At 69.8% G+C, this 56,695-nt stretch carries 52 protein-coding genes and 1 tRNA gene (2 of these 53 only partly in view); 30 read left to right on the forward strand and 23 right to left on the reverse strand.

Annotated elements, in window-relative coordinates; genetic code table 11:
• The 3 genes from IE274_RS23685 to IE274_RS23695 all read left to right on the forward strand — a co-directional run.
• On the forward strand, positions 1 to 562 hold the end of the coding sequence (locus IE274_RS23685) for a hypothetical protein (RefSeq protein ID WP_190117883.1). 1,046 nt of this gene lie to the left of the window's left edge; the window shows 562 of its 1,608 coding nt (coding positions 1,047-1,608); the start codon falls outside the window, past its left edge; the stop codon is at positions 560 to 562.
• A 94-nt stretch (positions 563 to 656) separates the two neighbouring features.
• On the forward strand, positions 657 to 1,955 hold the full coding sequence (locus IE274_RS23690; RefSeq protein WP_190117884.1) for an AAA family ATPase: 1,299 nt from the start codon (positions 657 to 659) through the stop codon (positions 1,953 to 1,955).
• Positions 1,952 to 3,241, forward strand: a complete 1,290-nt coding sequence (locus IE274_RS23695; RefSeq protein ID WP_190117885.1) for a vWA domain-containing protein — start codon at positions 1,952 to 1,954, stop codon at positions 3,239 to 3,241. Before IE274_RS23690 ends, IE274_RS23695 begins: the two co-directional genes overlap by 4 nt.
• Before the next feature lie 106 nt (positions 3,242 to 3,347).
• On the opposite strand, the gene IE274_RS23700 is transcribed toward IE274_RS23695, so the two are convergent.
• Complete coding sequence (locus IE274_RS23700) at positions 3,348 to 4,244, reverse strand: DUF4394 domain-containing protein (protein WP_229909757.1); 897 nt, start codon at positions 4,242 to 4,244, stop codon at positions 3,348 to 3,350.
• Positions 4,245 to 4,560: 316 nt separating this feature from the next.
• Here IE274_RS23700 and IE274_RS23705 point away from each other — a divergent pair, with 316 nt between their 5' ends.
• Positions 4,561 to 5,862, forward strand: a complete 1,302-nt coding sequence (locus tag IE274_RS23705) for a helix-turn-helix domain-containing protein (protein WP_190117887.1) — start codon at positions 4,561 to 4,563, stop codon at positions 5,860 to 5,862.
• Positions 5,863 to 6,032: 170 nt separating this feature from the next.
• On the opposite strand, the gene phoA is transcribed toward IE274_RS23705, so the two are convergent.
• Positions 6,033 to 7,412 (reverse strand): alkaline phosphatase, encoded by a 1,380-nt coding sequence (gene phoA, locus IE274_RS23710; protein ID WP_190117888.1) that lies wholly within the window; start codon positions 7,410 to 7,412, stop codon positions 6,033 to 6,035.
• 280 nt (positions 7,413 to 7,692) lie between these two features.
• Between phoA and IE274_RS23715 the strand changes: the two genes are divergently transcribed.
• From IE274_RS23715 to IE274_RS23725, 3 genes are read left to right on the forward strand one after another with little or no spacing between them, the layout of a single operon-like run.
• Positions 7,693 to 8,748, forward strand: coding sequence for an alpha/beta fold hydrolase (locus IE274_RS23715; RefSeq protein ID WP_190117889.1), 1,056 nt, complete (start codon positions 7,693 to 7,695; stop codon positions 8,746 to 8,748).
• 21 nt (positions 8,749 to 8,769) lie between these two features.
• A complete protein-coding gene (locus IE274_RS23720) occupies positions 8,770 to 9,003 on the forward strand; it encodes a hypothetical protein (protein ID WP_190118184.1) in 234 nt (77 codons plus the stop codon).
• 30 nt (positions 9,004 to 9,033) lie between these two features.
• Positions 9,034 to 9,594, forward strand: coding sequence for a CGNR zinc finger domain-containing protein (locus tag IE274_RS23725; RefSeq protein WP_190117890.1), 561 nt, complete (start codon positions 9,034 to 9,036; stop codon positions 9,592 to 9,594).
• A 107-nt stretch (positions 9,595 to 9,701) separates the two neighbouring features.
• Here IE274_RS23725 and IE274_RS23730 read toward each other — a convergent pair whose 3' ends face one another.
• A complete protein-coding gene (locus tag IE274_RS23730) occupies positions 9,702 to 10,313 on the reverse strand; it encodes a TetR/AcrR family transcriptional regulator (protein ID WP_190117891.1) in 612 nt (203 codons plus the stop codon).
• Positions 10,314 to 10,425: 112 nt separating this feature from the next.
• Between IE274_RS23730 and IE274_RS23735 the strand changes: the two genes are divergently transcribed.
• Together IE274_RS23735 and IE274_RS23740 are read left to right on the forward strand one after the other, a co-directional pair.
• Positions 10,426 to 11,238 (forward strand): SDR family NAD(P)-dependent oxidoreductase, encoded by an 813-nt coding sequence (locus IE274_RS23735; protein ID WP_190117892.1) that lies wholly within the window; start codon positions 10,426 to 10,428, stop codon positions 11,236 to 11,238.
• Between the two features lie 157 nt (positions 11,239 to 11,395).
• Complete coding sequence (locus tag IE274_RS23740; protein WP_190117893.1) at positions 11,396 to 11,785, forward strand: hypothetical protein; 390 nt, start codon at positions 11,396 to 11,398, stop codon at positions 11,783 to 11,785.
• A gap of 63 nt (positions 11,786 to 11,848) precedes the next feature.
• Here IE274_RS23740 and IE274_RS23745 read toward each other — a convergent pair whose 3' ends face one another.
• Entirely contained in the window at positions 11,849 to 12,364 is a 516-nt protein-coding gene (locus tag IE274_RS23745; RefSeq protein ID WP_229909758.1) for a hypothetical protein, read from the reverse strand.
• Positions 12,365 to 12,548: 184 nt separating this feature from the next.
• Here IE274_RS23745 and IE274_RS23750 point away from each other — a divergent pair, with 184 nt between their 5' ends.
• Positions 12,549 to 13,595: a LysR family transcriptional regulator gene (locus tag IE274_RS23750; RefSeq protein WP_190117894.1), complete on the forward strand. Its 1,047-nt coding sequence runs from the start codon at positions 12,549 to 12,551 to the stop codon at positions 13,593 to 13,595.
• On the opposite strand, the gene IE274_RS23755 is transcribed toward IE274_RS23750, so the two are convergent.
• Entirely contained in the window at positions 13,596 to 14,033 is a 438-nt protein-coding gene (locus tag IE274_RS23755; protein ID WP_198897776.1) for a winged helix-turn-helix transcriptional regulator, read from the reverse strand.
• Between IE274_RS23755 and IE274_RS23760 the strand changes: the two genes are divergently transcribed.
• Positions 14,032 to 14,913 (forward strand): NAD(P)-dependent oxidoreductase, encoded by an 882-nt coding sequence (locus IE274_RS23760; RefSeq protein ID WP_229909759.1) that lies wholly within the window; start codon positions 14,032 to 14,034, stop codon positions 14,911 to 14,913. The two genes, IE274_RS23755 and IE274_RS23760, sit on opposite strands and share 2 nt — an antisense overlap.
• Positions 14,914 to 15,045: 132 nt before the next feature.
• Here the strand turns inward: IE274_RS23760 and IE274_RS23765 are convergent, their stop codons facing one another.
• Complete coding sequence (locus IE274_RS23765; protein ID WP_190117895.1) at positions 15,046 to 15,468, reverse strand: PIN domain nuclease; 423 nt, start codon at positions 15,466 to 15,468, stop codon at positions 15,046 to 15,048.
• Positions 15,465 to 15,680, reverse strand: a complete 216-nt coding sequence (locus IE274_RS23770; RefSeq protein WP_190117896.1) for a type II toxin-antitoxin system VapB family antitoxin — start codon at positions 15,678 to 15,680, stop codon at positions 15,465 to 15,467. Before IE274_RS23770 ends, IE274_RS23765 begins: the two co-directional genes overlap by 4 nt.
• A gap of 249 nt (positions 15,681 to 15,929) precedes the next feature.
• Here IE274_RS23770 and IE274_RS23775 point away from each other — a divergent pair, with 249 nt between their 5' ends.
• From IE274_RS23775 to IE274_RS23785, 3 genes are all read left to right on the forward strand, one after another.
• Entirely contained in the window at positions 15,930 to 17,978 is a 2,049-nt protein-coding gene (locus IE274_RS23775) for a TerD family protein (RefSeq protein ID WP_190117897.1), read from the forward strand.
• A 315-nt stretch (positions 17,979 to 18,293) separates the two neighbouring features.
• Positions 18,294 to 19,460: a VWA domain-containing protein gene (locus IE274_RS23780; RefSeq protein ID WP_229909760.1), complete on the forward strand. Its 1,167-nt coding sequence runs from the start codon at positions 18,294 to 18,296 to the stop codon at positions 19,458 to 19,460.
• 732 nt (positions 19,461 to 20,192) lie between these two features.
• Positions 20,193 to 22,367, forward strand: coding sequence for a hypothetical protein (locus IE274_RS23785; protein ID WP_190117899.1), 2,175 nt, complete (start codon positions 20,193 to 20,195; stop codon positions 22,365 to 22,367).
• 652 nt (positions 22,368 to 23,019) lie between these two features.
• Here the strand turns inward: IE274_RS23785 and IE274_RS23790 are convergent.
• The 3 genes from IE274_RS23790 to IE274_RS23800 form a co-directional block, all read right to left on the reverse strand.
• Positions 23,020 to 23,562, reverse strand: coding sequence for an NUDIX hydrolase (locus tag IE274_RS23790; RefSeq protein WP_190117900.1), 543 nt, complete (start codon positions 23,560 to 23,562; stop codon positions 23,020 to 23,022).
• A gap of 12 nt (positions 23,563 to 23,574) precedes the next feature.
• Positions 23,575 to 24,699, reverse strand: coding sequence for an adenosylhomocysteinase (locus tag IE274_RS23795; RefSeq protein WP_190117901.1), 1,125 nt, complete (start codon positions 24,697 to 24,699; stop codon positions 23,575 to 23,577).
• 393 nt (positions 24,700 to 25,092) lie between these two features.
• Positions 25,093 to 25,566, reverse strand: a complete 474-nt coding sequence (locus IE274_RS23800) for a hypothetical protein (protein WP_190117902.1) — start codon at positions 25,564 to 25,566, stop codon at positions 25,093 to 25,095.
• A gap of 69 nt (positions 25,567 to 25,635) precedes the next feature.
• Here IE274_RS23800 and IE274_RS23805 point away from each other — a divergent pair, with 69 nt between their 5' ends.
• Together IE274_RS23805 and IE274_RS23810 are read left to right on the forward strand one after the other, a co-directional pair.
• Entirely contained in the window at positions 25,636 to 26,682 is a 1,047-nt protein-coding gene (locus tag IE274_RS23805; RefSeq protein WP_190117903.1) for a helix-turn-helix domain-containing protein, read from the forward strand.
• Positions 26,679 to 27,368, forward strand: a complete 690-nt coding sequence (locus tag IE274_RS23810) for a YdcF family protein (protein ID WP_190117904.1) — start codon at positions 26,679 to 26,681, stop codon at positions 27,366 to 27,368. The genes IE274_RS23805 and IE274_RS23810 overlap by 4 nt, the downstream gene beginning before the upstream one ends.
• 110 nt (positions 27,369 to 27,478) lie before the next feature.
• On the opposite strand, the gene IE274_RS23815 is transcribed toward IE274_RS23810, so the two are convergent.
• Positions 27,479 to 27,549 (reverse strand) — tRNA-Gly (locus tag IE274_RS23815).
• A 641-nt stretch (positions 27,550 to 28,190) separates the two neighbouring features.
• Between IE274_RS23815 and dcd the strand changes: the two genes are divergently transcribed.
• Together dcd and IE274_RS23825 are read left to right on the forward strand one after the other, a co-directional pair.
• A complete protein-coding gene (dcd, locus tag IE274_RS23820) occupies positions 28,191 to 28,766 on the forward strand; it encodes a dCTP deaminase (protein WP_190117905.1) in 576 nt (191 codons plus the stop codon).
• Positions 28,767 to 28,774: 8 nt separating this feature from the next.
• Positions 28,775 to 29,272, forward strand: coding sequence for a phosphoribosyltransferase (locus tag IE274_RS23825; protein ID WP_190117906.1), 498 nt, complete (start codon positions 28,775 to 28,777; stop codon positions 29,270 to 29,272).
• Between the two features lie 103 nt (positions 29,273 to 29,375).
• On the opposite strand, the gene IE274_RS23830 is transcribed toward IE274_RS23825, so the two are convergent.
• From IE274_RS23830 to IE274_RS23845, 4 genes are all read right to left on the reverse strand, one after another.
• Positions 29,376 to 30,470, reverse strand: a complete 1,095-nt coding sequence (locus tag IE274_RS23830; RefSeq protein WP_190117907.1) for a Yip1 family protein — start codon at positions 30,468 to 30,470, stop codon at positions 29,376 to 29,378.
• A gap of 126 nt (positions 30,471 to 30,596) precedes the next feature.
• Positions 30,597 to 32,075: an FG-GAP-like repeat-containing protein gene (locus IE274_RS40100; protein ID WP_190117908.1), complete on the reverse strand. Its 1,479-nt coding sequence runs from the start codon at positions 32,073 to 32,075 to the stop codon at positions 30,597 to 30,599.
• 358 nt (positions 32,076 to 32,433) lie between these two features.
• The gene (locus IE274_RS23840; RefSeq protein WP_190117909.1) at positions 32,434 to 33,867 is read right to left on the reverse strand and encodes an FG-GAP-like repeat-containing protein; all 1,434 of its coding nucleotides are present in this window, start codon (positions 33,865 to 33,867) and stop codon (positions 32,434 to 32,436) included.
• A gap of 42 nt (positions 33,868 to 33,909) precedes the next feature.
• The gene (locus IE274_RS23845) at positions 33,910 to 35,301 is read right to left on the reverse strand and encodes an FG-GAP-like repeat-containing protein (protein WP_190117910.1); all 1,392 of its coding nucleotides are present in this window, start codon (positions 35,299 to 35,301) and stop codon (positions 33,910 to 33,912) included.
• A 250-nt stretch (positions 35,302 to 35,551) separates the two neighbouring features.
• Between IE274_RS23845 and IE274_RS23850 the strand changes: the two genes are divergently transcribed.
• The 3 genes from IE274_RS23850 (at position 35,552) to IE274_RS23860 (ending at position 37,579) form a co-directional block, all read left to right on the forward strand.
• Positions 35,552 to 36,802 carry a helix-turn-helix domain-containing protein gene (locus IE274_RS23850; protein ID WP_190118151.1) on the forward strand — a complete coding sequence of 417 codons (1,251 nt, stop codon included), beginning with the start codon at positions 35,552 to 35,554 and terminating at the stop codon, positions 36,800 to 36,802.
• 91 nt (positions 36,803 to 36,893) lie between these two features.
• Positions 36,894 to 37,367 carry a hypothetical protein gene (locus IE274_RS23855; RefSeq protein WP_190117911.1) on the forward strand — a complete coding sequence of 158 codons (474 nt, stop codon included), beginning with the start codon at positions 36,894 to 36,896 and terminating at the stop codon, positions 37,365 to 37,367.
• On the forward strand, positions 37,364 to 37,579 hold the full coding sequence (locus IE274_RS23860) for a hypothetical protein (RefSeq protein ID WP_190117912.1): 216 nt from the start codon (positions 37,364 to 37,366) through the stop codon (positions 37,577 to 37,579). The genes IE274_RS23855 and IE274_RS23860 overlap by 4 nt, the downstream gene beginning before the upstream one ends.
• Here IE274_RS23860 and IE274_RS23865 read toward each other — a convergent pair.
• Entirely contained in the window at positions 37,572 to 38,879 is a 1,308-nt protein-coding gene (locus tag IE274_RS23865; RefSeq protein WP_190117913.1) for an FG-GAP repeat domain-containing protein, read from the reverse strand. The two genes, IE274_RS23860 and IE274_RS23865, sit on opposite strands and share 8 nt — an antisense overlap.
• A gap of 159 nt (positions 38,880 to 39,038) precedes the next feature.
• Entirely contained in the window at positions 39,039 to 41,306 is a 2,268-nt protein-coding gene (locus IE274_RS23870) for a (Fe-S)-binding protein (protein WP_190117914.1), read from the reverse strand.
• Positions 41,307 to 41,699: 393 nt separating this feature from the next.
• Here IE274_RS23870 and dnaK point away from each other — a divergent pair, with 393 nt between their 5' ends.
• The 5 genes from dnaK (at position 41,700) to IE274_RS23895 (ending at position 46,787) form a co-directional block, all read left to right on the forward strand.
• Entirely contained in the window at positions 41,700 to 43,571 is a 1,872-nt protein-coding gene (gene dnaK / locus IE274_RS23875) for a molecular chaperone DnaK (RefSeq protein ID WP_190117915.1), read from the forward strand.
• A complete protein-coding gene (grpE, locus tag IE274_RS23880; protein ID WP_190117916.1) occupies positions 43,571 to 44,320 on the forward strand; it encodes a nucleotide exchange factor GrpE in 750 nt (249 codons plus the stop codon). The genes dnaK and grpE overlap by 1 nt, the downstream gene beginning before the upstream one ends.
• 84 nt (positions 44,321 to 44,404) lie before the next feature.
• Positions 44,405 to 45,604 (forward strand): molecular chaperone DnaJ, encoded by a 1,200-nt coding sequence (gene dnaJ / locus IE274_RS23885; protein ID WP_190117917.1) that lies wholly within the window; start codon positions 44,405 to 44,407, stop codon positions 45,602 to 45,604.
• Between the two features lie 4 nt (positions 45,605 to 45,608).
• Positions 45,609 to 46,064, forward strand: coding sequence for a heat shock protein transcriptional repressor HspR (locus IE274_RS23890; protein ID WP_190117918.1), 456 nt, complete (start codon positions 45,609 to 45,611; stop codon positions 46,062 to 46,064).
• Positions 46,065 to 46,262: 198 nt separating this feature from the next.
• Positions 46,263 to 46,787 (forward strand): hypothetical protein, encoded by a 525-nt coding sequence (locus IE274_RS23895; RefSeq protein WP_229909761.1) that lies wholly within the window; start codon positions 46,263 to 46,265, stop codon positions 46,785 to 46,787.
• A gap of 349 nt (positions 46,788 to 47,136) precedes the next feature.
• Here the strand turns inward: IE274_RS23895 and IE274_RS23900 are convergent, their stop codons facing one another.
• Complete coding sequence (locus IE274_RS23900) at positions 47,137 to 48,285, reverse strand: helix-turn-helix transcriptional regulator (protein WP_190117919.1); 1,149 nt, start codon at positions 48,283 to 48,285, stop codon at positions 47,137 to 47,139.
• A gap of 163 nt (positions 48,286 to 48,448) precedes the next feature.
• On the reverse strand, positions 48,449 to 49,579 hold the full coding sequence (locus tag IE274_RS23905) for a helix-turn-helix transcriptional regulator (protein ID WP_229909762.1): 1,131 nt from the start codon (positions 49,577 to 49,579) through the stop codon (positions 48,449 to 48,451).
• 337 nt (positions 49,580 to 49,916) lie between these two features.
• Between IE274_RS23905 and IE274_RS23910 the strand changes: the two genes are divergently transcribed.
• The 3 genes from IE274_RS23910 to IE274_RS23920 all read left to right on the forward strand — a co-directional run bounded on the left by IE274_RS23910 (position 49,917) and on the right by IE274_RS23920 (position 52,326).
• Positions 49,917 to 50,897 (forward strand): MBL fold metallo-hydrolase, encoded by a 981-nt coding sequence (locus tag IE274_RS23910; protein ID WP_190117920.1) that lies wholly within the window; start codon positions 49,917 to 49,919, stop codon positions 50,895 to 50,897.
• 143 nt (positions 50,898 to 51,040) lie between these two features.
• Positions 51,041 to 51,898, forward strand: coding sequence for an MmyB family transcriptional regulator (locus IE274_RS23915; RefSeq protein ID WP_190117921.1), 858 nt, complete (start codon positions 51,041 to 51,043; stop codon positions 51,896 to 51,898).
• Positions 51,895 to 52,326 carry a hypothetical protein gene (locus IE274_RS23920; RefSeq protein WP_190117922.1) on the forward strand — a complete coding sequence of 144 codons (432 nt, stop codon included), beginning with the start codon at positions 51,895 to 51,897 and terminating at the stop codon, positions 52,324 to 52,326. Before IE274_RS23915 ends, IE274_RS23920 begins: the two co-directional genes overlap by 4 nt.
• Positions 52,327 to 52,368: 42 nt before the next feature.
• Here the strand turns inward: IE274_RS23920 and IE274_RS23925 are convergent, their stop codons facing one another.
• From IE274_RS23925 to IE274_RS23935, 3 genes are read right to left on the reverse strand one after another with little or no spacing between them, the layout of a single operon-like run.
• Complete coding sequence (locus IE274_RS23925; protein WP_190117923.1) at positions 52,369 to 53,346, reverse strand: helix-turn-helix transcriptional regulator; 978 nt, start codon at positions 53,344 to 53,346, stop codon at positions 52,369 to 52,371.
• Positions 53,347 to 53,398: 52 nt separating this feature from the next.
• Positions 53,399 to 54,379, reverse strand: a complete 981-nt coding sequence (locus tag IE274_RS23930; protein WP_190117924.1) for a helix-turn-helix transcriptional regulator — start codon at positions 54,377 to 54,379, stop codon at positions 53,399 to 53,401.
• Positions 54,376 to 55,365: a helix-turn-helix domain-containing protein gene (locus IE274_RS23935; protein WP_190117925.1), complete on the reverse strand. Its 990-nt coding sequence runs from the start codon at positions 55,363 to 55,365 to the stop codon at positions 54,376 to 54,378. The genes IE274_RS23930 and IE274_RS23935 overlap by 4 nt, the downstream gene beginning before the upstream one ends.
• Before the next feature lie 316 nt (positions 55,366 to 55,681).
• On the opposite strand from IE274_RS23935, the gene IE274_RS23940 reads away from it, so the two are divergent.
• Positions 55,682 to 56,053 carry a Rieske (2Fe-2S) protein gene (locus IE274_RS23940; protein ID WP_190117926.1) on the forward strand — a complete coding sequence of 124 codons (372 nt, stop codon included), beginning with the start codon at positions 55,682 to 55,684 and terminating at the stop codon, positions 56,051 to 56,053.
• 232 nt (positions 56,054 to 56,285) lie between these two features.
• On the opposite strand, the gene IE274_RS23945 is transcribed toward IE274_RS23940, so the two are convergent.
• Positions 56,286 to 56,695, reverse strand: partial view of a pyridoxamine 5'-phosphate oxidase family protein gene (locus IE274_RS23945; protein WP_190117927.1) — the 3' portion only. Its footprint extends 7 nt past the window's final position; 410 of the gene's 417 nt are visible here — the last part of the coding sequence; the start codon falls outside the window, past its right edge; the stop codon is at positions 56,286 to 56,288.

Here is a 56,695-nt window from a genome sequence, read left to right on the forward strand (position 1 = left end):
CGTCGCCGCGGCCCTCGTACCGGACCGCCCGCCGGCCACCGTCCCGCCCCGCACCCCCGACCGCGCGGGCGAGCCACGCGTAGTGGAGTGCCGGGGAGCCCGGCACCGGATCGGCTTCGTCGACGGCGCCCTCGCCCCGCTCGACCACGACCCGGCCGAGGTCCGCCGCGAGGAACTCCTCGTCGCCCTGGGCGGCCCCCCGCTCCCGTGCCTGCGCGCCATCGACGAGGCCCACCGCCGCCCGGACTGCCTCACCGGCGTCCGCGAACGCCTGGACCACGGCGACACCGCCGGTGCGCTGGCCGTCGTCGAAGGTCTGCTCGGCCCCGACGCGGTGCTGCGCGACGGCCCGCTGCGGGACGAGCTGGCGGTGGCGGCGGAGCGACGGATCACGTACGGGCTGTTCCGGGCGGGGCTGCTGTGGGCCGGGGCGAGGCCCGTGCCCGGGGCGGGACCGAGTGGCCGGGGCGGGGGGCGTTCCGGGGGCACCCGTCCCCGTCCCCGTCCCCGTACCCGAGGCCGGAACAGCCGCGCGCACACGCGCCACAGCACCGCGTACTGACCAGGGCCCCGCCCGCCTCCTCCCGCCCGAACCGCCGCCCGCCCCCTTGCCGTTGGCCCGACCCGGGCCTCTCACGACCCAAAGGTGACCACATATGCCCACATGTACCCCGTCCACGTCGCCCGCCCAGCCCGCCCCTGCCACCTCGCCCACCCCGCCCACCGACCCCGCCACCCCCCAACTCGCCATCGCCACCCACCTCCTCACCCTCCTCCGCGACACCACCACCGAACCCCGCCCCGACACCCAACTGGAGGCCCTGACCCTGGCGGTGGCCGCCGACCTGCCCGTCCTCCTCTGGGGCGAGCCGGGCATCGGCAAGACCGCGGCCCTGACCCAACTCGCCGAGTCCCTGGACCTCCCGCTCACCACGGTGATCGCCAGCGTGCACGAGCCGTCCGACTTCTCGGGGCTGCCCGTCGTCGGGGACGACCCGGCGGAGCAGGGCGTGCCGATGGCCCCGCCGGACTGGGCCGTACGACTGGTACGGGCGGGCCGGGGCCTGCTGTTCCTCGACGAGTTGTCCACCGCGCCCCCGGCCGTGCAGGCCGCGCTGCTCCGCCTGGTCCTGGAGCGCCGGATCGGCACGCTGCGACTCCCGCCGGGCGTACGGATCGTGGCCGCCGCGAACCCCCGCTCCTCGGCGGCCGACGGCTGGGAGCTGAGCCCGCCCCTGGCCAACCGGTTCGTGCATCTGCAGTGGACCCACGACCACGAGGTCGTCGTCCGCGGCCTCGGCGGGACCTGGCCCCGGGCGACGCTGCCCCGGCTCGACCCCGAGAAGCTGCCGGAGGCCGTGGAGTTCGCCCGGCGCGCGGTGTGCGAACTGCTGACGGCGCGCCCCGCCCTCGTACACCGCCTGCCCAGCGGCGAGACGCGCCGGGGCGGGGCCTGGCCGTCGCCGCGGAGCTGGGAGATGACCCTGCGCCTGATCGCGTTCGCGACCGCGGCGGGCTCGGCACGGGAGGTCCTTTCCCTGCTGGCCAGGGGCACGGTGGGGGACGGCCCCGGCCTCGAACTCCTCGCCGGGATCGACCGGATGGACCTCCCGGACCCCGAACTCCTCCTCGCCGACCCGACGACCGCCGACCTGCCCGAACGCGGCGACCTCCGCCAGGCCGCCCTCGACGGCGTGGTGGCCGCCGTCCGCAACCGCCCGGACCGGTCCCGCTGGGACGCGGCCTGGGCGCTGCTGGTCCGGGCGATGGAGACGGGCGCCCCGGACCTCGTCGTCGTACCCGCGACCACCCTGGCGTCGCTGCGACAGGAGGACTGGGACGTACCGGAGTCGGTCGAACGCCTGGCGGGAGCGGTGCGGTTGTCGCAGCGCGCGGACCGGGAGGGGACGCGGACGAAGGCGGCGGCGAAGGCGACGGCGGGTGCGGCACGATGACGGCGACCCCACCGAACCCGCCCAGCGCACCGCACACCCCCCTCACTCTCACCCTCCCCCTTCCCCTGGACCGGGACAAACTCTTCGCCGCCCGACTGCACGCGGCACGGGTGCGGCCGTACCTGGCCACGGCGCTGTTCGCGCTGCACACCGTCGAGTCGAGGGACGTACCGACGATGGCGGTGGACCGGTACTGGCGGTGCTACGTCTCGCCGGGCTTCGTGGCCCGGACGTCGGTGGCGGAGCTCGCCGGGGTGTGGGTGCACGAGGTGTCGCACCTGCTGCGGGACCACCACGGGCGCGGCGACCGGGTCGCGCGGGAGCGGGGCCTGACGGGCGCGGGGGACAGGCTGCGGATGAACATCGCGGCGGACTGCGAGATCAACGACGACGTGTACGGGGACGGGCTCGTGCGCCCCGAAGGGGCGGTGCGGCCCGAGACGTTGGACCTGCCGCCGGGGGAGCTGATGGAGGACTACCTCCGCCAGTTCCGGCTCGGGCCGCGTACGCAGGAACTGGCCTGGCTGGACTGCGGCAGCGGCGCCGACGGCCGCGAACGGGACTGGGACCTGGGCCCGGACGGCGCCCACGGGCTCAGCGCCCAGCAGCGGGACGCGGTCCGCTTCCGGGTGGCGCAGGGGCTCAACGGCCGCCCGGGGAAGGCGCCGAAGGGCTGGCAGCGGTGGGCGGAGGAGGTGTTCCATCCGCCGCAGCCGTGGCGGCGGTTGCTGGGGGCGGCGGTGCGGTCGGCCGCCTCGGGGCCCGGCGTGGGGGAGGACTACTCGTACGGGCGGCCCGCGCGGCGGTCGGCCGGGGTGCCCGGGGTGGTGCTGCCCAGCCTGCGGCGCCGGCCGCCCCGGGTCGCGGTGATCGTCGACACGTCGGGTTCGGTCAGCGACGCCGAGCTGGGCAGCGCGCTGCTGGAAGTCGCCGCGATCGCCCGCGCCGTGGGCGGCCGCCGCGACCTGGTCTCCGTACTGCCCTGCGACGCGTCGGCCCGCATCGTGCACCCCCTGTGCACGGGCGAGGGCATCCCGCTGATCGGCGGCGGGGGCACGGATCTGCGCACGGGCTTCGCGCGGGCCCTGCGCGCCCAGCCGCGGCCGGACGTCGTCGTGGCGCTCACCGACGGCCAGACCCCGTGGCCGCGTACGCAGCCGCCGTGCCGGACGGTGGTGGGCCTGTTCCCCCGCCACCGCCGGGACAGGTCGACGCGGGTCGAGAACGACCCCGACTACGTACCGGACGGGCCGCCGGAGTGGGCTCGGGTGGTGGAGATCGGATAGCGGTCGGCCGGAATACCTCTCGTATTTCCTCGGCAACCGCTCAGCCATCCCTCAACAACCCGTAATTCTCCCCTCCTCCGGCGCTCACCCGCCCCTGATTCGCGCCTCAACCACCGCTCAGCGTGATCGCCAGGTCGGTGATGTTCAGCGGGAATTTCCCGATGGCGGCCACTTCGCCGGTGAAGAGATTCACGCTGTAGAGGGTGGGCGTATTCGCGCCGTACGGGGTGAGGGACGCGAAGGCCGCGTTCGACGTGGTCTTCCCGTTCGTCAGATAACTGAAGATGTCAAGACCGGAATCGGCGCCCGCGTCGATGGTGAGGGAGCCGGTCGGGGACAGGGTGCCGTTGTTGGCGGGGGCCTGGATGACGACCTGGTCGGACGTGGTGTTGACGTCGAACAGGGTGGTCACGGTGGTGGCGTTGAGATCGTTGTTCGTGTACGCGGCGGAGCTGACGCCCGAGGTCGTGCCGCTGACCGGCGGGGTGGTGAGGGCGACGTCCTTGGCCGTGGTGTGGTCATTGAGGTTGTGCCGCAGGTTCTGCCCGTTGTCGCTGATGACGCGGAGCCGGTCGGCGGCGGGGTTGAAGTCGACGCCGAACTTGTTTCCGGACAGCGCGATCTTCAGCTGGGACACCTTGGTGACGACGACGTCCGAGGTGGTCGGCGGCGTCTGGATCGTGTAGATCCCGCCCTTGTCGCCGACGCCGTACATCAGCCCGTCCTGGACCCGGTAGTCGATCCCGACCAGCTTCTGGTCCCCTTCGAGCCCGGTGATGACCCGGACCCAGTCGAGGACGGTGGGCCGGTCGGTGGTGAAGGTGGCCATGAGGGTGCCGTCGCCGGTGATGCCGTAGGCGCGGAGGCTGGGGGCGGCGGCGGGGGTCTTGGTGGCGGCGGCGCTGGTGGCGGTCTTGGCGGCTGCCGCCGGGGTGGCCGAGCCGGCGCCGGGGGCGGCGGCCAGGAGGGCGGCGGACGCGGCCGACGCGGCGAGAACGGCCACGACTCTCTTGCTGTTCCTGGACCTGGTTTCCTTGGTCCCGGTTCTGAGATCACGTCTCACGATTTCCTCCCGAGCAAAGAAGGTCAGCCGGACATGAATATGGCAGTGGTATTGCCGGACCCCCATTAAGCCCGCCTGGCCAGGACCCCACAAGCGAAGGGAACGACAATTGCGCCGCAGCCCGGCAACTTTGCGCACGATGACAGAAGCGCACCGCGAATGACCACCGTAATCAGCCCCCGATTCACTCGAAGTGACAAACCGCGTCCGGATCTGACCTGTCGATCAATTCCGTCGGAATGGCATGCTCCGGCCCATGGACGGCCTCTTCGCGGAGCTGGCCCGGCGCGCGTCGAGCAGCGCCCGCCGGGAGGTCGACGCGTACGCGCGCGAGATCCCGGAGTTCGGGATCCTGGACGTGGACGCCCGGGCCAGGGCGGAGACCTTGGAGTACGCGGTGTGGCTGCGCCGCCGTACCGGCGAACTCGCCCCCACGAGCGCGGAGTTGACGCCCTCCGACCTCACGGCCATCGCCGCGATGGGCGAGTCCCGAGCCGCCTCGGGCCTGTCCCTCGACTCCCGCCAGCGCGTCCTGCGCCTGCACACCGCGCTGATGCTCCGTGAGGTCAACGAGGCGACGGACGCCCAGCGCGACGGCGACCCCGACGAACTCGTCCGCCTCCTCGGCTGGTTCGCCGCCCAGGGCGAACGCGGCATCGAGGCGTACTGCCAGGGTTTCGTGGCGGCGCTGCGACACCGGCTCCCGTACATGGACCAGGTCGCGCTCCTCGTCAGGGCACTGCTGGCCGGCGACCCCATGGCGGACGAACTCGCGCGCGCCGTCGGCATGCGCGTACCCGACCACTGCGCGGTGACGGTGATCCGGGTGCCGTCGCCCCGCACCCCGGGCGCGGAGCGGGACCGGGGCCCGGAGGGGGAGGTGGAGGCGCTGATCAAGGAGCACCAGGTCCCACTGATGTGGTCCCCGCCAACGGCGTCGACGCCGGGCGAACTCATAGCCCTGACCCCGCTGACCCCCGCGCCCCCGGCCACACCCGCCCCCACACGACTACCAGGAGCACGGGACCCCGAGGTACGGGAGCCCGAGATGCGAGACCCCGAGATACGAGACCCCGAAGTACGGATCCCCGAAGTACTCGACCTCATACGGGACTTCGCCCAATCCCTCCCCACCCCCTGCGCGGCAGGCACCACCACCACCGCTCTCCCCGACCTGCCCACCGCCCTCGACCGGGCGAGACGCATCAGCAGGGCGGCCCCCCTGCGAAGATCGCCCGCACGCCCGCACACCACGGCCGACGTCTTCGTCGAACTGGCCGTGGCGGACGTCCCGTTCGTCGACGCCTGGCTCCACACCCTGGCCCACCGCCTGGCCCCCGGCCCGGACCTCCTCCTCACCCTGGACGCGTACTACACCCACGACATGAACCGCACGACCACGGCAACGGCCCTCAACGTCCACCCCCGCACCCTGGACTACCGCCTGCGCCGCGTACGCGAACTGACGGGGATCGCACCGGGGTCGACGCGGGGGGTGCGGGTGCTCAGCTCGGTGGTGAGGCGGGGGTTGTCGGGGGCTTGGGGGCCGCGCTTCTGACGGCTTCCGCGTCTCCCCCTTCAAGGGCATGGGCGGCAGCCGGGGCAACGCCGGGCGGGGAGGTGCCGCGACGCGTGCGGGTGCCGACCCCGTGGTCGGCACCCGCACGGCCTGCTGGACGCCGCCCCCACCGCGGCGCCCCGCTCAGCCGAGCCGCAGCCCGGCTCGGCTCAGCCCAGCCGCAGCGCCTCCCGCACCGTCGTGAACAGGTCCGTCTGGTTGGTGACGCCGAGGACGCGGTACGCCTGCGGGCCCTGGGCCGCGATGCGGACCTGGGTGCCGGTGTGCTCCTGGGACTGGCCGGGGGTGTTGGTGGAGTAGTTGACCTTGAGCTGCTGGCCCTCGTTGGTGACGAGGGTGGAGGACAGGCCGGGCGGCTGGGCCTCCAGCGGCACGATCTGGCTGGTGTGGGCGTGGTCGGCGGTGGTGACGACCAGGGTGTCCGGGTGCTTCGCGGCGTAGTCGCGGGCGACCTTCACCGCGCGGTCGAACGCCGCGGTCTCGCCGATCTGGCCGCACGGGTCGGCGGCGTGGTCCTGCTTGTCGATCGAGGCGCCCTCGATCTGCAGGAAGAAGCCCTGCTTGTTCTTGCCGCTCTTCTGCTTGGCCTCAAGGAGCTTGATGGCCTTGCTCGCCTGGTCCCGCAGCGCGGGGGTGCCCGCCGGACGGCCCGGGTTGGAGGTGGTGCAACGCTGCGGCTCGGTGCCGCCCTTGGCCGCGCCCTTGCCGGTCCACTCGACGGGGACGTTGCCGGGCGCGAAGAGGCCGAGGACGGGCTTGCCGTTCCTGACCGACTTGACCTTCTTCAACTCGCGGTCGCTGGTGACGACTTGGTAGCCGAGCTTCTTCGCCTGCTGGGTGACGGTCAGGCCCTTGTACTTGCCGTCCGTGACCTTCTGGTCGAACCGCTGCTGTCCGCCGCCGAGGAGCACGTCGACCTTGTGGTTGACGCTCTGCTCGGCGATCGAGCCGGGGCCGCCCTTGGCGATCGTGTCCGTCGGGCACTTGGCCATGTCCGCCGGGCCCTGGCAGCTGCGGTCGGTGGCGTGCGCGGCGAGGACGGCCAGGGTGGCGTCGGTGAGTTCGGCGGTGGTGACCGAGCCGGTCGCGTAGCCCTTCTTCTGGGCCAGCTCCAGGATCGTCGGTACGGCCTTGTCGGTGCCCGGCGTCTTCGAGATGCGCCCGTTGACCGTCTTCACGCCGGTGGCCCAGCCGGAGCCGCTCGCGGCGGAGTCGGTGACGTAGTCGGGGGAGCCGTCCTTGTGTACCGCGTACGTCGTGTACGAGCCCGTCAGCGGGAACTTGTCCATGTTCAGGCGGCCGTTCGCGCCCACCGTGTAGTCCCGGGCGAGCGTGATCTCCGAGTCGCCCATGCCGTCGCCGATGAGCAGGATGACGTTCTTCGCCTTCCCACCCTTGATGGCCCGCTGGGCCTGGTCCTTGGTGTCGGACGCCCCCGCCGACGCGGTGACGGTCACGGCCACCGCGGTGGCGGCGGCCACGGAGGCGGCGGCTATCAGGCGACGACGGGACAGACGCGGTCTGGCCATGCGGAACTCCTCAAACGAGCTGGTTACGTCCTTGTACGGTGCAGCCACTTCAGCAGCGCCATGTGAACCGGACGGGACGTGCCGGTGCCTTCTCGGTGACGCGGGGGCGACGTCGGTGCTGTGTGGCCTCGACGGTGGATCGTCACTTGCTCGTACGGTGACTGAGTGCGGCCACCTGGGCGACCTTCCCTCATGCGTCACCCCCTTGACTGGTGACGAATGCCGTGCGAAAGTCAGGCATCGGGCAAGCCGGGGTACGTGGACACGCGGAGGAACGCGGATGATCAGCAGGCGTGGCTTCAGCAAGGGGCTCGGGGCGGGGGCCGTTTCACTGGGCGGAGTGGGGGTCGCCGCCACCACCGCCCGGGGCGCGTCCGCCGAGGCGCCCGCCCCCACGGCCACCCCCGGCGCGCACCCCGCCGGCGGGCACACCGCCTTCCCGCCCCTGCGGCGCATCGAGGCCGGTCTGCTGAACGTCGCCTACGCCGAACTGGGCCCCGCCCACGGCCCCGTGGTGATCTGCCTGCACGGCTGGCCGTACGACATCCACAGCTATGTGGACGTCGCCCCGCGCCTGGCCGCCGAGGGCTACCGGGTGCTCGTCCCGTACCTGCGCGGCCACGGCCCGACCCGCTTCCGCTCCGGACGGACGTTCCGCAACGGCCAGCAGTCGGCCATCGCCACCGACATCATCGCCTTCATGGACGCCCTGAAGATCGAGAAGGCCGTCCTCGCGGGCTTCGACTGGGGCTCGCGCACCGCCGACATCATCGCCGCGCTCTGGCCCGACCGCTGCAAGGCCCTCGTATCGGTGAGCGGCTACCTCATCATCAACCTGGAGGCCAACCTCAAGCCCCTGGCCCCCGCCGCCGAACGCACCTGGTGGTACCAGTACTACTTCGCCACCGAGCGCGGCCGCAGCGCCATGGCGGACAAGACCCTGCGCCACGACCTGACCAGGTTCGTCTGGGACACGGTCTCCCCGACGTGGGACTTCGACGACGCCACGTTCGAGCGCACCGCCGCGGCCTTCGACAACCCCGACTACGCGGCCGTGGTCATCCACAACTACCGCTGGCGCCTGAGCATCGCCGACGGCGAGCGCCGCTACGACGCCCTGGAGCGGCAGCTCGCCACGCGCCCGGTCATCAAGGTCCCCACGATCACCCTCGACCCGGAACGGGACCCGTTCACGGCGCCGGGCGACGGAGTGTCGTACCGCGACAGATTCACAGGGGCGTACGACCACCGGACCCTGGCGGGGATCGGCCACAACCTGCCGCAGGAGGCGCCCGGGGCCTTCGCGCAGGCGGTCATCGACGTAGACCACTTCTGACGACGCGAACGGAGCTCGACGATGGAGAACACCCAGCACGCCCGGCACGCCCAGCACGCCCAGGACACCCAGCCCGCCACCGGCAGCCCCGCGGCGACGCCGCGCGCGTGGCTCGGGAAGCTCCCCGAGCGCATCCGCCACGAGGACATGGTGGAGGAGAAGGCGTCGACACCGCACCACCCGTCCCGGTACGCCTACGACCCCGAGGGATCGTGGAAGTCCTTCGCCTGCCTGGCCGCCGACCTGGGCCTCTGAGCCCGGCACGTCACCTGCCAGAATAGTGACGTGAACCTCGACCATGTCTTCGTCTGCGGCAACCCGGCACTCGACTTCGCCGCGACGCTCCGCGCCCGCCGCTCCCTGCGCTTCGAGATGTTCGTGACGCCGGAGCGGCTGGCCGCGTGGTACGTGGAGTCAGGCGTCGTGGACGCGGTCTCCCCAGGTCGGGAGGGTGACGTGGAGCAGGCGAAGGCGGTGCGGGAAGCCGTCTACCGGCTGGTCACGGCGCGTCGTCTCGGCGAGGAGTACGACGGGACGGCCCTGACTGTGGTGAACAACGCGGCCCGCAAGCAGCCCGCGGTCCCGCAACTCACCCCCTCCGGCCGCTGGACGCAGGCAACCCCGGAGGAAGCCCTGTCGATGGTGGCGCGCCACGCCATCGAGCTCCTGAGCGGCCCGGACGTACCGCTCCTCAAGGAGTGCGGCAATCCGGAGTGCACGCGCACATACGTGGACCGCTCGCGGGGCACGCGGCGGCAGTGGTGCGGGATGGAGTCGTGCGGCAACAAGATCAAGGCGGCGGCGTACCGGGCCCGCAAGAAGAACGCGCCCGCGGCGGCGCACTGACCTGCTTTGCGCGGCCGTGGCGGGGCTCGCACGCCCCGCTTCATGTGGCCGTGGCGGGCTCGTGTGCTCCGCTTCATGTGGCCGTGGCGGGGCTCGCACGCCCCGCTTCACGCGGCCGTGGTGGGCCTCGCGCGGCGCAGATGCTCGATGCCGGTGTCGATGGCGGCCTTGAGGTGGGTCGAGTCACCCGTCGACATGAGGATGGCGACGCCACCCTGAAGCCCCGCGAGCAGCGCGGCGGCGGCCCGCTCCACATCGAGCTCGGCTGCCACGAGCCCGTTCGCCTGGAGCGCGCGCATGCCACGGGCGAGCTGTCCCTGCCACTGCCGCAGCAACTCGGTCACGATCGCCCGCGCACCGGGCCTGGCCTGCCCGACGTGCAGAAAGAGCGCCCCGGACGGGCAGTGATCCCCTTGCAGCTCGTACCGCTCGACGACGACGTCCCGCCACCGCTGCCACGACTCCCAGGAGTCGAGCTGCCCGAGGTGCGGCTGCTGATCCTCCAGAATCCGGTCGGCCTCGAACTGGGCGACGGCAAGGAGCAGTTCCTCCTTGCCGTCCGGGAAGTAGTGGAAGAGCTGGCTCTTGCTGGTACCGGTACGCCCCCGGATGTCGTCGAGCGTCGTGAACCCGACGCCCTGCTCGCGCAGAACGTGGGCGGCGCCTTCGACGATGCGGGCGCGGGTGGCACGCCCCTTGCGGGTAAGTGTGTCGTCCATGGCCTCTGCTCCCATTCCTCCCCCTATTCCTCCCCCTGCTTTCTGGACTTGCTGGTCCATTTTCCACGGAGCACAGTGACCGGCACACCCCAAGAGGCAGGGAGACCGAGCCATGACGGAACGACGGACACCGGGACCGGGCCAGGACCTGAACCAGCGCCTGCGGCTGACGCACAGGACGGCGCTGATCACGGGCTCGACGAGCAACATCGGCCAGGCGATCGCGGAGGCGTTCGCGGCGGAGGGGGCGCACGTGATCGTGTCCGGCCGCAACGCGGAACGGGGAGCCCGGGTCGTGGAGGGCATCCGTGCGTCCGGCGGCAGGGCGGACTTCCTGGCGGCGGACCTGGACGGCAGCTCGGAGGCGTCCCGGGACTTGGCGGCCCGGGCCCGTACGGCCCTCGGTGGCCGCATCGACATCCTGGTGAACAACGCGGGCGTCTACCCGGCCCCCGCCACCCCCGCGACGGACGAGAAGACCTTCGACAAGGTCTACGGAGTGAACGTGAGAGCCCCGTTCTTCCTCACGGCAGCAGTGGCCCCGACGATGATCGCGGCGGGCGGCGGCACCATCATCAACCTCGGCTCCTGGGTGGCCCGCCTGGGCGTCCCGGTGGGCGCGCTCTACGCCTCCACGAAGGGCGCGATGGAAACCCTCACCCGAGCCTGGGCAGCCGAATTCGGCCCCCAGGGAGTCCGGGTCAACGCCATCTCCCCGGGCGTGGTCCTCCCCCCGACCCCGCCCGGCACGACCCCCCACCCGGGCGAGGCGATGATGAACGGCACCCCGGCGGGGACGGTCGGCTCCCCGTCCGCCATCGCCCACGCGGCGGTGTGGCTGGCCAGCGAGGAGGCGTCCTTCGTCCACGGGACGGTGGTGGACGTGGACGGGGGGCGGACGGGGGTGGCGGTGATCGCGGCGTAGCCCTCGGGGCCCGTGGTCCAGAGGCGAGCCCTGTCGCTGACGGCTTGACGGAGCGTGGATGTGCCATCAAGTCAAGGCCCAGGGATGCGCCATCGCGGTGTCCGTGTCCAGTTCCCGCCGATGCCCGGCCGCGCATATGCCACTACTCTGCGCTTCCATGGCGAAGGCAATGCGTCTGTACTGGGGATACATCGCGCTTGCGGCTCTCATCGTCGCGTGGAGTCAGCAGTGGTCACTGCCCACCGTCGTTGCTCTGTCCGCAGCGGTCTCGGCCTATGCCGGCTTTCAGGTTCCGGTTTGGTGCGGGGCGGTCAATCGAGACGGCAAGACCTACTGCCGGAACAATGCCTACGGCGTGTTGATGGGCTGCCGGAACCGCCAACATCGTTGGCAGAAGCTCAAGTTGATCGTGCTGCGCAGCAAGGCGGGGGACCTGAGCCGCGCCGTCTTCCCGACGGCGAAGGAGAAGTTCAACGCCACCCTGGCTGTAGGGGGCCTGCTCTCCGCGATCGCTGCGGTGATCGTTCCCGCTGTGTCCGGCGGGTGACCTCTCCACCAGCCGATTCCCCGGTCGCCGTCCCCTCCCCCTCGGCGTTCACCCAGCGGCCGCTCACGGCCGAATCCCGTTCCTCGCAGCCTGATTCGGCAGAGCCACCGCCAGGTCGGGGTTGCCGCCCAGTGCCAGGAACGCCAGGGGCGCCGCACCGTTCCGTGCGATCTCGAATCTGTGGAAGGTCATCCAGAGCGACAGCGTGGCCGTCCGGTTCAATACGGTCACGTCGCGCCACGCCACCGCGTCCCGCACACCGCCGAGCAGGTTGGTGACGACCAGGCCGCCCGTGCACACGTAGCACCTCCTGATCCCGAACCGGGCGGTCGCGCGGGCCCAGGTCAGCTTGAGGGCGAAGAGGGCGAGCACCACGGCCACCGCGACGCCGCCCTTGACGAACGCCCCCGGCGGCTTCTTGACGACCAGCGTGACGAGGAGGACGGCGACCAGCGCCACGGCCAGCCGCCGGAACATCTGCAGGACACCGCCGACCACCCCCGCGACGGCGTAGCTCCCGCGCGGCTCGCCGAGCCCGAGTCTGAGCCCGAGCCGGGCTCCCTTCACGTCTCGTCGCACGACCAATCCCCCTGTTGCCTTGTACCGGCGATGAGTTGAGCCAACAGCCGGATGTGACGCTAGAGCCGGGCAAGGCATTCCACCAGCGACTAGATTGCATGGGATCAATGCGTACGGGGAATGTGTCGCGGGTGCCTCCGGAGGCGTGCCCCCGGCGGCGTGCCCTACGACGGGAGGGGGAGCCGTGTTCGAGATCGACGCGCTGCGGCTGCTGGTGGCCGTGGCCGAGACGGGGTCGTTCACGGGAGCGGCGGCCCGGCTCAACTACACGCAGTCCGCCGTGTCCCGGCGCATCGCCACCCTGGAACAGCAGGCGGGCGGCCCGCTGTTCGAGCGGCTCCCCAGGGGCGTACGCCTCAACCCGGCCGGTCACGCGCTGCACCGGCACGCCGCAGAGGTGCTCGACCGACTGGCCCGGGCGGAACGGGAGTTGGCGGTGCTGCACGCGGGGCAGGGCGGGCTGCTGCACGTGGGCGCGTTCGCCACGGCCAACATCGCGCTGGTGCCCGCGGCGCTGCGGGCGCTGCGGGAGGCTCGACCGGACGTCGAGGCGGTCGCCGTCGAGGGCGCGACGGACACGCTGATGCGCCGCCTGGCGGACGGGGCACTGGACGTCGCAGTCGTCAGCGACTACCCGTCGGGGCTGCCGTCGACCGCCGGCGTCACGACGACGAAGCTGTGCGAGGACGAACTGTTCGTCGCCCTGCCGCGAGGACACCGCCTGGCCGAGGCGCGCGCCGAAGCCGAAGCCGAAGCCGAAGCCGAAGCCGAAGCCGAAGCCGAAGCCGAAGCCGAAGCCCAAGCCGGACCGGGACCGGGCGCCGCCGCCGTCGACCTGCGCGAACTCCGCGACGAGGCCTGGCTCCAGGGCGCGTACGGCGATCGCCCCACGATGCTCGCCGACGCGTGCGCCCGCGCGGGCTTCACCCCCAGGAAAGTCATCCGCATCGCGGAATGGACCGGCAAGTTCGGCTACGTGGCCGCCGGTCTGGGCGTGGCCCTGGTCCCCTCCCTGGCCGCCTGGGCAGTCCCCGCCGAACTCGTACTCCGCCCCCTGACCGACCGTTCCCTGCGCCGCACGGTCCACGTGGCGCTGCCCGCCGCCCCGCTCCCGGCGGCCCTGAAACTCCGGGACCTGCTGCGGCTGACTCTGCCGGGGACCTTGCGGAGCGAGGCCCAAGACCCCCGACAGGGCCAAGCCGAAGGCACGTACCTGCAAGTACGTACTTGATCAAGAACCGCTGCCCGGGGAGCCTGGTGGAGGCGCGCCACGCCCGTCGTCCGATGCCGCTTCCGATCCCGCTCCCGCTCCCGCTCCCGCTTCCGATCCCGCTCTCGCGGCCAGGTGGTCCCGGCCCCAGGCGGAGAGCAATTCCAGCAGTTCGTAGAGGTTGCGTCCCCGCTCGGTCAGTGAGTACTCGACCCGGGGCGGCACCTCGTCGTAGTCCTCCCGGTGCACGATCCCGTCGGCCTGCAGCTCGCGGAGCTGCTGGGTCAGCACCTTCTCGCTGATGCCGGTGACCAGCCGCCTGGTCTCCCCGAAGCGACGCGGGCGCTCGGAGAGCGCCCACATGACGAACGACTTCCACTTGCCCTCGAACACCCCGACGGCCACGCCCATCCCGCACGTGTGCGGATCGGTCACCGTCACGACCTCGGAGTTCCCCATGCCTGCGTTCCCCATGTCCGCATCCCCCGTCACCGTTCTCGGCCTGGGCCCGATGGGCCGGGCCCTGGCCTCCGCGTTCCTGGCCGCGGGCCATCCCGCGACCGTCTGGAACCGTACTCCGGGCCGGGCGGACGCCCTGGTGGAGAACGGTGCCGTCGAGGCCGGGACCGCCGCCGAGGCGATATCGGCGAGTGACCTCGTGGTGATCTGCGTCCTGGACTACGAAGCCGTACGCGCGGTCGTCGCCCCGCACACCACCGCGCTCAAGGGCCGCACCCTGGTCAACCTCACCGCGGGGACCCCCGACGACGCCCGCGCCACCGCCGAGTGGGCCGCCGCGCACGGCATCGGCTACCTCGACGGCGCGATCATGGTCCCGACGTACCTCGTGGGCGGTCCGTCCACCCTGGTCCTCCACAGCGGCCCGGCCGACCTGTACGGACGCCACCAGCACACCCTCCAGGCCATCGGCGGCACCTGCGTGCACCTGGGCGAGGACCCGGGCCGCGCGGGGGCGCACGACGTAGCGCTGCTCGACATCTTCTGGACTTCCCTGACCGGAGTCGTCCACGCCTTCGCCCTCGCGCGGGCCGAGGGCGTCACCGCCGCCGAACTGGCCCCCTACGCCAAGGGAGTCGCCGGTCTCCTGCCCGATGTGATCGACGCGTTCGCCGACCAGATCGACACCGGCAGCTACCCCGCCGGAGGCTCCAACCTCCGCTCAGCGACGGCGATCATGTCCCACGTCCTCGACGCCTCCCACCGCCGGGGCGTCGACACCACAGTCATCTCCGCCGCCCACGCCCTCGCCCGCCGTGGCATGACGGCCGGCTACGCGGACGACTCCTACGCCCACGTCGCCGAACTCCTCCGCGACTGAACGGACTGGGTGCGTCGGGGCGAACGCCGCGAGTTGGCGCATGGTGGCCAGGGGGCGACGGCGCTCGCACGGCCGCATGGCTGCTGACCGGCATCCGGCGAAGTGCGCTCCCGCTACGGCATCGCCCCGGGCTCACTTGCCGGGTTCGGGGCCGTACCACTGGAGCGCTTGGCCGGTGACGGCGGCGATGCATGCGAAGTCCCGGTCACGGTGGAGCAGGGTCAGCCCCTGCAATTCGGCCGTGGCGGCCACGACGAGGTCGACGGGCCCGGCGCTGCGGTGCTGTCCGCGCTGGGTGAGGGTCTCCTGGACCTGGCAGGCACGGTCGTAGGCGCGGTCGTCGACCGGTACCCAGCCGAAGAGGAGGCGCATGTCCTCGATGCCCTGTGCGCGGTCGGCGGCGGAGCGTGCGCTGTAGAAGAACTCCAGCTCGGTGACGGGGCACGTGGCGATGAGTCCGGCTGCCGCTGCCTGGTCCCATCCGTACTGCTCGGCGTCGCCGCGCAGCAGCCGGGCGAGTGCGCTGGTGTCGATCAGGAACTGCGCGGCGTTCACCGGCGGTAGTTCCCCTTGCCCTCGAAGAGGTCCAGATCGAAGGCGCCCTCCTCCGCCGCGGCACGCAGCCGGGTGAGTGCCAGCGCTCGACGCCGGTTCTCCAGCACCTCGCGCAGGGCGGTGTTGACGGTCTCCTTCTTGGTGCTGGTGCCGAGTGCCCTGGCCACGTCGGCGACCAGCTGATCGTCGAGATCGATCACTGTCCGACTCATCGCATACACCTCCATGGATATCACCTATGCCATCGAGTATATCTCTGCTGATGCATAGGGCGCGGTCGGTTGGTGGCGCTGCGGCAGCGGGGCTGAGCGGTCGGCGTTTCTTGCGAACAGCCACAGGCCGCGTTCGGTGAGTAATAAAGTCCCGCTGTGCATTGAGTGTGCAGCGCGTCACACCGCGTCGCCTGGCAGGCGGTGAGGGGCCGGCGGTTCGCGTATGACGTGCGCTATTGGGGGTGGGGCATGTACGAGTTGATCAAGGGCGCCAACGTGGGTCTGGCGACGCTGAGCGAGAGTGTCGACTCCGTGATGGTGAGTCTGGACTGGACCAGCCCATCGGGCGAGGGTGACGCGGATGTCTCGGTTCTCCTGCTGGACGTCGAAGGCAAGGTGCGCAGCGACGCCGACTTCTACTTCTACAACAACCCGGTTGCCGCCGACGGAAGTGTGCAGCTCCTGGGCAAGACGCCCACCGGGAGTGGCAACAAGGACCGGATCAGCTTCGACCTGACTGCGGTCCCGAGCGACGTCGACCGGATCGTGGTGGCCGCGAGCCGGTACGACGGAGCTCACTTCGGAGAACTGGGCGACCTGCAGTTGGCGTTGGCCGACGGCTCCGGCGAGAACCTGCTTCGGTTTGCGATCGATGATGCCGACTCGGTGAGCGCGTTCATCTTCGGTGAGCTCTACCGCCGCAGCGGAGCGTGGAAGATCCGGGCCGTGGGGCAGGGCTACGACGCGGGACTGGCAGGTCTGGCGACGGACTTCGGCGTCGACATCGATGACGACGCAGCGGTCGTGGAAGCGGCCGAGGAAACGCTTGGCGCCTCGGCGGGCGATGAGCAGGCGGACGCCGTGCTTCCGGCTCCGGCCACCGAGCGCGAACCACGAGCGACGCCGGAGGCCGTCCCGGCGCCCCGGCGCCCCGACGTGGGTACGGAATCGCGGAAGGTGTCCGCCCGGCCCCGCACCGCCAAGAGGAAGGTCACCCTGCCCAAGGTGGTCAAGAAGTCCCTGGCGGAGAACGAGTCCTGGAAGGAGGCCAAGCTCTTTCCGGTTTCCGCGCTCAAGAGCGACCGGGACCGGGAAACCCGGGCGACGTCGGTGCTGTTGTCGGTGATGGCGCAGATCCCGGAGTTCGGCAGGAGACTCACCGCCGCGTTCGGAGCGCCGGCGGGCCGTATGGAGACGTTCGCCGAGGTGACGCTGCCGCATGGTGAAACGCCACGGCGCCCGGACGGAGTGATCCGCGTCGAGCGGGCCGGCAAGCTCTGGACGGCACTCGTCGAGACCAAGACCAACGGGAACGCCCTCAAGCCCGAACAGGTACAGGCGTACATGGACATCGCCACCCGTCGGGGATACGAGGCCGTCATCACGCTCTCGAACGACGTCGCGCTGGAGGGCAGTCCGCTGGTCGATGTCAGGATCGACGGGCGGCGCAAGCACAAAGTGGCCCTGTGGCACCTCTCCTGGGCCGAAGTGACCCATCAGGCCCAGATGTTGATCCGGCACGAGGGTGTGGGCAACATGGCGCACGCCTGGCTTCTCCAGGAGCTGCTGCGTTACCTCCAGCACGAGAATTCCGGATGCCACGGCTTCCAGAACATGGGCGCGGCCTGGGTCCCGGTCCGTAACGGCATCGACACCGAGACCCTGTGCCAGGGAGATCAACGAGCCCTTGACGTGGTGGAGAGCTGGGAGCGGCTCATCCGCCAGGTCTGCCTCGGACTCGGTGGCGAACTCGGCCAGAGGGTGCTGCCTGTCCAGCGCTCCAAGCGCGGAACCGACCCCGGCGCCCGCCGGTCCCGCCTGGCCGATCAGCTCTGTCTCGAAGGAAGACTGCAGTCGGAGCTGCGCATCGAGGGCACGCCCGGCATCCTCGCGATCACTGCCGACCTGCGTACCGGCAGACTCCGCACCTCCATCGAGATTCCGGCGCCCGAGCTGGGCTATCCCCTGTCCTGGGCGAAGCGGCTGGTCCGACGTCTGGCCGAAGCCCCCGCCGACCTCCACATCGAGACTCTGGTCCAGGGCGAGGCGGGAGGGCCACGGGGCACTCTGGAACGACTGCGCCCGGAGCCGGGGGACATGCTGCCGAAGAACGGTACGCAGATCACCGGCTTCCGGCTGTCCCTCTTCAAGGGCATGGGCAGCGGCCGCGGCAACGCCGAGTCCGGCTTCATCACCAGCGTCAACGACGCCGTGCACCGGTTCTACACCACGGTGGTCGCCCACCTGGACGGTCCGGCCCGCCGGACACCGCCGACAGACCCAGCCACCACGGGCTGAGACCGCCTCGGTGTCTGTACCAATGGCCCGACCTCGACAACCACTACATGGGAGTTTGCTTACATCCCACGCGGCCGCTGTTGGCCTCGCCCAACTGATGAGAGGGCGGGCGCTCGTTGATATCACCCGACCACTTGCTGTCAGCCACCATCGTTGATGGCAACAGTGGATGTCATGGTTCTACTAGCAAAGGTGCTTGATGAAGCCCAATTTGCGTGACTCTCGGAGGCCGCTATGACAACTACGTCGCTCCCGAAAGGGGGTAATGCCCCTTTGCCGACGAAGCCTTGTCGAATCACTCTCACAGCCTCGCGTGTGGCGATTGACGTGTGCGCGGTGCTCCTCACCCAGAGTGGCACAGTACGCAGCGACGACGACTTGGTGTTCTACAACCATCCTGCCCAGGACGGTGTTGCTCTGGCTGGGCAGACCATTAGTGCAGACCTCACTGTGGTACCGACCTCGGTGGACCGCATTATGATCGTTGCCAGCATCGATCCCTGCCTGCCCAACGTGTGCTTTAACGCAGACAGCACCCCACGGGCGGACATTGACTGTGAGGGCGAACAGCTCACCTTTATCCCTCCGCCACTCCTCCGCGGAGAGACCGCAGCGGTCCTGGTTGAAATCTATCGGCGCGGGGGCGGGTGGAAAGTTCGTGCCGTTGGCCAAGGCTGGCACACGGGTCTCGTAGGACTAGCCACCGACTTTGGCATCGTGGTCGATGATGCGGGCAGCGAGTCTCATACGACACCGCGGGCTGGTACCGCGCCATCCCAGACGCCGGCCATCAGCTTGGACAAGCTCCAGCGCTCGGCGCCAGGACTCGTGAACCTCTATGAGGCTGCGCAAATCTCCCTGGTGAAAACAGGTGTCATGGGCCAGCGCGCAGCTGTCTACCTGGTCCTGGACCACTCCGGAAGCATGTATGACTTCTACGATGACGGCACGATGCAGCACCTAGCGGAGCAGGCACTCGGGCTGTCGGCCAACCTCGACGACGATGGCACGGTGCCGCTGGTGTTCTTCTCCCACGAAGTCGACTTGGTCACCGATATCAGCTTGGAAAACTACAGAAGTCGCATCGACCACCTCCACAAGACCCTTGAATGGGGTGGCACCTGTTACGCGCCAGCGATGCAATCTGTTATTGACCACTACAGACACAGCCGCTGCACCGAACCAGCTTTCGTCATCTTTCAGACTGACGGGGATCCCTGCGACCGCAAGGAGACCCGAGACCTCTTGCGCGGCGCGAGTTCACTGCCCATTTTCTGGCAGTTTGTGGGCTTCGGTCTCAGCCGAGACCTGCGCTTCCTGCGGAGCCTGGACACCCTGGACGGACGCACGGTTGATAGTGCTGGCTACTTCGGTGCTGGCCAACAACCGATCAAGCGCGCCGACGCTGACCTGTACGCCCGCCTCATGAAGGAATTCCCTGACTGGCTCACTGTGGCACGAGCAACTGGAGTCATCCGATAAGCGCTGCCCTCCTTGATCCAGCCCTCACCACACCCAAACCGCCTACTACTGATCCGTTCAGCATGCCCCTTGTCCTTACCCGGTGGCTTCTTCTTGCCCTGGGTCTTGCCTGAGATCCTGGCGACCTGCATTCACCCTGTGCAAGAGTGATGAGCTCGTGCCCCTGGCGGTCGTCGTTGGTCGCTCTTGGCCACTGTTGAGCAACCTCGGACGGCCCAGAGGCGGCCCAGCCTTGCCCTGCGCAGGGCTGCCTTGGACGCAGCCGCCCTGAAAAGTCCCAGCCGGAGGCCTCGGTTGCTGAGCGCCACCGCCTAGGCACACTTTACTCATCAAATGTATGGGTAGAGCATTACCCTCCGTTGCGATTGCATGCTCCGGACCTGTTTCGTGCGAACTATGAAGTTGCGCCAAACGGACAGCCAACCAGCGCTGAGTCTGTAGCATCGGGGTGGAACTCAGGTGCAGAACGCCCCTTCTGGGGCAGGGTGAGGGAAGTGAGCTGTATTCATGGCTTTCTCTGTTGATGAGCTCAGGGGTATGTACCCAGATACGGAAACGCAAAGCCGCATTCTGGAGCTCAACGCACTAGGTTCCCTCCTGGAAGACTCGATTGTAGGACCGAAGTATCGAGTTCCGGCTCATCTCCATGAGCCAATCATTTTCACACCAGCGGGCGAGCTCCTGGTTCGTAGCCTAGGGAACAGCAGGAGCGTCAGCTGGGGAGAACAACGGATGGCTGTATTCCTCTCCCTTTTTCATGACCAACTATTCGTTGACCCTAACGCCACAGACATCAATGCTATCCGCGTGGGAATCTCACGCGAGATACGTGACGGCAAAATCAGGCACCCCTTCATTTTCGGCAGAGAGCTCTACGATAAAGCATATGAAGAATTGGGAGACGATTCCCTTTTCGCCCTTGATCCCGTTCAAACGCAAAATTTCCTCACCGGAACCCCCCCAGGTGTATTTCAAGAAGGGCGCACAGTAGTCGGCCCTTGGGGAGCACTCCAGAGTGAAGAATTCAGGCTTGTTCCTGCCACGACTTCTCCGCTTCTTTACCATTGCGAACGACCGGGTTGTCTGTCAGCACATAGGATTGACCTCAGCACGTCAGAAAACCGCATTCTGTCAACGAGGAATCGCCTGGACAAAAAACTCTATCTACAGGGCGCTCCATCGAACTGGGGAGAATTCCTAAGGGGCATCGCTCATGAACTCAATGGCTACTATGACGATACCCGCTCCCGTGGCATCATCGCCTTTTTGGGCGAGTGTTTCACTTTTGGCGAGCTGTACTCTATCGCGCAGATCGCTCTAGCGGATAGGAGTCTTGCATTCCGGAAAGTCTGCTTCAGTGCCGGTGTGTCCATCAGGTCCGCCGAAGAATTTCTCGAGGGCAAGACAAAGCAAGAGATCATGCAACTACTCTTGCTTTTGAATGATCACGATCTGTGTAACGTGGTTGAGAAGGCCATTCTCACAGGAGAAGTGATCGTCCCAGAAGGAGAGGTGAGGGTCAGTCGCCTTAACCGATATGCCAGCGGGTCGTTCGGCACACGCCTGGAATGCTCGTGCACGGGGGTTAGAGTCGCCTCTAACGATTCGCGTACTGCGATTCGACGCCTTGAGCGTCTAATCCATCAGGTTTATTCGAACGACGCTCTAGAGTCGCGACTCAAATGGAAAATTCGAGACATCAGAGGCGAACACTACGAAGATCGGTTGCGCAATTACCTGACCACAGAGAATGCAAGGGTTATCATCCGGGACCTATTCCTTTCCGGCCCTGACGTGTTTGAAGCTGCTGCCGCAGAATTGAAGCTCGATACGAGCCTGGCGAATGACGATACGTTGGTCGGGAGGATTTCTTGGCGGCTGGGGTTCGCCGGAGGGACACAAGAGACGGGAGCTCAATCTCTTCGTGAGCGGGTGCGCGATATGCGAGATGCGATTCCACAGGGTTCATGCTCGGACGCAGACAAGGAAAGAATCCGAAGTCGATCCGTTCACCTTTTTGTGGATCTCGAAAAATCTTTGGACAGCGCACTATGCTTTACGGCTTGGTTTACTGAGTTTGATCACTGGGCGGCGCATCCAAAATTCACCTACGAGCCGGCCGAAGCGCGACAGTTCATGGCCGGAATCCTGACAGCCCAATCTAAAGCGTCTGGCATGGATCTGACTTACGATCCTTCTGGCAGGAATACTCTCGGCCCGCTCATCGCAGGGTTCGGACTTCTGGCCAGTCGCCTAGCTGGCCTGGAAGGCAGGGCCTCCGAATTTCTCCGGAATGCACGAGAAATTCCTAGAGTGTGTCGAAATTCCAAGCTCGTAAGCTTCGGGTACCCTCACGCAATTCCTTTCCTCAATTTTTCGCAACACTCCCGAAATGACGTGATTGACACCTTGCGCTCCATCTCTCGGGCGCTCTCTCAAGGGGATGTGCTCAGTGTTAGAAACTCATTGGAGCACCACAGGGAAGAATTTCCAAACTCCGACGAAATGCTGACCTGCCTCGACTCGATTGATCGATACTGTGCAGCCGTGGAGGCATTTGGGCTTATCCCTCTAATTTTCCGCATGCGGGAATTCGTTCGAGATTCCTCTGGGCGTACCCGTTACGCCTACGAGGATTACTCTGGTCGTGTAATTGAATCGAATACATTCTCATCTATTGTCCTTACGGGACTCCCTGATCCTTCACAGGATCAAATCTTGGTGCCAGGGATCCGAATTGATGGGTCCGATCTAATTCCCAGATTTTCCCTGGGGGTGCGGTCGAGCTACACGGAGATGTGGAGTAATTGGCCCCGCAACCGTGCGATTTCTAGAAAAATTAGAGAGGGTGGCGAGGGTGATCAAATTGAAATCAGCCAGACAGGCGGCGTGAGCGAGTCGGCTTAGAATTTGTTCCTCCGTCACCCCTATGAGGTGTAGGTGTTCCCCGTGCTCTAAATGCATGGTCGGATGTTGTTTTCCTGGCTGAACGCCGGGCCTTGCGACTAGGTAAAGGTCGGTGGAGCGGCTTTGGGCTGGAGCTGCTTTGGCGCGAGTGATCATGGCCCCGTAAGCTTCCGGCACGTCGGGCAGTCTGTGGACCTGCCCGCTAAAGCACGACGTTGGGGCCATGATCTTCGAGGCTCGCGCCAAAGTGGCTGCCTAAAGCCGTGGAGCCGACCGCCCCAGCCGCGACTTACCCCTTCTCGAACCCCAAGCGGCTGGTCGCCGCGGGGAGCGGAGCGAGCCGCCTTGAACCAGTAGAGAAAGTTGTAACTCAGTCAGTCGAGTCGGGTTCGAGGTCACCGGTACGGACACGGAGTTTGAGGTCGTCGCGGCCTGAGAGCACCGGCTGCCTCGCGGGAGGCACCCTTATCGACGGTGGCTGTCTTCGTTGCTGCCAGAAGTGGATGTTGAAGGCCCGGATCAAGACCGGTCCGGAGTCTTTGAGGTTGTACCCCGGCAGGGATTCGAGCCTGCGACGTCTGCTATCGCCGCGTGACGGAGTCCATGAGCACACACCGCCACCGTCCGCGAAACCCCGCCCGCCGCAGGCGATTCAGCGCAGGGCTCGCAGTACCTGCTCTCGCAGGGCCACATCAGCGATGGTGTCCGCAGCGCGCCACGCCGCAGCTGTGACCTCTTCGGTCTGCAACTCGACCACGTCGGCGACAGTGCGGAAGAGGAAGCGGAAGTCGAAGTGGTGGTGCCCCGGTTCCTCCTTGGCCGGGTTGGCGGGGATCGGGTGGGCGTCGATGTGGATCGGCAGGCGACTGGCCGGGATGGCCGCGGAGGCAGGGATGCCGGTCTCCTCGGTCAACTCCCTTCGGGCTGCGGTGAGGAGGTCGGTGTCCTCGGGTTCCAGGTGGCCACCTGGCAGCAGCCAGCGGTTCAGAGCGCGGTGGCGGATGTGGAGGATCCGCCCGTCGGGGTCGGCCAGGATGGCGCCCGCGGTGACGTGGCCGCGGAATTCCTTGCGTGAGGTGAGGTCGGCCCCGCCGTCGAGGAGTTCGGCGAGCGGTGCGAGGAGGGGTTTGTCGTCGGGGCGAGCGTTGAGATAGTCGTCGAGCGTGGTCCGGATGTGGGCTGTGGTGATGGGCATGGACGAGATCTCCTAGCGGTTGAAGTAGTCGAGCCAGGTGGAGGCGATGGCGGCGCGGTCGGCAGGCGGGAGTTCGTGCAGTCCGGGGTCGAGACCGTCCCGGGCGAGGGCGGTGGAGGCGGCGAGTATCTCCGCCTGGACGAGGCAGATGAACGGTCCCACGCTGGCGCCGTGCAAAAAGTTGACGGCGTTGCCGCCGTTGAGGAGATAGAAGTAGTGGCCGGTGGTGAGGTAGCGGGTGACGTGTTCGCCGATGGTGGCGCGCTCGTAGACGGCGGGCAGTCCGGCGAGTTCGAGTTCGTCCTCGCTGCTGGTGACAGTGGCGACGTACGCCCCGTTGCGCAGCCGGGCGAAGTCCTCGCCCCGCAGTGAGAGCGAGCCGGTGGCGCACAGGACGAGGTCGGCGCTTTCGAGTCCGCCAGCACGGCTTTGGGCGACGGTGAAGCCTTGTGAGAGCGCCTGCGTGCGGCGCACGGGATCGATGTCGTAAACGGTGACGCGGATGCCCTTGGCGTGCAGCAGACGGGCGATGGAGCTGCCCAGTTTGCCGAAGCCGATCACGAGAGCGATGCGGCCGTGCAGGATGTCGCCTCGGCCCCGCATCAGAGCCTCGGTGGAGAAGACGACGGACTGTCCGACGAGGAAGTCTTCGGGGTCCTTGAGCGGGGATCGGGCCACGGAGAGCACGGGGCAGGGGAGTTTTTCGTGGTCGGCGTAGCGGCGGTGGCCGTTCTCGGTGTCCTCGACGACGCCGAGGATCTGGCCTGAGAAGCGGTCGCACAGGGCGTCGAGTGCGGGGGCGAAGTAGCCGCCGACGTCGAGGAGGACGACTTGGCGGCCGGCAGCGCGTTCCTCGATGTAGCGCAGCGCCCGGTCGGAGTCGGCGAACAGTTCACGGGTGAGCTTGTCGCAGGCGTATCCGTCGTCTTCGACCTGACGTAGCGCCTGGTTGTGCACGGACTTGGGCTTCGGGAGCACAGCGCGCAGCTCGGTGATGGCACCCACCGCACGTACGAAGGCGGGCCGCTCGGGCAGCAGGTGGGTGATCAGGAATGCTGCGGGGCGCTCGGCCGGGGTGAAGCGGACGGTGATGCGGCTGAAGTAGGCGTCAAGGCGGGCGCGTTCGAAGGTCTCCATAAAGGCCTCTCCTCAGTGGTCGGGACGTACCGGTTCAGGGCATGGCGGAGCATCTCGGGTTCCGTGAGGGTGTCGTCGTCGGGTAGCTCGCACCAGCCGCCGAAGTACTCGTCAGCGCGGTAAGGGCTCGGAGCGACGAGCCATGAGCCGTACGAGAGCAGTCGTACGGGAAGGCCCTGCCAACTGCCCGTCGTGCCCGAAGGGATGGCGAAGTACAGGCGCGAGCTGGGCCGGTCGTGGAGCACCGGACCAATGGACTGACCGGTTGTTCGCAGCATGGCCAGGGACAGGAACCCGGGCTGCGCATGCACGCGGAGGAGATCCCAACCGTTGCCGGCCGCCAGCAGATGCAGGCCGGGCAGGTCGTCGATGAGTGGAGCCCTGCGCAGGGCCTCACGGACGTGCATCACGCACCGCCCTCCACTTGCCCGGCGGGCCCGCAGGCGTGCGCATCCGCCTCACCTGCGGAGGCCGGACCACCATCAGACGTACGTCAAGGCCGATCAGCTGCCGCACGCGCGCCGCAGCAACGCGCCTCGGCCCGAGGTGGCTGCGGGCCGGTATGACGAGTCCGTATGTATCCGGCAGGGCGAGCACGTCGAGTACGCCGGTGAAGGCCGCCGAGCCGATGTCGCGGTCCGTGACGTCGGCGTCGGTGAATACGCCGCACAAGGTGAGTTCGTGCTGGCTGCAGTACAGAGCCAGCGACTCGGCCAGAGCCAGGCGGCGAGTCGGTCTGTCCCGGCCATGCTTCAAGTAGCCGTAGACGTAAGGCCCGAAGGCCGGTCGGCGTTCCGTGAGCGGTTCGAATGACATGTCAGCAGCGTCGCGGGGGTCGAACGGCTTTGAAATGACCGCCTGTTGCACTTCCGTTGCACTTTCCGCTCCGGCTGGTCACTGTGCGTGTTTCCATACGTTGTGGAGGGAGGCAGACCCGTGGTCGACGTGCAGCGGTGGACCGGCCGAGAGGCGAGCGCCCTGCGTGCCGCGCTGCGCATGAGCATGCGGGCCTTCGCCGAACACCTGGGGGTCGCCCTGCGCACCGTGGCCAAATGGGAGGACCTGGGCGAGGCCACCCAACCACGCCCGGACACTCAGGCGATCCTGGACACCGCCCTGGCCCGCGCGGGCGCGCACGCGCAGGCCCGCTTCGAGCGACTGGTCTCCGGCGAAAGCCAGGTCGGCGTGCCGACAGCGGACTACGAGTCATGGACCGAAGACATCGACCGCGCAATAGTCTGCCTCAGTCGCCAGAACTTCACCTTCGCCTCCAGTCTGCTCAACCGTTGGCTCGGGTCTCGCACCCCGAGGGGCCTCGACTTCAAAGGGCAGTACCTGTACGGGCGTTCGCTCGCCCTCCTGGGTGACCTGCAACGCGATCAGGGCGTGATCCTCGGCCCGCTCTCGGCCAGGCAGTCGTACGCCACCGCACGTGCGCTGTTCATGGAACTCGACATCCCGCGCCGAGTCGCACAGATCGAGCTGTCCCTGGCCGTCGTCGATGAGATGGCCGGACGGCTCGATCACTCCGCCCGCCAGTACGCACGGCTGGCATTGGACGGACGCCTCAGCTGGCGAGACAGGGCCCGTGCCCGCCTCTGGGTCGGCACCGCCCTGAGCAAGGAGGGCAACAACGAATACGCCACAACGGTCATGGCGACCGCCACCCGCGAGTTCGAGGAACTCGGCGAGCCCGAGGACTGGTCGGTCGCCCACCAGAAGCTCGCCCTCGCCCACCGCGGCGTCGGCGACCTGACCCGGGCCTCGCACTGCATCGACATCGCCCGGCAGAGCGGTACCGTCGATTCCCCGATGCAACGCGTGCGCCTGGACACCGCGCACGGGCACATTCTTCTGTCCGACCCGGCCACCCGGAATGATGGGCTTTCGGTCCTCGATCAAGCAGCACAGGTGGCGCAGCAGTACGGCCTGAGCCATCAGCTGCGCAGCATCGAGGGCATCCGAGAGGGCCAGCAAGGATGAGTCAGGGAGTCGCAGTGCCGGACCGTGAGCAGCGCACCATCACCGACGAGCAGTTCCATGACGCCGAACTCATCTGGGACTACCACCAGATGGGCCACGTTCCGCGCCCCTGCTCGGCGGCGATCGGATTGGGCAGCCACGACCTCGGCGTGGCCACCGCCGCCGTGGACCTCTACAGGGCCGGACTCTTCCCAATCCTGGTCTTCAGCGGCGGCAACAGTCCCACCACCCGCGCCCGCTTCCCGCGAGGCGAGGCGGTGCACTACCGCGAGCATGCCCTGTCCCTCGGCGTACCGGACGAAGCGATCCTGGTCGAGGCGAACGCCGGAAACACCGGCCAGAACATCACGTACTCCCGCGACCTGCTCCGGCAGGCCGGGATCGAGGTCGACTCCCTGATGCTGATCTCCAAGCCGTACATGGAACGCCGCTCGTACGCGACCTGCCGCAAGCTGTGGCCCGAGGCCGAGGTCATCTGCGCCTCCGAGCCGCTCTCGCTGGGCGCCTACATCAAGTCGATCGGCGACGAGAAGCTCGTCGTGGACATGCTTGTCGGCGACCTGCAGCGGGTCATGGAGTACCCCAGGCTCGGCTTCGCCGTCGAGCAGGACGTACCGCAGGACGTCCACGCCGCGTACGAACGCCTCCTGCGCGCGGGCTTCGACAGCCGCCTGATCAGCACCTGACCTCGCGACGCCCAGGGCCCGAGCCCGTCGCCCCGGACAGCCATCGTCGGCCTGGGGCGACTTCGGGCAAACAAAGAACCCCCGGGTCCATGACCTGGGGGTTCGAGAAGAGCGGGTGACGAGAATCGAACTCGCACTCTCAGCTTGGGAAGCTGATGTTCTACCACTAAACTACACCCGCGCGACGCTCCCGGTTGAACCGGTTTCGTAGCTTCGCACACTCTACCCCATCTCAAGCCCCGGGCGCCGCCGCGCCAAGGCCCCGCTGCGCTGCGTGGGCCCTGCGTGACTGCGGGCGAAGGGAGTTGGGGCGTACGGTGGGGGCCGCCTCGGAGGGACTCGGGGGTGCCCGGGGTGGTGGCCGAGGGGTCGGCCGGAGGGTGCCGTGGGGGTTCTGTGAGGGCGTCGTGCGGGGGTCCGGATGAGACGGAGTGCCGCCTGGAGTGACGTCCCTTTCATCCCGTAATGTGGCTTTCGCCGTCGGCCGGAAGGCCGGAAACGGCCTCCGTTCATGGGTGGACGGCACTTGCAAACGGCTCTGGGGAAGGGACTCGAGGACTTGATGGAGCGCACCGTCGTCCGTTGTGCCGAAGGGCACGTGTTCAGCACCGCTTCGTTCCCGATGCAGCAGGCCGACCGGCTCGGTCCCGGTCGGCTGATCCGATGTCCCCGCTGTGCCCGGCTCCGGCACGCGGTACCGGTCGAGCTGCAGAAGCGGTAGGGGAGGGAAGCGGTACCGGGGCGCGGCCTGCGGTCTCGTCCCCGAGGCGCGCGGGGCTGTCCGATTGGGGCGGTCCCGCGCGCTCTGCGTATCCTCGGTGCGTGCTTCTCTCAGACAAGGACATCCGGGCCGAGATCGACGCCGGGCGGGTCCGGATCGATCCTTACGACGAATCCATGGTGCAGCCGTCCAGCATCGACGTGCGCCTCGACCGCTTCTTCCGGGTGTTCGAGAATCACCGCTACCCGCATATCGACCCCTCCGTCGAGCAGGCGGATCTGACCCGGCTCGTCGAGCCCGAGGGCGACGAGCCGTTCATCCTGCACCCCGGGGAGTTCGTGCTCGCCTCCACGTACGAGGTCATCACGCTCCCCGACGACCTGGCGTCCCGCCTGGAGGGCAAGTCCAGCCTCGGGCGGCTCGGGCTCGTCACCCACTCCACCGCCGGGTTCATCGACCCGGGCTTCAGCGGTCACGTGACCCTGGAGCTGTCCAACCTCGCCACGCTGCCCATCAAGCTGTGGCCGGGCATGAAGATCGGGCAGCTCTGCATGTTCCGGCTGACCTCCGCCGCCGAGGCCCCCTACGGGTCCGAGCGCTACGGGTCCCGCTACCAGAACCAGCGCGGCCCCACCGCCTCCCGTTCCTTCCTCAACTTCCATCGAACCCAGGTGTGAGCCCTTCCATGAGCGACGTGCGCGAGAACCTTACGTACGAGAAGTTCGGCACTGCCGTGCGCGAGCTGGCGCAGACCATCGCCGACGACGGGTACGAGCCCGACATCGTGCTGAGCATCGCCCGCGGCGGCGTCTTCGTCGCCGGTGGGCTCGCGTACGCCCTCGACTGCAAGAACATCCACCTGGTGAATGTCGAGTTCTACACGGGGGTGGGGACCACGTTGGAAATGCCGGTGATGCTCGCTCCCGTTCCCAACGCCATCGACTTCTCCGACAAGAAGGTGCTCATCACCGACGACGTCGCCGACACCGGGAAGACGCTGAAGCTCGTCCACGACTTCTGCCTCGACACCGTCGCCGAGGTGCGCTCCGCCGTCGTCTATGAGAAGTCCCACTCGCTCGTGAAGTGCGAGTACGTGTGGAAGCGCACCGACGAGTGGATCAATTTCCCGTGGAGTGTCGAGCCGCCGGTCGTGCGGCGGCAGGGGCAGGTCCTCGACGCCTGAGAGCAGTAATCGAGAGCAGTAATCGAGAGCAGTGAGAAGGGCCCCGGTGAGCTGTGCTCGCCGGGGCCCTTCTGCGCGTACGGGACGCTCGCGCGCCCGCGCGTCAGAACGTACCGAGCTTGATGATCGACAGGATCGCGAGCAGCTGGATCGCCGACGCGCCCAGCGCCCGCGGCCACGGCAGGTCGTGGGACTTGCTCACCATGAGGGTGAGCAGCGCGCCCGCGGCGAGCCAGGTGGCCCAGCCGAGGAGCTGGACGAAGCCGTTGCCGCCGCCGAGGAACAGGGCGACGATGACGCGCGGGGCGTCCGTGATCGCCATGATCAGCATGGAGAGGCCGACCGTGGGCTGCCAGGCGCCGTCGCCGCCGAACTGGCGGGCCAGGGAGTGCGTGACGATGCCGAGGATGAAGGCGCTGAGGGAGATCGCCACGCCGGTCGTGATGACGTAGGGGATCGCCGTGGACAGCGTGGCGTTCAGTACGTCCTCGCGGGCCTCGTCGAAGCCGAAGACGGCGAGCAGGCCGTAGAGGAACGTGACGATGACGGCCGGGGCCCACATCGCGTAATCCCGCATCTGGAGGAACGTCGGGACCGGGCGGAACACGATGCCGCGCAGCAGGTCCTTCCAGGGGAGCTTCGGGCCGATGGGGCCGGGCGGGGCCTGGCCGGCGCGGTAGCTGTTGCCGTCGTTGTACGGGTCCGCGCCGTACGGGTCCTCGCCGAGGGAGAAGGCCTGGGTGTGCCCGGCGTTGTTGGCGGCGTACGGGTCGTGGCCGCCGCCGTGTCCGCCCTGGCCACCGTGCCCGCCCTGGCCGCCGAAGTACTCCGGCTCGCCCTGGCCGCCCGGCGGCTGCGGCCACTGCTGGGCGCCGCCGTGGTGCTGGCCGCCGCCCTGAGGGCCGCCGTGCTGCGGGCCACCCCCGTGGGGTCCGCCGCGCTGCCCGCCGCCGTACTGGCCGGGGCCCGGGCCGCCGTACGGCTGCGGGGCCGGGCGGCCGCCGCCGGGCGCGGGCGGGTACCCGTACGACGGCTGGCCGCCCTGGGGGGCCTGCTGTCCGTACGGGTCCTGCCGCGGTCCTTGGTGCGGCCCCGGGTGACCGCCCTGACCGGGGTGCCCGCCTTGGGGCGGTCCCTGTCGGGGTCCTTGCTGTGCGCGGTTGTCCCGGCCGCCGCGTCCGCTCCTGAATCCAGCCACGGAATCGAACGTACCTGGTCTGGCGGGGTGCGGTCGTCCGTCCTGTGGAGGAGAGCGCGTTTGCGGCTGACCTGTGACAACCCCTAGGGGGACCCTGAGGGGATTGCCCCAGGTCAGCCGCGGGGGTCAGCGCCCGAGCACGGCCCCGTACGCCAGTGCGGCCGAAGGGGTGGGAAGGGCAAGGGAGTTGGGAGTGAGAGAGGTGGTGCCGGGCGGGAGGGCGCCCGGGGCCGCCCAGACGCCGCCGGACGAGGCGTTCTCACCCGGGGCGGAGACGGTCAGGTCGGGCGTGCCGTCGTGGTCGTAGTCGCCCGTGGCGAGCGCGGCGCCGAAGCGGTCGCCGGTCTCGGCGGTGCCGGGTATCTGGTACGTGTCCTGCTGGAACGCGTAGCCGTTGGCCGTGCCGTCGCCGATCTCGTCGTCCGCGTCGAGGATGCCCTTCTTGCCGCCGAACAGGACGGTGGCGCTGCCCGCGTTCTTCTTGGCTCCGATGGCCTCGCCGGGCGCGCCCACGATCAGGTCGTCGCGGCCGTCGCCGTTGACGTCCGCGGCGGTGACGGCCTCACCGAAGCCGTCGCCCGTCTCGGCGACACCGGGGACGCCGGGGGTGTCCTGGTTGAGGGTCTGCTCGCGCGTGCCGAAGCTGTCGGGGCGCTCGCCGCCGTAGCGGATGTGGATGCCGCCGCCCTTCGTCAGCTCCTCGGGGCCGCACGGGTCGTCGATGTTCTCGTCGGCGATCTCGCGGCAGTTGCCGAGGGCGAGGTCGTCGTGGCCGTCGCCGTTGAAGTCGCCGGTGGCGAAGGCGGAGGTGGCGCCGTTGCTGTTGGCCCAGTCGAGGAGGAGGCGGCCCTCGCGGCTGTCGTAGTGGTAGAGCATGACGTGGGACTGGGTGTACGGCTGCTGCTTCGTGTAGTACGCGACGGCGAGGTCGGTGCGGCCGTCGGCGTTGTAGTCGCCCGTGGACAGGACGGGGGCGCGGCCGCCCATGCGGTCGCCCATGCCGGGCTGGGTGTGGTCGGCGCGCGGGTTGTAGTTGACGACGACCTTGTCGGTGCCGCCGATCGCCAGGTCCATGTCCGTGTCGCCGGTGAAGTCCCCGGCGACCAGGGCGTTGCCGTACTGGTCGCCTGCCTTCTCGCCGCGCGCGGCGGTGTGGGCGCTGCCGAAGCCACCCGCCTTGCCGTACACGACGGTGACGCCGCCGGTGTCGGCACGCCCGTCGATGTCCTCGCCGGGCGCGCCGATCGCGAGGTCGGCGTACCCGTCGTTGTTCACGTCGGTGACGGCCACGGACGTCCCGAACTTGTCCCCGGCCTCCGGGGTGCCGGGGACGTTCGCGGTCGCCTGCGAGACGCGTACGTTCCCACTGGCGCGCAGCCCCTTGGGCCCGCCCCAGATCACGTTCACGTACCCGGCCTTGGCCTTGCCGCCCACCGTGGCGGCGGGGACGCCCACGGCCAGGTCGGCGTAGCCGTCGCCGTTGAAGTCGCTCTTGGTGGTGGGCGGCGCCGGCTCGTCCGCGGCGGCGCCCGCGGCGAGCGGCAGGGTGAGGCCGGTCGCCGCGAGCGCCGTGGCGGCGGCCAGGGCGAGGGTGCGTGTGCGCACGGGGGCTCCAACTCGTTGGTGATCGCTTGGGTTCACGTGTGTGACACCCGGGGTTGGCCGACGGTTGTCCTCAACGTCGGCCCAGGGGTGACCACTTGTGGGATGTGTGGGTCGGATGGGGCTGATGAGGAAGAGCTGTGTCGTTATGGAGGGGCAGCGGTGGGGCAGTGATGAAGGGGTGGTGAGAGGAGTGCGGTGCCCGCGCTCGCCGGGGAGGCGCGGGCACCCACGACCACGGGCCTGAGGGGGCAGGCCGGGGCACCCGCGATCACGGGCCTGAGAGGGCAGGTCGGGGCACCCACGACCACGGGCCCGGTGGCACCGGGTCGGGGCGCCCCCGCCAGCCCGTCGGACAGCCCTACTGGCCGAGCACCGCCCCGTACGACCGCGCCCCCGCGAGCCCCAGCTTCGCCGGAGTCACCGACACCTGCGGGGCCGGGCGGTCCTTCGGGGTGCCGTACCAGACGCCGCCGGACGAGGCGTTCTCGCCGGGGGCGGCGACCGCCGAGTCGGGGTAGGTGTCGCCGTTGTAGTCGTCCACGGCGAGCGCCGCGCCGAAGCGGTCGCCCGCCTCGGCCGCGCCGGGGACGCCCGGGGAGGTCTGGTTGACGCCGCTGCCGTAGAGCTCCTTGCCGGTGCCGGTGGACTCCAGGATCCAGTACGAGCCGGCGTCCTTGTCGATGCCGATCGACTCGGCGCTCGCGCCCGCGATCAGCTCGTCGCCGTCCTCGCGGTCCAGGTCGCCCACGGCGAGCGCCGCGCCGAAGTTGTCCTCGGCCTCGGCGTTGCCGTCGACCCGCGGAGTGGACTGGGTGGTGCAGGACACCGCGCCGCCGAGCGTCGTGCCGGACTTGCCGTAGACAGTGGCGATCGCGCCGCCCAGGCGGTCCGCGCAGAAGCCCTCGTCACCCTCCTCGGCCTCGGGGTTGGGCTGCACCTGGCCGAGGGCGAGGTCGGCGGTGCCGTCGCCGTCGAAGTCGCCGGTGGCAAGCGACGTCGCGGTGTCGCCCGCGCGCCACGCCTGCTTCCACGCGCCGGACGCCGTGGCGTACACCGCCGTGCCCGCGGTCTCCGAGCCCCCGTACGTCACCGCGAGGTCGTCGCGGCCGTCCGCGTCGAAGTCCCCGGACGTCACCGCGCGGGGGCCGCTGAAGTGCCAGCTGTCGACGCGCTGCAGGGTCGCGGGGGACCCGGCCTTGAACGGCCCCGGGCGCGTCTCCATCGCGGCGCTCTCATCGTTGCGCGAGCTGAGCGCGATGTCCCGGTCGCCGTCCCCGTCGTAGTCGCCGGTGCTGACGAGGCCGCCGATCTGGTTGCCCGCGTACCTGCCGTTGGCGGCCGTGAAGCCGCCCTTGATGCCGGACTTCGCGCCCCAGAGGACGGTGAGGGTGCCCGCGGAGGACCCTGCGTCATTGTCCTCGCCGGGGGTGCCGACGACGATGTCCGTGATGCCGTCGCCGTTCATGTCGGCGGGCGACACCGCGGACCCGAAGCCGTCGTCCTTCTCCACGGTGCCGGGAACCCCGGCGGTGCCCTGACTGACGGTCGTCGAACCGTGGCCGCCCAGGCCCTTCTTGCCGCCCCAGACCACGTTCACGTAGCCCGCCTTGGCCTTGCCGCCGACCGTGGCGCCGGGGACGCCGACCGCGAGGTCCGCGTAGCCGTCGCCGTTGAAGTCCGACTTCGGCTTCGGGGCGGGCTCGGCCGCGACGGCGGTGGTCGCGGACAGGCCCGCGACGCCGAGTACGGTCGCCGCGCACAGTGCGGCGGCGGAGAGAGTCTTCTTACGCAAGGTGTCTCCAAGTAGCCGAAATGGTACGTGAGTCGGGGGCCGTCAGCGGAGCGTCTCGCCGAAGCTTCGCCCCGCGCCGCCCGCGCCGAAGTCCGAGCCGTTGAACGAGGTCGCGTACGACGAGGTGAGGCCCGTCGTCGTGCCGCGCAGGACCCACACCGCGCCCGCGTCCGCCGCCGTGCCGATGTCTTCGCCGCGCGCGCCGATCGACAGGTCGGCCCTGCCGTTCTTGTTGATGTCCTTCAGGCGCACGGACGACCCGAACCGGTCGTTCTTCTCGGCGGCTCCGGGGACGCCCGCCGTCTCCTGGTGCCAGGTCTTTCCGCCGCCGAGGCCGCTCGCCCCGCTCTTGAGAAGGGTCACGCTCCCGGTGCCGGGTACGGGTCCGACCTGCTCGCCGGGCGCGCCCACCGCGATGTCCGCGCGGCCGTCGCCGGTCACGTCGCCCGCGGCCACCGCCGAGCCGAAGCCGTCGCCCGCTTCGTCCGTGCCGGGCACGCCCGCGGCGTCCTGCGTGTACGTCACCGGCGCGCCGAGCTTGCTGTCGGCGCCGTAACGGATGCTGAACGAACCGCCCTTGCCCGCGCGCGGGTTGCCGGTGACCAGGTCGTCGTAGCCGTCGCCGTTGATGTCGGCCCCCACGAGCGGGCCGCGCGTCGCCGACGCGTCGTCGCCCTCGGCGAGCACGCCCGACCAGTAGCCGAGGTCGCCCGCGCCGCCCTTCATGTACGCGGTGTAGGCGCCGCCGTCCGCGCGCTCGCCCGCGAGGATGTAGGTGTAGCCGCCCTGGCTCGTGAAGCGGCCCGCCGTCATGTCGTCCAGGCGGACGCCCTTGGGCAGGAAGTCGGTCTCCAGGGGGATCGCGTGGCCGTCCTGCGGGTCGCCGTCGGCGTAGTACCACCAGTGGCTGCCGCTGATCACCGCGAGGTTGGACACCTCGTCGCCGTCGATGTCGACGAAGGTCGCGGCCTCGCCGAAGCGGACGTCCGTGCCGCTCGGGGCGGTGAGGGTCTTGCCGCCCGTCTTGAAGCCGTTCTTGCCGCCCCAGACGATGGTGACCGTGCCGTCGGGCTTGCCGGACACCTTTTCGCCGGGGGCGCCCACGATCAGGTCGGCGTAGCCGTCGCGGTTCACGTCGCCGCTGGTGACGTTCTCGCCGAACTCGTCGCCGGACTCGGTGGTTCCGGGTATCCCGGCGGTGTTCTGCGTGACGGTCGTGCCCTTGCCCGCCTGCACGCCCGCCGCCGAACCGTACGTCACCGTCACCGAGTTGCCCTTCGGCGCGCCCACCGCGAGGTCGCGGTAGCCGTCGCCGTTGAAGTCGTCCTTCAGGGCGGCGGAGGCCGCGGCGGCCGTCCCGGCCAGGGGCAGGGTCAGTCCTCCGGCGGCGAGGGCTGCGGCGGTGGCCGCGACGGCCAGGCTTCTTACGCGCACGTGGGGCTCCCGGGCTTGTGGGTTCACGGGGGGTCACCGGGGGGTCACCGGGGGGTGGACCTTGGGTGAACGGTGGTGTGGGGTTCCGGGGGTGTGACTGGTGGAGCGGGGGAAAGGTTGTGCGAGCCGGGGGCTTCTGGGGGGCGGGCGGCATCTCGGTCGTGCCCGGAGTCCGCCGAAGGCTCACGGGTGTCCGGCCCCGCCCCATACGCTGGCGGCGGTGAGCCGTCCAGAGAGGGGCAAGGCCGTGATGTCCTCAGGTGACACCCCGGACCCGTACGCCGACCCGCTGCGGTTCGGTCAGCGCGTACAGATCCTGCGCGAGCGCCGTGGCATGACCCGCGCCCAACTCGCGGATTTCATCGGGGTCTCGGTGCACACCCTCCGCAAGATCGAGAACGGCCAGCAACGGGCCCCGGCGCTCGACATGGTGCTGCGCATCGCCGAGGCGCTGCGCGTACGCGACCTGGCGGAGCTGACCGGTCGACCGGACGCGCACGTGGATCTGTTCGCCGGGCCCGGCCATCCCCGCCTCGCCGCCGTCCAAGCGGCCGTCGACGACTTCGCCCTGGCCACGACCGTGGAACCGCCCCCTGTCGCACACCTGGAAGCCCGCCTGCACGCGGCCTGGAAGGCACGGCACCAGTCACCCAACCACCGTGAGGCCATCGGCAAGTTGCTGCCCGACCTGATCCGCGACGCCCGGGCGATCACACGGCACGCCGAGACGGCCGCCGAGCGGCGGGCGGCCCAGGCCCGCCTTGCCGAGACGTACTCGCTGTCGCAGTTCTTCCTCGCCTACCAGCCCGACGCCGCCCTGCTGTGGCGCGTCGCGGAGCGCGGCATGGTCGCCGCGCAGGATTCCGGCGACCCGCACGCCATCGGCGTGGCCGCCTGGCTCCTGGCACAGGCCCACCGCGACACCGCGCCCCGGCACTTCGACGCCGCCGACGCCATCAACCTCGAAGCCGTCCGCTTCCTCGAACCCCTCCTCCCGGACGCCGCCGACGACGTCCTCGCCATCGCGGGCGCCCTCGAGTTCGAGCTCGGGTACACCGCGGCCCGGCGCCGCGACACCGGCACGGCGTGGCGGCACTGGGACAAGGCGAAGGACATGGCGGCCCGGCTGCCCGCGGACTACTTCCACCCCGTCACCAGCTTCAGCCGCGCGATCATGGGCGCGCACGCCGTCACCGTGGCGGTCGAGCTGCGTCAGGGCGGTGAGTCGGTACGGCAGGCGGCCCGCGCGGACAAGGCCGTCATCAAGTCGCGCCCGCGCCGGGCCAGGCACCGGATCGAGGAGGCCCGCGGCTTCCAGCTCGACGGCCAGCCGGACGTGGCGATCGCCACCCTGCAGAAGGCGTACGAGGCCGCACCCGAGACGATCCGCTACAACGGCTACGCGCGCCGCATCATCCTCGAGGAGTCCGAGTCGAAGCAGTCCGGCCGCAGGCGCCGGGCCGCCGACCTGGCCATGGGCATCGGCCTGCTGGGTGCCTGACACGAGGTGACCGGATTTCGGTCATCGGTCGGGTTCGGGTGCACTTACGGTCTTTTGCGTGAGACGAATCGCACTGACCTTAAGGGCCCCGATGACCATGCTCGAAGGCAACAGGCAACTGATCACCGCATGGCTCGCGGGGGCCGACGCCCAGCCGGGCGCGGTCCACGCGGCGTGGGCGGAACGGGGCGTGGCCCTGCTCCCGCTGGGCCGCCGTTTCGACGCGGTCCGTGTACCCGCCGCGCGCATCCACGCCGCCGTCCACAGCAGTGAGGCCCGGACCGTGGCCGCGTTCCTGGGCGACTGGCTCGCGGGCCCGGTCATCCGCGACATCCGCAGCGGCCTCGGCCCGTACTACGTCCTCATCGCCCCGGACTCCGCCTGGGGCGGCACGGAGGAGCGGCTGAGCACCGACACGTTCCTCGGCGTCCCGCGCCTGGGCCATCCGGTGTCGATGCTGACGCGCTGGGTGGTCCCGCCCACCGCACCCGGCGACCTGTGCGACCCCGCCCACCTGAGCGCACTGCTCATGACGGCCGAGACCCTGAAGGCGGTCGACCCGTGAGCGCCGCCGCCACCGCCGCCGAGCTCGACGCGCGGGCGGCGGAGGCCTACGCCGCCTACATGGGCCACCTGTACGGCTGCCACCCGTGCCAGGACGGGGACGACCGCCACGGAGACGACTGCGCCACGGGCACCCGCCTGCGCGCGGCCTGGAAGACGGCCAGGAACGCTTCCCTGCGGGCCTGCCGGGCGGTGCACCCCGCCCCTACCTGAACCCCACCGTGGAAAAGCCGACCCCCGGCTTCCGGGACACCGGCCCCTCCGTCCCCGTCCTGCCGGGGTACACCTCCACCCGGTCCCGGCCCTGCCCCCAGGCCGTCCGGACGACCAGGTCGGCCCGCCGGTCCCCGTCGAAGTCGGCCACCTGCAGGATCTGGACGGTGCCCTTGCCGACTCGCGCGGGCACGACGGTCGCCGTGGCGTTGGCCGCGAGGCCGCCCGCGCGGCCCCGGTACACCCACACCTCACCGGGCCCGCCCCCGCCCACGACCAGCTCGCTGCGGCCGTCGCCGTCCAGGTCGCCCGCGTGCACGGTGGCGTTCCGTACGCCGATCTTCGCGCGGGCGGTGCCCGGCACGTCGTACCGCAGGGCGATGCCGTCCGGCGCGGCGAGGGCCGCGTCCAGGTCCTTGGAGCGGCCGAAGGCACCGAACGCCACGTCGGTCGAGGCGGGGAAGAGGACACCGGTGCGGTTGGGGCCCTTGGGGCCGCCGAGGACCAGGCTGCCCTTCGAGGCGCGTCCCTCCGCACGGACGACGAGGTCGTCGTACCCGTCGTCGTTCACGTCGACGGCGGGCGCGCCGGTGGCGAGGTCGTTGCCGGGGGCGGTGATCGGTTTGCCCGCCGCGCGCGGGGCGCCCTTCCGGGTGAACGGCCCGCGCAGGTACGTGAGATGGGCGCCGCTCGCGTGCAGTACGAGGTCGTTCGCGCCGTCGCCGTCGAAGTCCCCGCACACCGGCTGGTCGGCCCAGTCGTTGCCGAGCCGGGCGCGCGCGGGCACCTGGAGCTTGACGGCCTTGCCGGTGAGGCCGGTGGGGGAGCCGAAGAGGATCTGGAGGGGGACCGGGGGGCGGCCCTGGCCGTCGTAGGGCGGGTCCGTCGACACGACGAGGTCGGTGAAGCCGTCCTCGTCCAGGTCGCAGGACGCCTCGGACTCGAACGCGGCGGGCAACTGCCCCTTCGTGCGGGCACCCTGGGCGTGCGCGGTCAGCAACTGCCGCGCGCCGGGGACGAGTCCGCCCCGGCTTCCGTACACGATGCCGATGCCGGGGTCGTCGCCCTGCCCGCGGTGGGCGAGCGCGTCCAGGACGAGGTCCCTGGCGCCGTCGCCGTTGAAGTCGTCCGGCACCTTGCTGCCCTTGCCGCGCGGGACGGGCTGCTGGGGCGCGCTCTTGTTCGCGAGGTCGGCGGCCGCGGGACGGGTGGGGGACTTGTCGCCGTCGCCGCTGCAGCCCGCGAGGAGCAGGGTGCCGCCCACGACGGCGGCCAGCAGACGTCTTCCGGAACTCCTCATGCCCCACCCACCCCTACGTCATCCATGTCAGCCACGTCATCGCGTGACTTCATGCTCACGACAGAATCGACAGCACCACAGGTTTACACGAACGACGAAGGGCCGGCCCGCCCCCAGGCGAAACCGGCCCCTCCGTCCGCGTACGCGCGTGCCGCGTGGCTACTTCACCGGCTCGGGCTCCGGCTCGCTCTCCGCCTCGGCCGCACCCGCCGGGTCCCCCGGCGTCTTCACCGAGTCGAGGAGCAGCTGCGCCACGTCCACGACCTGGAGCGACTCCTTCGCCGCGCCGTCGTTCTTCTTGCCGTTCACGGAGTCCGTGAGCATGACCAGGCAGAACGGGCAGGCCGTCGACACGATGTCGGGGTTGAGGGACAGCGCCTCGTCCACCCGCTCCGTGTTGATGCGCTTGCCGATCCGCTCCTCCATCCACATCCGCGCGCCACCGGCGCCGCAGCAGAAGCCGCGTTCCTTGTGGCGGTGCATCTCCTGCTGGCGCAGGCCCGGGACGGCCGACATGATCTCGCGCGGGGGCGTGTAGACCTTGTTGTGGCGGCCCAGGTAGCAGGGGTCGTGGTAGGTGATGAGGCCCTCGACCGGGGTCACCGGGACCAGCTTGCCCTCGTCGATGAGGTGCTGCAGCAGCTGCGTGTGGTGGATGACCTCGAACTCGCCGCCGAGCTGCGGGTACTCGTTGGCGATGGTGTTGAAGCAGTGCGGGCAGGTGGCGACGATCTTCTTCGCCGACTTCGGCTTCTTCGTCGCCGGGTCGTCGTCGTCCTCGCCGTACGCCATGTTCAGCATCGCCACGTTCTCGGCACCGAGCTGCTGGAACAGCGGCTCGTTGCCGAGGCGGCGGGCCGAGTCACCGGTGCACTTCTCGTCGCCGCCCATGATCGCGAACTTGACGCCCGCCATGTGCAGGAGCTCCGCGAAGGCCTTGGTGGTCTTCTTCGCCCGGTCCTCCAGGGCGCCCGCGCAGCCGACCCAGTACAGGTAGTCGACCTCGGTGAGGTCGTCGACGGTCTTGCCGACGATCGGGACCTCGAAGTCGACCTCCTTGGTCCACTCCACGCGCTGCTTCTTGGCCAGGCCCCAGGGGTTGCCCTTCTTCTCCAGGTTCTTGAGCATCGTCCCGGCCTCGGACGGGAACGCGCTCTCGATCATCACCTGGTAGCGGCGCATGTCGACGATGTGGTCGATGTGCTCGATGTCGACCGGGCACTGCTCGACGCAGGCGCCGCAGGTGGTGCAGGACCACAGGACGTCGGGGTCGATGACGCCGTTCTCTTCGAGGGTGCCGATCAGCGGGCGCTCGGCCTCCGCGAGGGCGGCGGTGGGGACGTCGGCGAGCTGCTCCGCCGTCGCCTTCTCCTCGCCCTCCATCGTCTTGCCGCCGCCCGCGAGCAGGTACGGGGCCTTGGCGTGCGCGTGGTCGCGCAGCGACATGATGAGGAGCTTGGGGGAGAGCGGCTTGCCGGTGTTCCAGGCGGGGCACTGCGACTGGCAGCGGCCGCACTCGGTGCAGGTGGAGAAGTCCAGCAGGCCCTTCCAGGAGAACTGCTCGACCTGGCTGACGCCGAAGACGGTGTCCTCGTCCGGGTCCTCCCAGTCGATCTCCTTGCCGCCACTGGTCATGGGCAGCAGCTCGCCGAGGGCGGTGGAGCCGTCGGCCTCGCGCTTGAACCAGATGTTGGGGAAGGCCAGGAAGCGGTGCCAGGCCACGCCCATGTCGGTCTTCAGGGCGACCGTGATCATCCAGATGAAGGAGGTCGCGATCTTCAGACCGGCGAAGAAGTACGTGAGGTTCTGGAGCGTCGAGACGTCCATGTCCCCGAACCACGAGACGAACGGGTACGAGATGAAGAACGAGGCCTCGTAGCCGTCCACGTGGTGCTGGGCACCCTCCAGGGCGTGCAGCATGAAGATGCAGACGCCGACGATGAGGATGACGGTCTCGACGAAGTACGCCTGGCCGGTGTTGGAGCCCGCGAAGCGGGACTTGCGGCCCGGCCGGTCGGGGCGGCTGAGCTGCCGGACGACGATCAGGGTCACGATGCCGAGGACCGTCATGGTGCCGAGGAACTCGACGAACATGTTGTACGGCGCCCAGTCGCCGATGATCGGCAGCATCCAGTCGGCCTGGAAGAGCTGGCCGATGGCGTTGACGATCGTCAGGAGCAGCGAGAAGAAGCCCACCGCGACGAACCAGTGCGCCACACCGACGATGCCCCACCGGTTCATGCGCGTGTGGCCGAGGAACTCCTTGGCCACGGTGAGGGTGCGCTCGGCGGGCGCGTCGGTTCGGGTGCCTGCGGGCACGGGCTGACCGAGCCGCATGAACTGGTAGATCTGCACGATGGCACGGCCGAACAGCGCGACGCCGACCGCGATTAGGACCAGCGACACGATGATCGCGGCGAGTTGCATGGGGGCTCCCCGGGCCTGCGAGGCGAACTAATACTAAGCGGTAACTTATGCAGTCCGTCTGAGACTACCCACTTACATCGCCGCACTGTAGCCAGGGAGGCGGTGATCTGTGTCGCTCAGGCGACCCTTCCCGCGCGCCCTCGGCGGGGGCCCCTGCCCGTGCCGCCCGCGGTGCCTTTGCGTACGTGTCCTGCGGGGCGGTTTCCGTACGCCGCCACGGAACGCCGCGCAACCATCGCCGCCCCGTCCGGCGTCTCCCCGCACAAGCCCCTCGGGTTGCGCGTAAGGGCTGGATAAGAGTTGAGTCGGGTCGACTCAGCTCTGTTGACTCAGGGGAACCCGTGATGCATCCTTGAGTCAGTTCCACTCAAGAAGTTATCTGGAGGCATTGAAATGGCACGTGCGGTCGGCATCGACCTGGGCACGACTAACTCCGTCGTCAGCGTTCTGGAGGGCGGCGAGCCCACCGTCATCACCAACGCCGAGGGTGCCAGGACCACGCCGTCCGTCGTCGCCTTCGCGAAGAACGGTGAAGTGCTGGTCGGCGAGGTTGCGAAGCGCCAGGCGGTCACCAACGTCGACAGGACCATCCGCTCCGTCAAGCGCCACATGGGCACTGACTGGAAGGTGGGCATCGACGACAAGAACTTCAACCCGCAGCAGATCAGCGCGTTCATCCTGCAGAAGCTGAAGCGCGACGCCGAGTCGTACCTGGGCGAGAAGGTCACGGACGCCGTGATCACCGTCCCCGCGTACTTCAACGACTCCGAGCGCCAGGCCACCAAGGAGGCCGGCGAGATCGCGGGCCTGAACGTCCTGCGCATCGTCAACGAGCCGACCGCGGCCGCCCTGGCCTACGGCCTGGACAAGGACGACCAGACCATCCTGGTCTTCGACCTCGGTGGCGGCACCTTCGACGTCTCGCTCCTGGAGATCGGCGACGGCGTCGTCGAGGTGAAGGCCACCAACGGCGACAACCACCTCGGTGGTGACGACTGGGACCAGCGCGTCGTCGACTACCTGGTCAAGCAGTTCAACAACGGCCACGGCGTGGACCTCTCCAAGGACAAGATGGCGCTCCAGCGCCTGCGCGAGGCCGCCGAGAAGGCGAAGATCGAGCTGTCCTCCTCCACGGAGACCACGATCAACCTGCCGTACATCACGGCCTCCGCCGAGGGCCCGCTGCACCTGGACGAGAAGCTCACCCGCGCCCAGTTCCAGCAGCTCACGTCCGACCTCCTGGAGCGCTGCAAGACGCCGTTCCACAACGTCATCAAGGACGCGGGCATCCAGCTCTCCGAGATCGACCACGTCGTTCTCGTCGGCGGCTCCACCCGCATGCCCGCCGTCGCCGAGCTCGTCAAGGAGCTGACCGGCGGCAAGGACGCCAACAAGGGCGTGAACCCGGACGAGGTCGTCGCCATCGGCGCCGCGCTCCAGGCCGGTGTCCTCAAGGGTGAGGTCAAGGACGTCCTGCTCCTCGACGTGACCCCGCTGTCCCTCGGCATCGAGACCAAGGGCGGCATCATGACCAAGCTGATCGAGCGCAACACCACGATCCCGACGAAGCGCTCCGAGATCTTCACGACGGCCGAGGACAACCAGCCGTCGGTGCAGATCCAGGTCTACCAGGGCGAGCGCGAGATCGCGGCGTACAACAAGAAGCTCGGCATGTTCGAGCTGACCGGTCTGCCCCCGGCGCCCCGCGGCGTCCCGCAGATCGAGGTCGCCTTCGACATCGACGCCAACGGCATCATGCACGTGACCGCGAAGGACCTCGGCACGGGCAAGGAGCAGAAGATGACCGTCACCGGTGGCTCCTCGCTGCCGAAGGACGAGGTCAACCGGATGCGCGAAGAGGCCGAGAAGTACGCCGAGGAGGACCAGACGCGCCGCGAGGCCGCCGAGTCCCGCAACCAGGGCGAGCAGCTCGTCTACCAGACCGAGAAGTTCCTCAAGGACAACGAGGACAAGGTCCCCGGCGAGGTCAAGACCGAGGTCGAGGAGGCCGTCGCCGAGCTGAAGGAGAAGCTCAAGGGCGAGGACTCCGCCGAGATCCGCACGGCCGCCGAGAAGGTCGCCGCCGTCTCGCAGAAGCTGGGCCAGGCCATGTACGCCGACGCCCAGGCGGCGCAGGGCGCGGCCGGTGCCGAGGGCGCGGCCCCCGGTGCCGAGGCGCCGAACATGTCCAAGGAGGACGACGTCGTGGACGCCGAGATCGTCGACGACGAGAAGCCCGGTGACGCGAAGGGCGGCGCTGCCTGATGACGGAGGAGACCCCGGGCTTCGGCGAGAACGCCGAGCAGCCCGACGTCCCCTCCGGCGCCACCCCTGAAGAAGCGGCGCCGAAGGCCACCGAGCCCTCCACGGAGGGGGGCCCGGCGGCTCCGGCCGGGGACGCAGTGCGAGAAGCGGGCCTGACGGCTCAGCTGGACCAGGCCCAGAAGGCGCTCTCCGAGCGCACCGCGGACCTCCAGCGGCTGCAGGCCGAGTATCAGAACTACCGCCGCCGGGTGGAGCGGGACAAGGTCACGGTCAAGGAGATCGCCGCGGCGAACCTCCTGACCGAGCTGCTCCCGACGCTCGACGACGTCGGCCGCGCGCGGGAGCACGGCGAGCTGGTCGGCGGCTTCAAGTCGGTCGCCGAGGCGCTGGAGACCGTCGTCGCCAAGATGGGCCTGCAGCAGTTCGGCAAGGAGGGCGAGCCCTTCGACCCGACGATCCACGAGGCCCTGATGCACAGCTACGCCCCGGACGTCACCGAGACGACGTGCGTCGCGATTCTCCAGCCGGGGTATCGCATCGGCGAGCGGATCGTGCGCCCCGCCCGGGTGGCGGTGGCCGAGCCGCAGCCCGGCGCGCAGACGGTGAAGACGGCGGAGTCCGGCGCGGCCGAGGGCGACGACAGCGCGCCCGCGGCGGCGGAGGGCAAGGCGAACGGCACGGACGGCGACGGCGCCACGGACGGCGCGGACGCCAAGGGCAAGGAGAGCGGTGGCCCGGACGAGGGCTGACGCCGACACGGACGGCGGCCACGGCGCCGAGGGTGACCTCGGCGCCGGGGCCCGCCGGTTGACTGGGAAGGAGGGACGTCGGGGATGAGCACCAAGGACTTCATCGAGAAGGACTACTACAAGGTCCTCGGCGTCCCCAAGGACGCCACCGAAGCCGAGATCAAGAAGGCGTACCGGAAGCTCGCCCGCGAGAACCACCCGGACGCCAACAAGGGCAACGCCAAGGCCGAGGAGCGCTTCAAGGAGATCTCCGAGGCGAACGACGTCCTCGGCGACCCCAAGAAGCGCAAGGAGTACGACGAGGCCCGCGCGCTCTTCGGCAACGGCGGAGGATTCCGGCCGGGCCCGGGCGGCCCCGGCGGCGGCGGATCGTTCAACTTCGACCTGGGCGACCTCTTCGGAGGCGGCGCCCCGGGCGGAGGCGGACAGACGGGCGCCGGCGGCTTCGGGGGCGGCCTCGGTGACGTCTTCGGGGGCTTGTTCAACCGCGGCGGCGCGACCGCAGGTACGCGCACGCAGCCGCGGCGCGGCCAGGACATCGAGTCCGAGGTCACGCTGAGCTTCACGGAGGCCGTGGACGGCGCGACGGTGCCGCTGCGCATGTCCTCGCAGGCCCCGTGCAAGGCCTGTTCGGGCACCGGCGACAAGAACGGCACCCCGCGCGTCTGCCCGACGTGCGTGGGCACCGGCCAGGTCTCGCGCGGTGGCGGTGGCGGCTTCTCGCTGACCGACCCGTGCGTGGACTGCAAGGGCCGCGGCCTGATCGCGCAGGACGCCTGCGAGGTCTGCCACGGCAGCGGCCGCGCCAAGTCCTCGCGCACCATGCAGGTCCGCATTCCGCCGGGCGTCAGCGACGGCCAGCGCATCCGCCTGCGCGGCAAGGGCGCGCCGGGCGAGCGCGGCGGCCCCGCCGGTGACCTGTACGTGGTCGTCCATGTGGACGCCCACCCGGTCTTCGGCCGCAAGGGCGACAACCTGACGGTGACGGTCCCCGTGACGTACGCGGAAGCGGCGCTCGGCGGCGAGGTGAAGGTGCCGACGCTCGGCGGCCCGCCCGTCACCCTGAAGCTGCCCCCCGGCACGCCCAACGGCCGTACGATGCGGGCCCGCGGCAAGGGCGCGGTCCGTAAGGACGGCACCCGGGGCGATCTGCTCGTGACCGTGGAGGTGGCCGTGCCGACCACCCTCACCCCCGCCGCGCAGGAAGCCCTGGAGGCTTACCGCAAGGTGACTGCGGACACCGATCCGCGGGCAGAACTGTTCAAGGCCGCGAAGGGAGCGTGACCTCATGGAGCGGGACGGCCGCCGACGCAACCCGTATCAACTGACGGACGAGACCCCGGTGTACGTCATTTCGGTGGCGGCCCAGCTCTCCGGCCTGCATCCGCAGACCCTCAGGCAGTACGACCGTCTGGGCCTCGTCTCCCCCGACCGTACCGCAGGACGGGGGAGACGGTACTCCGCCCGCGACATCGAACTGTTGCGCACCGTCCAGCAGTTGTCGCAGGAGGAGGGCATCAACCTCGCGGGCATCAAGCGCATCATCGAGCTGGAGAACCAGGTCGCGGCGCTGCAGTCGCGCGTGGCCGAGCTCTCGTCGGCCGTCGAGGGCGCCGCGGTGGCGATGCAGCAGCGCGAGGCCGCGGTGCACGCCTCGTACCGTCGCGACCTCGTGCCGTACCAGGACGTGCAGCAGGCCAGCGCGCTCGTGGTGTGGCGGCCGAAGCGGCCGCCGGAGGCGTGACGCGCGCCGGGGCGCGCGTATCGCTCCGTCCGGGCCGGGGGCTCCCCAGGGGAACTCCCGGCCCCCACGTTTGCCTCCTTATAGTGGGCGGGGCGGGACACAACGACCGCGGGGCCGGGCGCGGAGCGCCCCTGACCAGCCCGTCTCGCCCGACCGCGCAATCGACTCAAGCGCTGTGCTCGGCACAGGGGGAGCTGGATGACCATGGCCATGGTGGGGCTGTTCTGGATCGCCGAGGGCGATGTGTACGTGGGCTCGAAACCGGCCGGGCTCGCCCCCGGGGTGCGTCTGACGCCCGAGGGCATCGCCGGCATCGGCCATGGACAGTCCGGCCTGTGGCTGTGGGACGACGTTCAGGCGCTCACCGTCGAGGACGTGCCCCTGCGGTCCCTGAAGCGGCAGGTGGGCGCCGTCGTCGACATGGCCCTCACGATGGGTCTCGGCGGCGGTGACGACGCGCCGTCGATGACGGTGTGCGTCGCCACGGCCGAGGAGGAGATCGAGCTGACGGCGTACGTCGCCGCGGCCGCGGGCTACTCCCAGAAGGAGTACGACCTGTCGCGCGCCCTGCTCGCCCGCCTCACCGAGGGCGCCGCCACGCTTCTGACGACGCTGGCCACGATGGCCGCCTGGGGCCGTTCGCACGAGGGCGCGTCGCCGCGCCGGGACGAGCGGGAGCGGCTGCTGCAGGTATGGGCCGACGACAACGCGGCCCATGCCTGAGCAGCCCGCCCCGGGGCCGCCCGTGGGTACGGGGCGCTCGCTCCCCCCGAAGGCGCGAGCGCCCCGGCCGACCACGAGCAGTAGCCGAACCGGGGCAACCCCTTAGGGAAGCGCGACTCTGCGGGGGGAGACCACAACAGAGCCACTCGGCCGCCGGGAGCGGTCGGTTCCAGTACCTGAGGTGGCTCTGGCCGCTCCCTGCCGCCATCACCACGATGCAACGGCCCGCCCACGCTCCGCTACCGTCAACTTGTTGCGGTGCAAGGGGCGGAGGCGGGTGCAAGTGGCAGCAAATCCGGACGTTCGTGATGCCCGAGGTGCGTCAGCGGCGTCAGGTGCCTGAGAGGTTTCAGGGGTTACCGGGATTCAGGATGCCCGAGCGGCTGATGAGGAAGCCGAGTTGGGTGCGGTTGCTGCTGCCCAGGGTGCTGGTGAGCTTCGCGATATGGACGCGTACGGTCCGTACGTTCATGCCGAGGCGGTCGGCGATCTCGGCGTCGGTGCGGCCCTCGACGAGGAGTTCGGCGATGGTCCGCTGGCGGGGCGTGACGCCGTCCCTGGTGGGCTGCGGGGCGGCCGGGTGCGGGAACATCGGCGTGGCCAGGCGCCAGAGCCGGTCGAAGAGCGCGACCAGATAGCCGACGACGGCGGGCGCGCGGATCTCCAGGGCCTCGGTGGAGTCCCGGTCGGCCGGTACGAACGCGACCGCGCGGTCGAACACGACGAGCTGGTCGGTGACTTCGCTCAGCGTCCGCGCCTCCACGTCGCCCCGCAGCCGCTCGAAGTGCGCGATGACGGGCGGCGCGTGCCGGGTCGTGTGCTGGTAGAGCGTGCGCATGCGGCAGCCGCGGGACAGCAGGGCCTGCTCGCGGGGCGGCGCGGAACCCAGGTCGGAGATCGGGCGGAAGCCGCCCGGCTGGATCGTCAGGACCTCCTCGGCGCACCGGGACACGGCGTCGTCGATGGCCCGGGTGATGCGGGGGACGGTTCGCAGAACAGTGATGGCGGGGCTGGCGGGACTGGCAGGACTGGCAGGGCTGGTGGGGCCTGCGGGCGGGGCCGGGGTGTCGGTGGGGCTCCCGGGCTGGACGGGGACGCGCGTGAGCAGTGGCTCCAGGGCCGCCAGCAGCTCCGCCTCGCGCTGCCGCTCCTGCTCGACCTGCTCCTCGATGCCGCGCAACAGGCCGAGCAGCGCGCTCGTGGGCTCGCTCGGCAGCAGCCACTGCATGTCCTCCACGTCCGGGTGCAGGAGGCCGAAGTCGACCAGGCACGGGGCGAGTTCGGCCTCGCGGGTGTGCACGCGGCCGTTGCACAGGGCGCGGCGGTAGAGGGTGGCGCCGGGCGGGCACAGGGTGTCGGGGCGGTGCGGGACGTGCGGACCGCAGGGGTCGGGTGGCGCGGTCGTGGGGGCCGGTTCGGGTGCTGCCGCCGTCGGCGTCACCGGTGCCGGTCGCCGTTCCGCGTGTTCGGTCCCGCCGGGTCTCTGCTCTCCGGACATGGTCGTACTCCCTCCCCGATGACGCTGCCCCGCCCGGCGGTGCGGTACATGACGGGGCGGTACATCCATGAGGCCATGGGCGTACGGGAACGCGGAGGCGGCATGCCGGAGTGTGCCCGTTGCGCAACGGAACGCAACGCCGCCGTGGTGGCGCGCGGCACGCCTACGCGTGGGCCTCGACCAGCCCCGAGCGGCCGATGAGGTACCCGAGTTGGGTGCGGCTGCGGCTGCCGAGGAGGGCGGCGAGCCGGGCCACGTGCAGCCGGACCGTGCGGACGTTCATGTCCAGGTGCCGGGCGATCTCCGTGTCCGTGTGGCCCTCGGTGAGCAGGTGCGCGATGGCGCGCTGGAGGTCGCTGATCTCCTGTGCCGACGGGGCCGGGGTGTCCTCGCGGTACAGCGGGGTGGCGAGCCGCCACAGGATGTCGAAGGCCGTCGAGAGATAGCTGACGAGGGCGCTGGAGCGCAGCTCGAAGGCGACCGAGCCGTCCTCGGTGGCCGGGATGAACGCGACGTCCCGGTCGAAGACGAGGAGGCAGGGCGGGAGTTCGTCGAGGGTCCGGACCTCGCAGCCGAGCGCGCGCGGACGGCCCGCGGAGCCGGGGCTGTGGGGCGCGGTTCCGTGCGGCCCGCCGTGCGGCCCGGGTCCGGCAAGGCGGGGCAGCACCTCGTGGGCCGTCTCCGGCGGCGACAGCGTGCGCAGGTGCCCGCCGCGCTCGGCGAACTCCGTGAGCCGCCAGGGCTCGTTGTACGGCAGCAGCCTCGGCCGGGCGTCGCCGGGCTGGATGCCGAGGATCTCCTCGGAGGCGCCGGCCATCGCCTGCCGCACGGCGAGCCGGATGCGCGGGACGCCCTTGAGCACGGTGACCGGTGAGGCCGACAGGTCCGGGGTCCGGTCGGCGCCGAGCCGCAGGAACGGCTCGAAGGAGGCGGCGAGCCGGGTCGCCCGGCCGCGCTGGCGGGCGACGCGCCCCTCGATGTCCTCCAGGAGCCGCGGCAGCGCGACGGCGGCGGCCGTGGGGCGCAGCCAGGTGGCGTCGTCGGGGTCCGGGTGGAGGAGTCCGGTGTCGATGAGGCAGGGGGTCGCGGCGGCGGCTTTGGCCGGAACTCGACGTTCCTGGAGGGCGCGCAGGTACAGCACCCGGCCTGCCTCGCACACGTCCACGGGCTCGTGCGGCACGTGGTGGCGGGCGGCGGGTTCCCCGGCCGGGGCGGGCGCGGTCAGCCGGATGCCGGTGGTGTTCGGCAGCCCGCCGCGGACGGTGGGGGCTGCCTGCGTCACTACGTTCTGCACCTGCTCCCCCTGCTCGGATTGCAGTGATCGCGGGAAGGACGGCCGCCGCGGTGACGTCGCGATGGAGCGTCACCCGTACACCGGCGCCCGCGAGTTGTGAGCCTGAGCTGTCATCCTTCGTGAGTTGCCATCCTTGTCAACGAGACAACTGATATCAATGGCGGGTTTATCCCCTGCGAAGACGAACCAATTATTTAACTTTCAATGATATCGGGTTTGTCCGTCCCGCCCGATGTGCGCCCGGCCCCACCTGACCGGCGCGGGTCCACCTCCACCTGACCGGTGTGTGTCCACCCCCACCTGAGGGGAACACCCGATGTCCGAGGAAAATACGTCCATGGACCTTCCTGTGGACCTCACCGCCCTGACCGGCGACGGCCTTCACCTCTGGGCGCCGCGCGGCGCCGCGGGCTCCTGGGGCCTCGCCAACTGCCTGCTCGTCACCTCGGGCGACGACACCGCGCTCATCGACACCCCGTACGACGAGCGCATGACCCGCGCCCTCATCGCGGCCGCCGACCGCGCCCGGCCCGCGGCCGCCCCGGTCCGCACGATCGTCAACACCCATGCCAACGGCGACCACTGCTTCGGCAACGCCTTCTTCCCCGGCGCCGAGATCATCAGCTCCCGGGCCAGCCTCGAACGCCACTGCCGCGAGATCACCCCGCAGCAGATGCAGTACCTGGTGCACGCGAGCGACCCGGACAACCCGCTCGGCTGGTACGCCCGCGAACGCTTCGCGGCGTTCGACTACACCGGCATCACCGTGGTCCCGCCCACCGTGACCTTCGACGGCTCCTACGACCTGCGGGTCGGCGACATCGAGGTGCGCCTCCTCGAAGTGGGTCCGGCCCACACGGCCGGGGACCTGGTCGCGCACCTGCCGGGGCAGGGCGTCGTGATGGCGGGCGACGTCATCTTCGAGGGCGACCACCCGGTGCACTGGGAGGGCCCGCTCGCCGAGGTCGTGCGGGCCGCCGAGGCGGTGCTGGCGCTCGACGCCGAGCACATCGTGCCCGGCCACGGCGAGGTCATGGGCCCGGACGGGGTGCGCGCCTACATCGGCTATCTGCGGGATCTCGAGGGCGAGATCAAGGAGCGGTACGGGCGCGGGCTCGGGGCGTACGAGGCCGCGGCGGACCTCCTCGCCACCGGCTTCCACCCGCACCTGGGCGCGCCGGAGCGGGTCGTGATGCTGACGTTCATCGAGTACCACCACCTCGGCGGCGCGGGCGCGCCCCTGGAGATGGTGGAGCTGGCCACGCAGGCGGCACGCTGGGCGTACACGCACCAGAACGCTCCCGCGGCGGCCCGCTGACCACGCCCCCGGACACCGCTTCCCACCCGTTCACCCACGTGCTTCCCCGACCCGCGCGGCGCGCGGAACAGCACGATGAATACGATCTGTTGGTCGGCGACTCGTTTGGGCCTATGGTGCAGGCATCGTGCTCGTGTCAGGCCATGTTCACGGGTACGGGAAGCGGTAAAGGGGGGAGAGCCGCAGTGGACGAGGAAGCGCTGCGTCGCATACTCAAAGAACTGCGTTCCAGAATCACTCCCGCGGAAGTGGGTCTGACGCCGAAGCCGACGGGGCGGCCGGGGCCGCGGGTGAACGGTCTGGCGCAGCCCGACATGGACATCCTGATGAATCGGTCGGTGGGCACCTACCACCGATTCGAGAGCGGAAAGATGACCCCGCGGGACGACTACCTGCGGGAAATCGGCCGGATCCTGCGCATGAGCGAGGACGAGTTCACCCAGGTCTATCTGCTCAGCCTCGGCCAGCGGCCGCCGCACCCCCTCGACCCCAGGGGCGGCGTCCGGATGCCCGCCGCCCCCGCCTGGCAGCGGGCCGTCTCCGGGCAGCGCGAAATCGCGTACGTGAACAACGTCGAATGGGATCTCGTCGCGTACAACCAGCCGTTCGCCGACATCTTCGAAGGCGGCATACCGCCGGCGAACACCATGCGGTGGATGGCGCTCGCCGATGAGGCCCGTGACTTCATTCTCACGGACTGGGAGACGCGCTGGGCGCCCGGAATTCTCAACCAGATCCGGCTCGCCCACATTCAGCACCCCGAGAACCGCGCACTCGCGCAGCTCAACGAGGATGTGAAACGAGACAAGTACGCGGGCCCCATTTACGAGCGCGGCACCGAGGTGTACATCCACCCGGACGGTGACGTGCGGCCCCTGTACCACCCGCGAAAAGGCCCCGGACAGATCACGATGGTCGTTTCGGAACCGGCGAGTTCGCCGGGCGCGCGACATGTCGTCCTGCTCTTCGACCCTCTCGACGAGAACCCGTCACCGGCATGAGGCTGGAGAAGGCGGCAGAGGTCTTCGAGGGCCCCGTGACGGCCGACGCGGCCGCGCCCGCGATCGTGCCGCCTTCCCTGACGGCCGGCCCGGTCCTGGAGCGCGCCTCGCTCTCCGCCCTGCTGCACGCCATGGCCGCCGACCTCAACGGCCGCGGCTATCCCGTGACCTGGGTGGTGGACCGCCAGATGCTGGCCGGTGACTTCCCCCTCCAGGTCGTCGCCAAGGTCTCCGTCGTCCGTGTCCTCAACATCGCCCTGGACGACCAGGGCCCCGCCTGGCAGGTCAGCATGGGCCGCCCGTCGTCGGTGCGGTGGGAACAGTCCGCGGTGCTCGATCTCGGTGCGCAGGCCTTGGACGCGGAGTGCGTGGTGCGGGCGGCGCTGCGGGCGTTGGGGCTGCCGTTGCAGCGGGCCGTCTACCACTAGGGCCTGGGTGCGTCAGGTTCGGGCGCGTCAGGTCGGGGCGCGTCAGGTCGGGGTGCGGTCGAGGATGCCCGACTTGCCGATGAGATAGCCGAGTTGGGCCCGGCTGGTGCTCTTGAGGGCGGCCGAGAGTTTGGCGATGTGGACGCGGGCGGTGCGGACGTTCATGCCGAGGCGGGCGGCTATGTCGGCGTCGGTGAGGCCCTCGGTGAGGAGGACGGCGATGGACTGCTGGCGGGGGGTGATGCCGTTCGCGGCGGGGAGCGGCTCCGCGCTCGGGAACATCGGGGTGGCCAGGCGCCACAGGATGTCGAAGGTGGCGGCCAGGTAGCTGATGATGGCCGGCTGCCGGAGTTCGAGGGCCACGTCGTCGCGGCTCCTGTCGGCCGGGACGAAGGCGTAGGTGCGGTCGAAGAGCAGGAGGCGCTTGGGCAGTTCGTCCAACGTACGGACTTCGACGTCGCCGTCCAACTGTTCAAAGGGGGCCAGAGCCTGCTGGGCGTACCGCGGGGTGTGCTGGTACAGCGTGCGCATGCGCCCGCCCCGGTCGAGCACCCCCTGCGCTACGGGCAGCCCGCCGGGCAGGTGCGCGGCCGGCCGCCTGCCGCCGGGCTGGATGACGAGGAGTTCCTGGGAGGACCTGGCCGCCGCCCGGCGTACGGCCGACTCGATGGGGTGGATGCCGTCCAGGACCGTCATGGACGCCGAGGGCGAAGCGGCACCCCTCATGTCGGGCAGGGGCATGAGCGATGCGAAGGCGGCGGCTGTCCGGGCTCCGCGCCATCGCTGACAGGCGATGTGTTCCTCCACGCGGTCGAGCAGTCGGGCCAGGCCCACGGACGGCGCCACGGGACGGAGCCACAGCGGGTCCACGGCATCCGGGCGCAGCAGACCGAGGCCGACGAGGCAGGGAACCCCGTCGACCTCGTGCGCCCGGATCCCACTCTCGCGAAGAGCGCGCAGGTACGCGTCCCGGCCCCCCTCGCACAGCAGCCCCGCCGCGTGCGATCTGTGCTCCACCACGTCGCCGTCCTCCCCGCGCTTCCCTGAAGCCCCCGCCTCCGGTGCCCGACAGCTAGTGATTCTGGTCGAGGATCCCTGACTGACCAATGAGATATCCGAGCTGGGCGCGGCTGTTGCTGCCGAGGATCGCGGCCAGTTTCGCGATGTGTTCGCGGGCCGTGCGCACGTTCATGCCGAGGCGCTTGGCGATCTCGGTGTCCGTGAGGCCTTCCACCAGGAGCTCGGCGATGGCGTGCTGACGGGTGGTGATGCCGTTCTCGGCGGGGAGCTGGGCCGCGTGCGGGAACATCGGGGTGGCCAGCCGCCACAGGCGTTCGAAGGTCGTGATGAGGTAGTCGACGATGGCCGGTTGGCGTACTTCCAGGGCGACGGTGCGGTCCTTGCTCGCGGGGATGAAAGCCACCGAGTGGTCCAGGACCACCATGCGTTCGGTTACCTCATTGAGCGTGCGGACCTCTACGTCTCCGTCCAGTTGCTCGTAATGGGCGAGCGCGGGGAGGGAGTGACGGGTGGTGTGCTGGTACAGGGTGCGCATCCGGCAGCCGCGGGCCAGCAGCTCCTGTTCCCGGGGCAGCGCGTCGGCCAGGACCTCGGGGGAGCGGACGCCGCCGGGCTGGACGGTGAGGACCTCGTCGGTGGCGTCGGCCATGGCCCGGTCGATGGCCGTGTTGATCCGCTCGAAGCCGTCCAGGACCGTGATCTCGGGGGGCTCCCCGCCGGCGGCCTGGCGGGCGTCCAGGGCCATCAGCGGCTCGAACATCGCCGTCAGGCGTTCCTCCCGCTCGCGGTGGCGCGCGATGCGGTCCTCGATGCCGCGCAGGAGCTGGGGCAGGGCCACGGCGGGCGCCGTCGGGCGCAGCCACGCCATGTCCTCGACGTCCGGGTGCAGGAGGCCGAAGTCGATGAGGCAGGGGGCGGCGTCGGCCTCCCGGTGCCGGACCCGGCCCTCGCGCAGGGCGCGGGCGTAGAGGGCCGAACCCGCATCGCACAACTCGTCGGGGCCGTGAGGGTGCGGATGGGGTTCGGTGGTCATTTCGGCTTGTCCTGCTCGAGGATGCCGGACTGGGCGATGAGGTAGCCGAGTTGGGCGCGGCTTCCGCTGCCCAGGGCGGCGGCGATTTTGGCGATGTGGGCGCGGCAGGTGCGGACGTTCATGCCGAGGCGGCGGGCGATGGCCTCGTCCACGTGGCCATCGATGAGGAGGCGGGCGATGGTGCGCTGGACGCCGGTGATGCCGTCGGTGGACGGCGGATACGGGACTTCGTCCAGCAGCGGTGTTGCCTGTTGCCATTGTTGCTCAAAGACCTTGGCCAGGTACTCGACCAGCGCGGGATGGCGGATTTCCAGCGCGTCCTGGCGGTCGGCGCGGGCCGGGAGGAGGGCGACGCTCCGGTCGAAGATCATCAGCCGGTCGATCACCTCCTCCAGCGTGCGTATCTCTACATTCTTCGACGTCATGCGGGCCGCGTAGGCGAGGGTTCCCTGGCTGTGCCTGACCGTGTGCTGATAGAGCGTGCGCATGGTGATGCCGCGGTCGATGACCGTCTGGCCGCGCTTCAGGGCGACGTTCAGAACGTTCTCGCTGCGGCCGCCGCCGGGCTGGACGGTGAGCACTTCGCGACGGCACTCCGCGGTGGCCCTTTCGATGGCCTCATTGATACGCGGTTCACCTTCCAGGAGAGTGATCGCGTGCGTCGTCGGAGCGGCCTGGGTGGTGATGGCCATGAATGGCTCGAAGACGTCGGTGAGCTCGACCGCGAGCCGTCGCCGCTCCTGGATCTCCTGCTCGATGGGGTGGAGACGCTGTGCGAGTGCTGTGGAGGGAAGTACCGGCCGCAACCAGTCCGGATCATCCGGATCAGGGTGCAGAAGTGCCGAGTCCAGCAGGCAGGGAGCGTTCTCGGCCTCGGCGCGGGCCAGGCGGCCATTGCTGAGGGCGCCCGCGTGCAACCTCGCGCCCTCGCCGCAGAGTGGCGTTGCGGGGTGAGGATGTGTCGGTTTCGTATCTGTTGTGAGCAATTCTCCACCCCCCAGGGTCCTGAACGTGCAGGAACATGATGCATCCACCCTGTGGCTTTGACGTGCTCGATTGAGACATCGTCTTGTTGTGCCGGGGGAGAGGAATCTACCAAGTGAGGACGAAGCCGACCATGTATCAGCGCATGCTTCGCTCGGTGCTTGTCACCACCCTCTCCGCAGGGGTGGTCTTGGGCGCGGTGAGCACTCTTGATCTCGGCTGGAACACGCCAGCCCAGTCGGCCCCCGCCGAGGCGGCTTCGGTTTCCGCCGCGCCGCCTGACCTGGGCTGGATCGTGGCTCCGTCAGGAGGCGAAGCATGACGACGCCCCCTGACGACCGCACCTTCCGCCGAGAAATGGCCACCGCCTACCGTTCCGGCTGGCACTTCATCGACCTCGTCACCGCGATCCCCCACCCCGGCGACTCGTTGATGGTCACCCTTGTCGGAGAGCCCGTCGTCATCGTCCGCGACGACGACGAGGACATCCGTGCCTACCGCTGCCTGCGCCGCCCCCGCGGCGCCCCGCAGCCGGTCCGCTGTGCCGTGCGCTACGGCATGGTCTTTGTGAACCTCGACCAGCGCGACCACCAAGTGATCGACAAGCGAAAGCGCGAAGCCGACCGACAGGCCGTCGAACGGCAGACCGCCGCAGCGGACTCCCTCGCAGCCACCCCCCGCAGCGCCTGACGCGATTCCCCCGTCGTTGTAAATCGCGCAGGTGCTTCCCCCAGCAGCGGCGCCACCGTGGACCTGAACACGGTGGCGCCGCTGTGGTGTGTGCCGGTACGGGGCGGAACGCGGTCCTGAGCGACCCGGCCGAGCCCGAGCGACCAGCCGGTCCTGAGCGACCAGCCGGTCCTGAGCGACCCAGCCGGGCCCGAGCCCGCCCCCGGGGCCCCGCCCGTGGAGCCCCGCCCCCTCACCCCGCCTTCCCCAGCGCCCGCGTCACCCGGATCTCGATCACCACGCGGTCCGGGTTCGGCGACGGCACCCGCCCGTACCGCTCCTCGTACCGCCGCATCCCCTCGGCCACCCGCTCCGGCTCGGCCGACACCTCGGCGAGGCCCTCCAGGGTCGCCCAGCGCCGCCGCTCCACCTGGCAGACCGCGACCCGCGCGCCGGGTCCTTCGGGTCCTGACGCCGCGCGGACGTGGGCCACCTTCCTGCTGGACCGGTTCGCGAGGATCCGGGCGATGCCCGCCTCCGGATCGAAGGTGACGCCTACGGGGACGACGTGCGGGGTGCCGTCCGGGCGCAGGGTCGTCAGGGTGCACAGATGGCGTTCCCGCCAGAAGCTGAGGTACGGGGCGGGCGGGTCGCCCAGGTCGA

This window comes from Streptomyces flavofungini, from assembly GCF_014650815.1.
Taxonomy (GTDB): domain Bacteria; phylum Actinomycetota; class Actinomycetes; order Streptomycetales; family Streptomycetaceae; genus Streptomyces; species Streptomyces flavofungini.

Coding starts and splice junctions, on each gene's coding strand:
- IE274_RS23690 (WP_190117884.1), top strand. CDS start 657: ATGCCCACATGTACCCCGTCCACGTCGCCCGCCCAGCCCGCCCCTGCC.
- IE274_RS23695 (WP_190117885.1), top strand. CDS start 1,952: ATGACGGCGACCCCACCGAACCCGCCCAGCGCACCGCACACCCCCCTC.
- IE274_RS23705 (WP_190117887.1), top strand. CDS start 4,561: ATGGACGGCCTCTTCGCGGAGCTGGCCCGGCGCGCGTCGAGCAGCGCC.
- phoA (WP_190117888.1), bottom strand. CDS start 7,412: ATGGCCAGACCGCGTCTGTCCCGTCGTCGCCTGATAGCCGCCGCCTCC.
- IE274_RS23715 (WP_190117889.1), top strand. CDS start 7,693: ATGATCAGCAGGCGTGGCTTCAGCAAGGGGCTCGGGGCGGGGGCCGTT.
- IE274_RS23720 (WP_190118184.1), top strand. CDS start 8,770: ATGGAGAACACCCAGCACGCCCGGCACGCCCAGCACGCCCAGGACACC.
- IE274_RS23730 (WP_190117891.1), bottom strand. CDS start 10,313: ATGGACGACACACTTACCCGCAAGGGGCGTGCCACCCGCGCCCGCATC.
- IE274_RS23735 (WP_190117892.1), top strand. CDS start 10,426: ATGACGGAACGACGGACACCGGGACCGGGCCAGGACCTGAACCAGCGC.
- IE274_RS23740 (WP_190117893.1), top strand. CDS start 11,396: ATGGCGAAGGCAATGCGTCTGTACTGGGGATACATCGCGCTTGCGGCT.
- IE274_RS23760 (WP_229909759.1), top strand. CDS start 14,032: ATGCCTGCGTTCCCCATGTCCGCATCCCCCGTCACCGTTCTCGGCCTG.
- IE274_RS23755 (WP_198897776.1), bottom strand. CDS start 14,033: ATGGGGAACTCCGAGGTCGTGACGGTGACCGATCCGCACACGTGCGGG.
- IE274_RS23770 (WP_190117896.1), bottom strand. CDS start 15,680: ATGAGTCGGACAGTGATCGATCTCGACGATCAGCTGGTCGCCGACGTG.
- IE274_RS23775 (WP_190117897.1), top strand. CDS start 15,930: ATGTACGAGTTGATCAAGGGCGCCAACGTGGGTCTGGCGACGCTGAGC.
- IE274_RS23785 (WP_190117899.1), top strand. CDS start 20,193: ATGGCTGTATTCCTCTCCCTTTTTCATGACCAACTATTCGTTGACCCT.
- IE274_RS23790 (WP_190117900.1), bottom strand. CDS start 23,562: ATGCCCATCACCACAGCCCACATCCGGACCACGCTCGACGACTATCTC.
- IE274_RS23795 (WP_190117901.1), bottom strand. CDS start 24,699: ATGGAGACCTTCGAACGCGCCCGCCTTGACGCCTACTTCAGCCGCATC.
- IE274_RS23810 (WP_190117904.1), top strand. CDS start 26,679: ATGAGTCAGGGAGTCGCAGTGCCGGACCGTGAGCAGCGCACCATCACC.
- IE274_RS23825 (WP_190117906.1), top strand. CDS start 28,775: ATGAGCGACGTGCGCGAGAACCTTACGTACGAGAAGTTCGGCACTGCC.
- IE274_RS23850 (WP_190118151.1), top strand. CDS start 35,552: ATGTCCTCAGGTGACACCCCGGACCCGTACGCCGACCCGCTGCGGTTC.
- IE274_RS23855 (WP_190117911.1), top strand. CDS start 36,894: ATGACCATGCTCGAAGGCAACAGGCAACTGATCACCGCATGGCTCGCG.
- IE274_RS23865 (WP_190117913.1), bottom strand. CDS start 38,879: ATGAGGAGTTCCGGAAGACGTCTGCTGGCCGCCGTCGTGGGCGGCACC.
- IE274_RS23870 (WP_190117914.1), bottom strand. CDS start 41,306: ATGCAACTCGCCGCGATCATCGTGTCGCTGGTCCTAATCGCGGTCGGC.
- dnaK (WP_190117915.1), top strand. CDS start 41,700: ATGGCACGTGCGGTCGGCATCGACCTGGGCACGACTAACTCCGTCGTC.
- grpE (WP_190117916.1), top strand. CDS start 43,571: ATGACGGAGGAGACCCCGGGCTTCGGCGAGAACGCCGAGCAGCCCGAC.
- dnaJ (WP_190117917.1), top strand. CDS start 44,405: ATGAGCACCAAGGACTTCATCGAGAAGGACTACTACAAGGTCCTCGGC.
- IE274_RS23890 (WP_190117918.1), top strand. CDS start 45,609: ATGGAGCGGGACGGCCGCCGACGCAACCCGTATCAACTGACGGACGAG.
- IE274_RS23895 (WP_229909761.1), top strand. CDS start 46,263: ATGACCATGGCCATGGTGGGGCTGTTCTGGATCGCCGAGGGCGATGTG.
- IE274_RS23900 (WP_190117919.1), bottom strand. CDS start 48,285: ATGTCCGGAGAGCAGAGACCCGGCGGGACCGAACACGCGGAACGGCGA.
- IE274_RS23910 (WP_190117920.1), top strand. CDS start 49,917: ATGGACCTTCCTGTGGACCTCACCGCCCTGACCGGCGACGGCCTTCAC.
- IE274_RS23915 (WP_190117921.1), top strand. CDS start 51,041: ATGTTCACGGGTACGGGAAGCGGTAAAGGGGGGAGAGCCGCAGTGGAC.
- IE274_RS23920 (WP_190117922.1), top strand. CDS start 51,895: ATGAGGCTGGAGAAGGCGGCAGAGGTCTTCGAGGGCCCCGTGACGGCC.
- IE274_RS23930 (WP_190117924.1), bottom strand. CDS start 54,379: ATGACCACCGAACCCCATCCGCACCCTCACGGCCCCGACGAGTTGTGC.
- IE274_RS23940 (WP_190117926.1), top strand. CDS start 55,682: ATGACGACGCCCCCTGACGACCGCACCTTCCGCCGAGAAATGGCCACC.